General features: G+C 64.6%; 47 protein-coding genes and 1 tRNA gene (1 of these 48 running past the window's edge). 19 read left to right on the top strand and 29 right to left on the bottom strand.

Annotated elements, in window-relative coordinates:
- Together lolB and HA052_RS18690 are read right to left on the bottom strand one after the other, a co-directional pair.
- On the bottom strand, positions 1 to 388 hold the 5' portion of the coding sequence (lolB, locus tag HA052_RS18695) for a lipoprotein insertase outer membrane protein LolB (protein WP_141111391.1). Its footprint begins 152 nt before the window's first position; the window shows 388 of its 540 coding nt (coding positions 1–388); it begins with the start codon at positions 386 to 388; the stop codon falls past the left edge of the window.
- Positions 388 to 2,145, bottom strand: coding sequence for a tetratricopeptide repeat protein (locus HA052_RS18690; protein ID WP_166453064.1), 1,758 nt, complete (start codon positions 2,143 to 2,145; stop codon positions 388 to 390). The genes lolB and HA052_RS18690 overlap by 1 nt, the downstream gene beginning before the upstream one ends.
- A gap of 78 nt (positions 2,146 to 2,223) precedes the next feature.
- Here HA052_RS18690 and mutM point away from each other — a divergent pair, with 78 nt between their 5' ends.
- A complete protein-coding gene (gene mutM / locus HA052_RS18685) occupies positions 2,224 to 3,039 on the top strand; it encodes a bifunctional DNA-formamidopyrimidine glycosylase/DNA-(apurinic or apyrimidinic site) lyase (protein WP_166453063.1) in 816 nt (271 codons plus the stop codon).
- 40 nt (positions 3,040 to 3,079) lie between these two features.
- Positions 3,080 to 3,895: a lysophospholipid acyltransferase family protein gene (locus HA052_RS18680; protein ID WP_166453062.1), complete on the top strand. Its 816-nt coding sequence runs from the start codon at positions 3,080 to 3,082 to the stop codon at positions 3,893 to 3,895.
- A 72-nt stretch (positions 3,896 to 3,967) separates the two neighbouring features.
- Here the strand turns inward: HA052_RS18680 and HA052_RS18675 are convergent, their stop codons facing one another.
- The 4 genes from HA052_RS18675 to HA052_RS18660 form a co-directional block, all read right to left on the bottom strand.
- The gene (locus tag HA052_RS18675; RefSeq protein WP_166453061.1) at positions 3,968 to 5,122 is read right to left on the bottom strand and encodes an SGNH/GDSL hydrolase family protein; all 1,155 of its coding nucleotides are present in this window, start codon (positions 5,120 to 5,122) and stop codon (positions 3,968 to 3,970) included.
- Entirely contained in the window at positions 5,119 to 6,156 is a 1,038-nt protein-coding gene (locus tag HA052_RS18670) for an SGNH/GDSL hydrolase family protein (RefSeq protein WP_166453060.1), read from the bottom strand. Before HA052_RS18670 ends, HA052_RS18675 begins: the two co-directional genes overlap by 4 nt.
- 211 nt (positions 6,157 to 6,367) lie before the next feature.
- Entirely contained in the window at positions 6,368 to 7,573 is a 1,206-nt protein-coding gene (locus HA052_RS18665) for an MBOAT family O-acyltransferase (protein ID WP_166453059.1), read from the bottom strand.
- A gap of 304 nt (positions 7,574 to 7,877) precedes the next feature.
- Positions 7,878 to 8,699 carry a symmetrical bis(5'-nucleosyl)-tetraphosphatase gene (locus tag HA052_RS18660; RefSeq protein WP_081548499.1) on the bottom strand — a complete coding sequence of 274 codons (822 nt, stop codon included), beginning with the start codon at positions 8,697 to 8,699 and terminating at the stop codon, positions 7,878 to 7,880.
- Between the two features lie 130 nt (positions 8,700 to 8,829).
- Here HA052_RS18660 and HA052_RS18655 point away from each other — a divergent pair, with 130 nt between their 5' ends.
- On the top strand, positions 8,830 to 10,845 hold the full coding sequence (locus tag HA052_RS18655) for a UvrD-helicase domain-containing protein (protein ID WP_166453058.1): 2,016 nt from the start codon (positions 8,830 to 8,832) through the stop codon (positions 10,843 to 10,845).
- Between the two features lie 372 nt (positions 10,846 to 11,217).
- Here the strand turns inward: HA052_RS18655 and HA052_RS18650 are convergent, their stop codons facing one another.
- On the bottom strand, positions 11,218 to 11,961 hold the full coding sequence (locus HA052_RS18650) for a c-type cytochrome (RefSeq protein WP_166453057.1): 744 nt from the start codon (positions 11,959 to 11,961) through the stop codon (positions 11,218 to 11,220).
- A gap of 137 nt (positions 11,962 to 12,098) precedes the next feature.
- Between HA052_RS18650 and HA052_RS18645 the strand changes: the two genes are divergently transcribed.
- Positions 12,099 to 12,175 (top strand) — tRNA-Arg (locus tag HA052_RS18645).
- Between the two features lie 169 nt (positions 12,176 to 12,344).
- Here HA052_RS18645 and HA052_RS18640 read toward each other — a convergent pair.
- The 8 genes from HA052_RS18640 to HA052_RS18605 form a co-directional block, all read right to left on the bottom strand.
- On the bottom strand, positions 12,345 to 14,207 hold the full coding sequence (locus HA052_RS18640; protein ID WP_166453056.1) for an ABC transporter ATP-binding protein: 1,863 nt from the start codon (positions 14,205 to 14,207) through the stop codon (positions 12,345 to 12,347).
- A 192-nt stretch (positions 14,208 to 14,399) separates the two neighbouring features.
- Positions 14,400 to 14,591, bottom strand: coding sequence for a hypothetical protein (locus HA052_RS18635; protein ID WP_166453055.1), 192 nt, complete (start codon positions 14,589 to 14,591; stop codon positions 14,400 to 14,402).
- Positions 14,592 to 14,970: 379 nt separating this feature from the next.
- The gene (locus tag HA052_RS18630; protein ID WP_166453054.1) at positions 14,971 to 15,855 is read right to left on the bottom strand and encodes an NUDIX hydrolase; all 885 of its coding nucleotides are present in this window, start codon (positions 15,853 to 15,855) and stop codon (positions 14,971 to 14,973) included.
- A 176-nt stretch (positions 15,856 to 16,031) separates the two neighbouring features.
- Positions 16,032 to 17,729, bottom strand: coding sequence for an exodeoxyribonuclease V subunit alpha (recD, locus tag HA052_RS18625; protein ID WP_166453053.1), 1,698 nt, complete (start codon positions 17,727 to 17,729; stop codon positions 16,032 to 16,034).
- A 66-nt stretch (positions 17,730 to 17,795) separates the two neighbouring features.
- On the bottom strand, positions 17,796 to 18,530 hold the full coding sequence (locus HA052_RS18620; protein ID WP_166453052.1) for a substrate-binding periplasmic protein: 735 nt from the start codon (positions 18,528 to 18,530) through the stop codon (positions 17,796 to 17,798).
- Complete coding sequence (gene pap, locus HA052_RS18615) at positions 18,505 to 19,989, bottom strand: polyphosphate:AMP phosphotransferase (protein ID WP_166453051.1); 1,485 nt, start codon at positions 19,987 to 19,989, stop codon at positions 18,505 to 18,507. The genes HA052_RS18620 and pap overlap by 26 nt, the downstream gene beginning before the upstream one ends.
- Before the next feature lie 113 nt (positions 19,990 to 20,102).
- Positions 20,103 to 23,696, bottom strand: coding sequence for an exodeoxyribonuclease V subunit beta (recB, locus tag HA052_RS18610; protein ID WP_166453050.1), 3,594 nt, complete (start codon positions 23,694 to 23,696; stop codon positions 20,103 to 20,105).
- Positions 23,697 to 23,781: 85 nt separating this feature from the next.
- Positions 23,782 to 24,651 (bottom strand): SDR family NAD(P)-dependent oxidoreductase, encoded by an 870-nt coding sequence (locus HA052_RS18605; RefSeq protein ID WP_206118956.1) that lies wholly within the window; start codon positions 24,649 to 24,651, stop codon positions 23,782 to 23,784.
- Between HA052_RS18605 and HA052_RS18600 the strand changes: the two genes are divergently transcribed.
- Entirely contained in the window at positions 24,636 to 25,331 is a 696-nt protein-coding gene (locus HA052_RS18600; protein ID WP_166453049.1) for a S4 domain-containing protein, read from the top strand. The genes HA052_RS18605 and HA052_RS18600 overlap by 16 nt on opposite strands.
- Here the strand turns inward: HA052_RS18600 and HA052_RS18595 are convergent.
- The gene (locus tag HA052_RS18595; RefSeq protein ID WP_166453048.1) at positions 25,304 to 26,470 is read right to left on the bottom strand and encodes a glycerate kinase; all 1,167 of its coding nucleotides are present in this window, start codon (positions 26,468 to 26,470) and stop codon (positions 25,304 to 25,306) included. The two genes, HA052_RS18600 and HA052_RS18595, sit on opposite strands and share 28 nt — an antisense overlap.
- Before the next feature lie 37 nt (positions 26,471 to 26,507).
- Positions 26,508 to 27,827, bottom strand: coding sequence for an MFS transporter (locus tag HA052_RS18590; RefSeq protein ID WP_240937420.1), 1,320 nt, complete (start codon positions 27,825 to 27,827; stop codon positions 26,508 to 26,510).
- 184 nt (positions 27,828 to 28,011) lie between these two features.
- Here HA052_RS18590 and HA052_RS18585 point away from each other — a divergent pair, with 184 nt between their 5' ends.
- From HA052_RS18585 to HA052_RS18560, 6 genes are all read left to right on the top strand, one after another.
- Positions 28,012 to 29,148, top strand: a complete 1,137-nt coding sequence (locus HA052_RS18585) for a sugar diacid recognition domain-containing protein (RefSeq protein WP_166453046.1) — start codon at positions 28,012 to 28,014, stop codon at positions 29,146 to 29,148.
- Positions 29,149 to 29,221: 73 nt separating this feature from the next.
- Positions 29,222 to 29,446: a DUF485 domain-containing protein gene (locus tag HA052_RS18580; protein ID WP_166453045.1), complete on the top strand. Its 225-nt coding sequence runs from the start codon at positions 29,222 to 29,224 to the stop codon at positions 29,444 to 29,446.
- Positions 29,443 to 30,954 carry a sodium:solute symporter family transporter gene (locus HA052_RS18575; RefSeq protein WP_166453044.1) on the top strand — a complete coding sequence of 504 codons (1,512 nt, stop codon included), beginning with the start codon at positions 29,443 to 29,445 and terminating at the stop codon, positions 30,952 to 30,954. Before HA052_RS18580 ends, HA052_RS18575 begins: the two co-directional genes overlap by 4 nt.
- Positions 30,951 to 31,574 (top strand): glutathione S-transferase family protein, encoded by a 624-nt coding sequence (locus HA052_RS18570; RefSeq protein ID WP_166453043.1) that lies wholly within the window; start codon positions 30,951 to 30,953, stop codon positions 31,572 to 31,574. Before HA052_RS18575 ends, HA052_RS18570 begins: the two co-directional genes overlap by 4 nt.
- Positions 31,575 to 31,593: 19 nt before the next feature.
- Entirely contained in the window at positions 31,594 to 32,109 is a 516-nt protein-coding gene (locus HA052_RS18565) for a cupin domain-containing protein (RefSeq protein WP_166453042.1), read from the top strand.
- 1 nt (position 32,110) lies between these two features.
- Positions 32,111 to 33,493, top strand: coding sequence for an FAD-binding oxidoreductase (locus HA052_RS18560; protein WP_166453041.1), 1,383 nt, complete (start codon positions 32,111 to 32,113; stop codon positions 33,491 to 33,493).
- 9 nt (positions 33,494 to 33,502) lie between these two features.
- Here the strand turns inward: HA052_RS18560 and HA052_RS18555 are convergent, their stop codons facing one another.
- The 5 genes from HA052_RS18555 to HA052_RS18535 all read right to left on the bottom strand — a co-directional run bounded on the left by HA052_RS18555 (position 33,503) and on the right by HA052_RS18535 (position 41,662).
- Positions 33,503 to 35,353, bottom strand: coding sequence for a tetratricopeptide repeat protein (locus HA052_RS18555; protein WP_166453040.1), 1,851 nt, complete (start codon positions 35,351 to 35,353; stop codon positions 33,503 to 33,505).
- Positions 35,354 to 35,748: 395 nt separating this feature from the next.
- On the bottom strand, positions 35,749 to 37,626 hold the full coding sequence (locus HA052_RS18550; RefSeq protein WP_166453039.1) for a methyl-accepting chemotaxis protein: 1,878 nt from the start codon (positions 37,624 to 37,626) through the stop codon (positions 35,749 to 35,751).
- A gap of 400 nt (positions 37,627 to 38,026) precedes the next feature.
- Positions 38,027 to 39,655, bottom strand: a complete 1,629-nt coding sequence (locus HA052_RS18545) for a 3-(methylthio)propionyl-CoA ligase (RefSeq protein WP_081950259.1) — start codon at positions 39,653 to 39,655, stop codon at positions 38,027 to 38,029.
- A 205-nt stretch (positions 39,656 to 39,860) separates the two neighbouring features.
- Positions 39,861 to 40,385, bottom strand: coding sequence for a response regulator transcription factor (locus tag HA052_RS18540; RefSeq protein ID WP_166453038.1), 525 nt, complete (start codon positions 40,383 to 40,385; stop codon positions 39,861 to 39,863).
- Positions 40,385 to 41,662, bottom strand: a complete 1,278-nt coding sequence (locus HA052_RS18535) for an ATP-binding protein (protein ID WP_166453037.1) — start codon at positions 41,660 to 41,662, stop codon at positions 40,385 to 40,387. Before HA052_RS18535 ends, HA052_RS18540 begins: the two co-directional genes overlap by 1 nt.
- A gap of 120 nt (positions 41,663 to 41,782) precedes the next feature.
- Between HA052_RS18535 and HA052_RS18530 the strand changes: the two genes are divergently transcribed.
- Positions 41,783 to 43,759, top strand: coding sequence for a TonB-dependent copper receptor (locus HA052_RS18530; protein ID WP_166453036.1), 1,977 nt, complete (start codon positions 41,783 to 41,785; stop codon positions 43,757 to 43,759).
- 50 nt (positions 43,760 to 43,809) lie between these two features.
- Positions 43,810 to 44,235 (top strand): hypothetical protein, encoded by a 426-nt coding sequence (locus HA052_RS18525; protein WP_166453035.1) that lies wholly within the window; start codon positions 43,810 to 43,812, stop codon positions 44,233 to 44,235.
- 270 nt (positions 44,236 to 44,505) lie between these two features.
- Here HA052_RS18525 and HA052_RS18520 read toward each other — a convergent pair whose 3' ends face one another.
- Both HA052_RS18520 and HA052_RS18515 read right to left on the bottom strand, forming a co-directional pair.
- On the bottom strand, positions 44,506 to 45,858 hold the full coding sequence (locus HA052_RS18520) for an ATP-binding protein (protein ID WP_166453034.1): 1,353 nt from the start codon (positions 45,856 to 45,858) through the stop codon (positions 44,506 to 44,508).
- Positions 45,855 to 46,517, bottom strand: a complete 663-nt coding sequence (locus HA052_RS18515) for a response regulator (protein ID WP_166453033.1) — start codon at positions 46,515 to 46,517, stop codon at positions 45,855 to 45,857. The genes HA052_RS18520 and HA052_RS18515 overlap by 4 nt, the downstream gene beginning before the upstream one ends.
- A 220-nt stretch (positions 46,518 to 46,737) precedes the next feature.
- Between HA052_RS18515 and HA052_RS18510 the strand changes: the two genes are divergently transcribed.
- The 3 genes from HA052_RS18510 (at position 46,738) to HA052_RS18500 (ending at position 50,099) form a co-directional block, all read left to right on the top strand.
- On the top strand, positions 46,738 to 47,568 hold the full coding sequence (locus HA052_RS18510) for a UDP-2,3-diacylglucosamine diphosphatase (RefSeq protein WP_081548445.1): 831 nt from the start codon (positions 46,738 to 46,740) through the stop codon (positions 47,566 to 47,568).
- Positions 47,556 to 48,596: a glycosyltransferase family 4 protein gene (locus tag HA052_RS18505; RefSeq protein ID WP_166453032.1), complete on the top strand. Its 1,041-nt coding sequence runs from the start codon at positions 47,556 to 47,558 to the stop codon at positions 48,594 to 48,596. The genes HA052_RS18510 and HA052_RS18505 overlap by 13 nt, the downstream gene beginning before the upstream one ends.
- Before the next feature lie 720 nt (positions 48,597 to 49,316).
- On the top strand, positions 49,317 to 50,099 hold the full coding sequence (locus HA052_RS18500; RefSeq protein WP_019104206.1) for a ferredoxin--NADP reductase: 783 nt from the start codon (positions 49,317 to 49,319) through the stop codon (positions 50,097 to 50,099).
- Between the two features lie 112 nt (positions 50,100 to 50,211).
- On the opposite strand, the gene HA052_RS18495 is transcribed toward HA052_RS18500, so the two are convergent.
- The 4 genes from HA052_RS18495 to xth form a co-directional block, all read right to left on the bottom strand.
- The gene (locus tag HA052_RS18495) at positions 50,212 to 51,339 is read right to left on the bottom strand and encodes a pyridoxal-phosphate-dependent aminotransferase family protein (protein WP_081548441.1); all 1,128 of its coding nucleotides are present in this window, start codon (positions 51,337 to 51,339) and stop codon (positions 50,212 to 50,214) included.
- A gap of 213 nt (positions 51,340 to 51,552) precedes the next feature.
- Positions 51,553 to 52,089 (bottom strand): hypothetical protein, encoded by a 537-nt coding sequence (locus HA052_RS27720; protein WP_240937419.1) that lies wholly within the window; start codon positions 52,087 to 52,089, stop codon positions 51,553 to 51,555.
- A 157-nt stretch (positions 52,090 to 52,246) separates the two neighbouring features.
- A complete protein-coding gene (rquA, locus tag HA052_RS18485) occupies positions 52,247 to 52,954 on the bottom strand; it encodes a rhodoquinone biosynthesis methyltransferase RquA (RefSeq protein WP_166453031.1) in 708 nt (235 codons plus the stop codon).
- Positions 52,955 to 53,079: 125 nt separating this feature from the next.
- Complete coding sequence (gene xth / locus HA052_RS18480; protein WP_166453030.1) at positions 53,080 to 53,853, bottom strand: exodeoxyribonuclease III; 774 nt, start codon at positions 53,851 to 53,853, stop codon at positions 53,080 to 53,082.
- 220 nt (positions 53,854 to 54,073) lie between these two features.
- Between xth and HA052_RS18475 the strand changes: the two genes are divergently transcribed.
- Complete coding sequence (locus tag HA052_RS18475; RefSeq protein ID WP_166453029.1) at positions 54,074 to 54,250, top strand: hypothetical protein; 177 nt, start codon at positions 54,074 to 54,076, stop codon at positions 54,248 to 54,250.
- A 210-nt stretch (positions 54,251 to 54,460) separates the two neighbouring features.
- Here HA052_RS18475 and HA052_RS18470 read toward each other — a convergent pair whose 3' ends face one another.
- Entirely contained in the window at positions 54,461 to 56,494 is a 2,034-nt protein-coding gene (locus HA052_RS18470) for a M3 family metallopeptidase (RefSeq protein WP_166453028.1), read from the bottom strand.
- A 59-nt stretch (positions 56,495 to 56,553) separates the two neighbouring features.
- On the opposite strand from HA052_RS18470, the gene HA052_RS18465 reads away from it, so the two are divergent.
- Positions 56,554 to 57,099, top strand: a complete 546-nt coding sequence (locus HA052_RS18465) for a gamma carbonic anhydrase family protein (RefSeq protein WP_166453027.1) — start codon at positions 56,554 to 56,556, stop codon at positions 57,097 to 57,099.
- Between the two features lie 2 nt (positions 57,100 to 57,101).
- Positions 57,102 to 57,629 carry an RDD family protein gene (locus HA052_RS18460; protein ID WP_166453026.1) on the top strand — a complete coding sequence of 176 codons (528 nt, stop codon included), beginning with the start codon at positions 57,102 to 57,104 and terminating at the stop codon, positions 57,627 to 57,629.
- Positions 57,630 to 57,671 lie beyond the last annotated feature (42 nt).

Raw genomic sequence — 57,671 nt, 5'->3', positions numbered from 1 at the left:
TTTCGCCCGGCACCGGCATGCCGCGGATCCACCAGGCCAAGCCGGACAGCGGCAGCGGCCACCCCAGGGTTTTCTCGGTCAGGCTTTCCACATCCGGCGCCTGCCAGGCCTTGCCGTCCGCTAGCAAAGTGACGCCGCCTGCGTCGCGGATCACTTCGGCCACGGTATTGCCCAGCGGCGAGTTGATCGCCAGCTGGTCGCGCTCGGGCTGGTGCCGCCAATCGAAGTTGGCGACATGCCCCTTGCCGTCCAGATTGATCGACAAGCGCCCGCTGACCGCGAACGGCTGGTCCGCGGATTGCGTCGCGGAGGGCATGAACACCGCATCCCGCGTCGCGCAGCCGGTTACCGCAAGAGACAAGGCCAGGATCAGACCGCCCCACCTCATCAATGCGCCCCCAGACGGCGCATGGTATCTCGCAGCACGTCATGTTCCGGGCTAGCCTCCAGCGCCTTGCTCCACACCGCCAGCGCCTCCTCTTTCTTGCCCAGCTTCCACAGCACCTCGCCCAGATGGGCGGCAAGCTCCGCGTCCGGCAACAGCGCGTAGGCTTTCTGCAGCGTTTTCAAAGCCGCGTCCAGGCGGCCCAGCTTGTATTGCGCCCACCCCAGGCTGTCCAGAATGGTGGGGTTGTCCGGCTCGCTCTTCAGCGCCTTCTCGATATAGCCGAGCGCTTCCTGATGACGATTGGTGCGGTTAGTCAGGGTATAACCCAGCGCGTTCAGCGCCTGGGCGTCGCCCGGCTTTTCCTTCAGTACTTGCTTGAGATCCCGTTCGGCGTTGCCGACGTTGCCCAGGCTGTCCGATACCAGCGCCCGCTCGTACAGCAGTTCCGGCGCCTTGGGCATGCGCAGCAGCGCCTTGCTCAACAAATCGTGAGCCTTGCCCGGCTGCTTGGCCTCGCGCGCCAGTTGGGACTGCAGCAAGGCCAAAGTAATTTTCTCCTGGTCGTTGCCGCCCAAGGGCGCCAGACGCGCCAGGGCCAGATCCAGCTTGCCGTCGCCCGCCTCCATCACCGCCAGCCGGCCTTGCGCCGGCAGGAATTGCGGCCCGGCGCCCACCAACTCGTACCAGCCCTTGGCCGCGCCGACGTCCTGGCGCTCCTCTGCGATCTGTCCCAGGGTGTAACGAATGAAATTGGCCTCCGGATGGCCGGCCTCCAGCGCCTGGCGCAAATGCCGCTCCGCCGCCGGAAGATCGCGCATCTGGTAAGCCATCAGGCCGGAAGCGTAGAGCAGATCCGGGTTATTGGGATTGCCCGGCAAGAGTTGATCGAAAGCCTGGCGCGCCTCGGCGAAGCGCTTGGCGCCCACCAGCAAACGCGGCTTGGCCAGCTTCAGCTCCAGGCCGGCGTTCGGCCGCCGCGCCAGTTCACGCTGCAGAAAATCGATAGCCTGCTCCGGCTGCTCGCGGCGAAGCCGGTCGACTTGCCAGGCCACCGGCAAGTCCCAGGCTGGCGCGATCTGCGCCAGCCGGTCGAACTCGCGGTTCATCGTGGCTTGGTCGCCAGCTTCGGCCGCCACGGCCAAGAGCGCGAAGCGCGCCTCGGCCAGGTCCGGATAACGGGAGGCGAACTGCTTGACCAAATCGTAGGCGGCCTGCTTGTCGCTCTGACGCGAGGTCAGCCGCGCCAATTGGACGAAGATCGCCGGCGCCCGTTCCGGCTCTTTCTGCAGTAACGCCTCGATAAGCGGCTTGCTTTCCGCCAGTTTGCCGGCGCGCAGCAGGGTGATGAACAACTGCTCTCTCGCCGGCACCGAATCAGGCGCCAGCTCCATCCACAAGGTCAAGGCTTCCGAGGTTTCCTTCAGCAGCCCGGCGAACATAGAAAACTCAGCGGCTCGCTGCGCCAACCGCGGATCACGCGTTTGGCGCGCCAGCTCCAGATAGGTCACGGCGGAAGCGCCCACCGAACCGCGCTGGGCGGCGATTTCGCCGGCCACCACGCCATAGAGAATTTCCGGCGTCAGTTCCGCCTTGGGCAGTTGGCTTTCGTCCTCTTTCTGCGTTATCGCGATCTCGTCGCCGGCCGGTTTGCCGGCATTGACCGACTTCGCCGCGCCCGGGTGCTTGAAATTGGCGCATGCCGACAGCAGCGCGACCATCAGCAAAGGGAGTGTTTTTTTCAGCCGTTGCATTCGCATGGAGTCAGAGACCTGCTTATAAACCTGTTGAATGCGTAGAATAGCATGACCTGTTTTTATCTTCGCGCCATTCTACCCATGCCTGAACTGCCAGAAGTCGAAACCACCCGCCGCGGGATTCTGCCCCATCTATTGAACGCCAAGCTGGACGGCGCCGTGGTCCGCCATGCCGGCCTGCGCTGGCCGGTGCCGCCGGAGCTGCATGCCACCTTGCGCGGCCTGACGATACGTTCCGTCGACCGCCGCGCGAAATACCTGCTGCTGGGCACCGACGCCGGCACCCTGATCATCCATCTGGGCATGTCCGGCAGCCTGCGCTACCTGCCGGCGGACACTCCGCCGGAGAAACACGACCACGTCGACCTGCTGTTGGGCCCCGATGTATTGCGCTACCGCGATCCGCGCCGATTCGGCGCGGTACTGTGGCATGTCGGCGCCATTGAGCACCATCCCTTGCTGCAAGCGCTGGGGCCCGAGCCGCTGTCCGACGACTTTGACGGCAACACGCTGATCCGGGCCGCGCAACGCCGCGGCAGCGCGGTCAAGCTGATGCTGATGGACAACCACGTGGTGGTCGGTGTCGGCAACATCTACGCCAACGAGGCGCTGTTCCACGCCGGCATCCATCCCACCCGGGCCGCCAAGGCGGTGCGCGACGGCGAATACCGCCGGCTGGCCGAGGAAATCCGCAGCGTGCTGAACCGAGCCATCCAGGCCGGCGGCAGCACGCTGCGCGACTTCGTGCACAGCGACGGCAAGCCCGGCTATTTCCAGCAAACTTATATGGTGTACGGCCGGCAGGACCAGCCCTGCCGGCAATGCGGCACGCCGATCCGGCATTTGCGCCAGGGCCAACGCAGTTCCTACTATTGTCCGCTATGCCAGCCATGCTAGAGTTACGGCCTCAACCTTGCGCACCGAGCCTCAAAGCATCTTGAAGTCAACCGCCACAACCTCTTCGCTCACCCGGATAGGACGCGTCGCGCGCCTGTTCGGCCACCTGGCCATCGGTGTCTTCATCCTGGCCACCCGTTATTCTCGGCTGGCCCACGCCGAACGCGCCGTCGTTACCCGGCGCTGGGCCGCCCACGCGCTGAAAATTCTGGGCATCAGCGTACGGATCAACGGCGTCAATCCTGGTTTTTACCCGCCCAACACCTTGTTGGTGGCCAACCACATTTCCTGGCTGGACATCTTCGTGCTCAATAGCTGCACGGTGTCCCGCTTCGTCGCCAAACGCGAGATTCGCTCTTGGCCGGTGCTGGGCTGGCTGGCGCACTTGGGCGGCACCCTGTTCATCGACCGCAGCAAGCGCAAGGACGCCAGCCGCGTCTACAAGGCATTGGCGCATGCGATGGAAAACGGCGCCTGCATGGCGGTGTTTCCCGAGTCCACCACCTCGGACGGCCTGAATCTCTTGCCGTTCAAGGCCTCGCTGTTCGAAGCCGCCTTGCTATCGCGCGGCACCGTGCAGCCGGTGGGCTTGCGCTACTACGGCGCGGACGGACAACAAACGCTGGAGCCCGCATTCATCGGCGATCTGAGTTTTCTGCAAAGCGTGCGCAAAGTGCTGGCGATGCCGGCGATGGAGGTAGAGGTCAGCTACGGCCAGCCGCTGAAAGCATGGGAAAACGGACTGGAAACCCGCTTTGCGCTGGCTGAGCGGGCACAACAGGAAGTGGCGCGCGCGCTGCGCCTGAGCCCGCCTCCTGCCGCGGAAGCGGCGCAGGAACCGGCTCGGCAACACTGAGCACCGGCTGCGAAGCCTCGCCAATGCAAAACCCCCGTCAGGGGGCTTTTTCTTATCCGTCGGCGGCCTCGCTCACAGGCTGAGCCTCGCCATCAGGTTATCGAACAAATCGTCGGCCAGCTTGGCATAGCCCTGCTGCGAGAAATGCACCATGTCCGGCCGCGCCAGCTGTTGCGCCTGCCAGCGCTTCATGCTGCAAGGCCCGCCCATCGCCTGCTCCCAATCCCAATACAGCACATGGCTGTCGCGCGCGACTTTCTGCTGGATGCGCTTGACCGCCGCCAACTGCAGCGGCCGTCCCGGCGAACACTCCTTGCTGGCCGCGCCGCGCTTGCGCGCGGCGTCCTGCGCGCCCAGCATCAGGATGGCCGCCTGCGGCAGGTCCCGGCGCACGGTGTTGATCGCCGCCTGCAGATTGAGCTGGTACTCGATCAGGTCCAGGCGATCGTCAAAGGCTTCGTTGACGCCGTAGGCCAGGATCACCAGATCACTGCTGCGCTCCGCCAGCTGCGCGCTCCAGTTCTTGCCCCAGCGCTGCCAGATCGATAGCTGGGCGCCGTTGCTGCCTATGCTGTCCAGCACCACGCCGGGCGCCAGCCGCTCCAGCTCTATCCCACCCAGCTCCACCGCCGGCAGCGCGCCGGCGCGCACCACAAAGGGGAAATACAGCTTCTGTTCCACCGTCTGCCAGCCCCTGCCCGCCTCGGGCGGATTCAGTTTGCGACTGCCGTGACCGTCGTCCACTTCCAAGGCGCCGGCGCCGTCCTGGGACGCGCGCACGCGGAAGCGCACCCGCCACAAGCCGTCCAAAGGATTGCGCGGCAACACGCTGATGGCGGCGCCCGGTCGCTGGGCCTGAGCGATATAACCGCCCAGCGGGAAGTCCGGATCGCCGTCCTTGCGGCTATTGGTCAAGGTCCAGCCCTCGCTGCGCGCTATCACCAGGGCGTGGCGCTGGCCCGGCACCGCCATCGGCGGCGTCCAGCCGATGCCGGCGTCGCCGAACTTGGCCTGGAAGCGCTCGCGCAGCTTGCCCGTCAGATAATCGGCCGCGGTATGCGAATCTCCCAGCTGAGTGACCCGCACCGGCTGCACGGCGGTGGAAATCGCCTTCAGCCGCGACGCCAGCCTTGCCAGATTAATCTCGCCGAAATCCTGTACCGGCGCGGCCAGCGCCGATGCCGCAGCCAGCCAGCAGGCCAATGCCGCGCTGATTCTCCACTTCATTCAAACCTCAATTCTGCCAACACGCGCCGCGCCAGCAATACCTGGCCTTGGCGAGTGAAATGAATGCCATCTGCGGTACGTACCGCCACTTCGCCTTGATCGGGCAGCGTCATGAATTTGGTGAACGCTTCGTCCACGCTGCCCAAGGCTTCGCGGGTGGACAAATAACGCTGGCCTGCGCCTTCGACTTCCTCGCGGAAGATGCCGTTGATGTAATGCACGCCGCGATTGAGCTTGTCCTTGCCCATATTCGGCGCGCCCAACCACAGTAATTGCGTCCGGTGCTTTCGGGCCGAAGCCAGGATGGCTCGGATGCGTTCGCGGTAGCGCTGCTCCCACTCCTCGGAGGCGAAGCGAATGTAGCGGCTGCCGCCCACCATGTCCCAAGTATCGTTGGCGCCCAAGAAGACCACCACCAGGCCGGTGTCGGGATTAGCCGCCAACTGTCGTTCTATCGTGTCCGGCCAATTGAAAAAGTCCGGGTAGGTCAGCCCCGTGCTCTGCTTGCTGAGATCCAGCGCCTTGATCTGGTGCAGCTTGAACAAGGGCCGCAGCAAATGCGGCGCCACCCCCTGCATCATGGAATCGCCGGCCAGCAACACCTTACTCCCCGGCCGCAGCAAGATGCGGGGATCCTTGGCCGCCGCTTGCGGCGGCGGAGCCGACGGCGACGGCAATGTCTGCAACGGGGCAGCGCTAGACGCAACCGCCGTTGTCCGCGTCGCGGCGGGCTCCGCCGGCGCCGCCTCCGGCGACAAAGCCGGCCGCAAGCAGCAGGCGTTGAAATAGGCGATCATCTCGTCGTCCCAACGATCCAGCCTGGTCAACAGCCCTCGGCTCTGATCGCGGAACTCCCGCCCCAGTTCCGCTCCGAGACGCCAGACACTCAACTCGGACAAGGCCTCCAGCTGGCTGGGACGGTGAAAGGTCTGCCGCCAATAGGCGTTGATGGAGCTCTGCTCAATCCAGCACAGCAGCAACATGCTGCTGCCGAGGATGGCCAGGGCCTGACGGATGGCGGAACGGGCGATCATTTGACGCTTGCCTCAACGCGGTAAGAACCTGTTTACGATCTGCTGTGCGTCGGCGATACGGCGTTGAAAACGAGCTCAAAATGCTCATGTACCACGTGTACATTCCGCTTTTTCGCTCGTTTTCGCCTTGTCTCGCCTTAGCTCGCGAGATCGTAAACACGTTCTAAGAAATAAAAAGCGTGGCAGCGGAGGCGCCGCCGCGCTGGCGCGACTAAAACTGGTAATAAATAAAACCTGGAATGCCCGGCGGCGACACCACGATGATCAACAAGGCGCAGCCGGCCAGCAAGCTGGGCTTGCCCCACCACGGCAGGCGGCCCAGTTGGGCGATGCCGCGTTCGCAAGCCGTGCCCAGATAGGGCTGCGCGGCAAACGCCGCGACGCTCAGCGCCAGGAAGCCCGGCGCGTTCAGCGTCAGTTCCTGATCGGTGCCGGCCATCGCTTCCAAAAAGCTCCAGGCGTCTTCCAGCGACGGCGCGCGGAAAAACACCCAGGCCAGGCAGACGTAATGGAAGGTCAGCAGACGCGCCAGCCAGGTCAGCCGCCGCGACAAAGCCTCCTTGCCAAGCAGCTTGTCTCCCAGATTCAAACCGACCACCCCAAGGCCGTGCATGCCGCCCCACGCCAAGTATTTCAGGCTGGCGCCGTGCCATAGGCCGGACAACACCATAGCAAGCAGCAAATTGAGCTGGGCGCGGGCAAAACCCAGCCGGTTGCCGCCCAAGGGGATATAGATGTAATCGCGAATCCAGCTGGATAGCGACATATGCCAGCACCGCCAGAAATCGCGTAGATTGTGGGCCAGATACGGCGCATCGAAATTACGCGGCAACTGTATGCCCAGCAACAGCGCCAAAGCGGTGACCAGATCGGTATAACCGGAGAAATCCAGATAGATCTGGAAGGCGTAGGCGTAGAAAGCCGCCCAGACCTCCAACACATGGTAGGTTTCCGGCGCGCTGAACACCGGGTCCACCCAGGCGCTGGCCAGCCAGCCGGCCAGCCACAGCTTCTTGGCCAGGGCCAATACGATCAGCCCCAACGCGCGGTCCAGTTGCAAGATGTGGCGGCGCTCGCCGCTGCGCAGTTGCTCCAGCAGACCGGTGGCCCGGCATATCGGCCCGGCCAGCAAGGTCGGGAAAAAAGCCAGAAACAGCCCCAACTCCCTGGCCCGGGCAAAACGCAACTCGCCGCGGTACAAGGACACCAAATAGCTGACCGATTGAAAGGTGTAAAAGGAGATGCCCACCGGCATCAGGAAATCCACCGCTGGCAATATCGCCGCAATGCCCAACGCGTGCAAGGCCGCTTGCGCGCTTTCGCGGAAGAAGTCGAAGTATTTGAATACCGCCAGATTGCCCACCGCCATCAGCAGACCCACGCGCAACCAGCGCTTGGGACGTACGGAATCAAGCATCCGCGACGATATCAGGGTCAATAACAGGGTATAAACGGCTAGAATCAGCGCAAAACGCCAATCAAGCTTGGCATAAAAGGCGTAACTGCCCAATAACAGCAAACCATTCTGCCAATCCGTGCGCTTGCGGCACAACCAATACAGGGCGAAAAAGGCGAGGAATGCCAGTGCGAACTCAATCGAAAGGTAACTCATGCAAATAAAAAAACGGCTCTGGCAAGAGCCGAGATTATGACAGCCATAGGGCCCGGCTGACTATGGCTTGCCGATATTTTATTTACGACGACGCCGCCGCCAATATGCTTTACGCGGTAATTTCGCGATAAGCCGAACACGGCAAGGAAAATAAAGCTTGGTCGCCCAAACGCATCGCGGTCAGGCTGCCGCCCCACAAACAGCCGGAGTCGATAGCCACCACATCCTCGGTGATATGCACCCCCAGCGCAGACCAATGCCCGCAGATAATCGGCATCTCGCCTTGCCAGCGTCCCGGCGCCTCGAACCAGGGCGTCAGGCCGGCCGGCGCGTTCTCCAGCTCGCCCTTATAATTAAGATCAATCTCTCCGTCGCGGTTCAAGAAACGCATCCGGGTCATCGCGTTGACGATCACTCGCAAACGGTCCGCGCCGCGCAGTTCCTCGCTCCAACGCGTCGGCCGGTTGCCGTACAAGCGCGACAGGAATTCACGATGCCTGGGGCCGGACAGCCCGGCCTCCACTTCCTCCGCCAGGTCCAGCGCGCGATCTATGCTCCACTCCGGCAGCAGCCCAGCGTGCACCATCGCGTAGCCCTGCCCGGCTATCATCATCGGCTGGCAGCGCAGCCAGTCCAGCAGGACCTTGCCGTCGGCGGCGTTGAGGATGTCCAGCACCGTATCGCTGCGGTGCAGTTTGCCGAAACCCTCGGACACCGCCAGCAAATGCAGGTCGTGGTTGCCCAGCACGATCTCTACATGATCCTGATGCTGGAACACCCAACGCAGGACTTCCAGCGACTGCGGCCCGCGATTGACCAGGTCGCCCGTCAGCCACAGGGTATCCTTGCCGGGATTGAAGTCGATTTGCCGCAGCAATTGCTGAAACGGCTGGAAACACCCTTGAATGTCGCCAATAGCGTAGATGGCCATATAAACTCCATGCGTGGCGGATCGATCCAAACTGTCATCCGCGGATAGCGCCATGATACCGCATGCTACAATGCACGGGCTGAGTTACCGATTTACTGCGCCCCGCCGGGCCCCTTCCCCCGATACCGCCATGTCCGCTCCCTTGCTCAATCCGCCGCAACGCGCGGCGATCCAGTATCTTGACGGCCCCTTGCTGGTGCTTGCCGGCGCAGGCTCCGGCAAAACTCGGGTCATCACCTTCAAGATTTCGCACCTGATCCGCGAAGGCGGCATCAGTGCGCGCAATATCGCCGCCATCACCTTCACCAACAAGGCCGCGCGCGAGATGCTGGAACGGGTGGGCAAGCTGATGACGCCGGCGGAAATCCGCGGCATCACCGTATCCACTTTCCACTCGTTGGGCATGCAAATGCTGCGCCAGGAAGCGCCGCATCTAGGCTATAAACCGCAATTCTCCATCCTCGACGCCTTCGATGCCGGCAAGATCATCTCCGACATTCTGAAAACCACCTCAAAGGACGAGGTGCGCAAGGTGCAGAGCCAGATCTCTCTATGGAAGAACGATCTGAAAACGCCGGACCAGATGCTTCTGGAAGCCCAAGGCGAATGGGAAAGCATCTGCGCCACCACGTATGTGGCCTATCAAGACACCTTGAGCGCCTACCAGGCGATGGACTTCGACGACCTGATCCGCCTGCCGGTGCAACTGTTCCAGCGCAATGAAGAAGTGCTGCAGAAATGGCAGCACAAGCTGCGCTACCTGCTGATAGACGAATACCAGGACACCAATACCTGCCAGTACCAGCTGGTCAAACTGCTGACCGGCCTGCGCGGCATGTTCACCGCGGTGGGCGACGACGACCAGTCCATCTACGCTTGGCGCGGCGCCAATATGGAAAACCTGCGGCTGCTGCAAAGCGACTTCCCCAAGCTCAAGATCATCAAGCTGGAGCAGAACTACCGCTCCACCGCTCGCATCCTGCGCGCGGCCAACTCGGTGATCTCCAACAACCCCAAGCTGTTCGAGAAACAATTGTGGAGCGAACTGGGCCTGGGCGAGCCCATCCACGTGATTCAGTGCAAGGACGAAGAGCACGAGGCGGAGACCGTGGTGCAAAGGCTGCTGGCGCACAAATTCGAATACCGCACCGAATTCAAGGACTACGCCATCCTCTATCGCGGCAACTACCAGGCGCGCATCTTCGAACAAGCCTTGCGCAACCAGCGCATCCCTTACCAGATGGCCGGCGGCCAGAGTTTTTTCGACAAGCCGGAAATCAAAGACATGCTGGCCTATATGCGCTTGATCGCCAATCCCAACGACGACCCGGCCTTCATCCGCGCGCTGACCACACCCAAGCGCGGCGTAGGCGCCACCACGCTGGAACGTCTGGGCGCCTGGGCCGGCGAACGCGGCAAGAGCCTGTTCGCCTGCGCCCATGAGGAGGGCTTCCGCCTGCAGGTGCAAAAAGCCCAACTCGAACCGTTGGAGCAATTCTGCGACTTCATCGCCAATCTGCAATACCGCGCCACCCGCGAGGACGGCGGCCCGCTGGCGATGGAGATGATGCAGGCCATAGGCTACGAGGCCTGGCTTTACGATAGCGAGGACAGCCCGCGCATCGCCGAAACCAAGTGGAAGAACATCCTGGAAATGGTGAGCTGGCTCAGCCGCAAAGGCGAGGACAGCGGCAAGAACCTGGTGGAACTGACCCAGACCATCGCGCTGATCACCATGCTGGAAGGCCGCGAGGAAGGCGAGGTGGACGCGGTGAAGATGTCCACGCTGCACGCATCCAAGGGCTTGGAATACCCTTATGTGTTCCTGGTCGGCACCGAGGAAGGCATCCTGCCCCACAGCGAATCGGTGGACAACGGCATGGTGGAGGAAGAACGCCGGCTGATGTACGTCGGCATCACCCGCGCGCAGCGCATGCTGACGCTAACCTATTGCGTCAAGCGCAAGCGCGCCGGCGAATGGCAGTTCGTCGAGCCGTCGCGCTTCATCGCCGAGATCAACGGCGATGATCTACGCCACTTCGGCAAACCCGGCGCCGAGCCCATCGTCAGCAAGACCGAGGGCAAATCGCGGCTGGCCAACCTCAGCGCCATGCTGGCCAACAAGGAGAAACCAGCGGATTCCTGAAGACGCCGACGGCACAGGCGAGAACTTGCTTCCGCGCCGCCAGTCTCGGCCGGCCGCCCAAAAGAAAATGGCGCCAGCGGCGCCATATGAAGAATGAGGAACATCTCTGGGTGAAGCGAAAGTGGAAACCCACTAAATCCCCACACCAAGCCGCGAAGCGCCTGACGCTTCACGACCTAAACAGATGAACCCATCATGCACCATGCGCCTCCGAAGGGCACCTGTCCCTTCTTACAGCGGGGTTTTGTTGACATAGCACATTGCCATTTCATCCGGCAAAAATATCCCAAAAAACATAGAAATCCTTGCTTTTAGGCGATAAAAAACGCCTTGCTATGCCGCAAGGCGTTTTTTGCTGCGCTGATTAGCCGATTATTTGGAATTATTCACCATGTACTCGACAGCGGAGCGGAACTCGGCGTCGCTGCCGGTGTAACCGCCTTTGGCCGGCATCGCATTCAAGCCCTTGATGCCGATCTTGACCACTTCGTCCAGGCCCGGCTTCAGACGCACGGCCCAGGCCGCCTTGTCGCCGAACTTAGGCGCGCCGGCGATGCCGGCCGCGTGGCAGGCCATGCACACGCTGTCATAGATCTTCTTGCCTACCACGGCCGGATCGGCCGCCGCGGCCGCGCCGCCTGCGCCGCCCACCGGCGGTTCAGTGAACTTTCCGCCCGCGGAGTTGCCCATATAGGCTACCGCGCGCTTCACTTCGTCATCGCTCAAGTCGGTTGCGCCGCCCTTGGCCGGCATCGCGTTGAACCCCTGCAGCGCGTGCTGGGTCAGCATGTCCCAACCTTTGGCGATGCGCGAGCCCCAAGCGGCGGTGTCGCCAAACTTGGGTGAGCCGGCGAGGCCGGTGCCGTGACAGGAGATACAGATGCCTTTATATACCTGTTCGCCAGTGCGCATTCCCGGAGGCGCGTCGCTGGCCTTGGCTTCGCCGACCGGTTTCAGGCGAGACGCGATGGCCTCCTTGGTCATTACTTCGGCATCCACGTTGTAACCGCTGGTAGCCAGCTTGGCCAAAAGCCAAATTGCCACCACAAGAAAGACAACGACGCCAACCAGCACTTTGATGACCTGGCCGGGAGCCATTCCGTTCTCATTACTCATTACGAGCCTCGCCTGGAATTAATGACATTTAAAATAGGATAATTATACGGTAAGCCTGAAGGCAAGGCAAAACCATACACTGGACTCGGGTAAGGAAGTTGCGCTATGATGCGGGCCTGCCTCAAAGCAAGCACAGCGCACCCGTAGCTCAGTTGGATAGAGTGTCAGTTTCCGAAGCTGAAGGTCACAGGTTCGATCCCTGTCGGGTGCGCCACAACTTCTCGAAGTTTTCCGTTTTTCCCGCTTTTCCCCATTATTTGCCACGCTGAACGCCAAAACCACGTTTTTGTCGAAACGCGCCCTGCGCCGCCCTGCTTCTCTAGCCTCGCTGCAATAAAAAAGCGGGCCGCTCACGCGTCCCGCTTCGTTTTATTCGTCCGGCCTCAGGCCAGCGTGGCCACCGGCTCGGCCGCGTCGTCATCCTCTTCGCCGAGAAAGCCTCCGCTCTGGTGCGCCCACAGCCGCGAATACAACCCGCCTTTGGCCAACAGGCTGCGGTGGTCGCCCTCTTCCACGATGCGCCCCTTGTCCAGCACGATCAGCCGGTCCATCGCCGCGATGGTGGACAGCCGGTGGGCTATAGCCACCACGGTTTTGCCTTCCATCAGCCGGTATAAGCTGCGCTGGATCGCCGCTTCCACTTCCGAATCCAGCGCGCTGGTGGCTTCGTCCAGCAATAGGATGGGCGCGTCCTTCAACATCACCCTGGCGATGGCGATGCGCTGGCGCTGGCCGCCGGACAACTTAACGCCGCGTTCTCCTACATGGGCATCGTAGCTGCTGCGTCCTTTCGGATCGCTCAGAGTCAGGATGAAGTCGTGCGCCTCGGCACGGCGTGCGGCCGCCTCCATCTCGGCGTCACCGGCGTCCGGCCTGCCGTAGAGCAGGTTGTCGCGCACAGAGCGGTGTAACAAGGAAGTATCCTGCGTCACCATCCCCACCTGGGCGCGCAGGCTGTCCTGCGTCACATGAGCGATGTCCTGGCCGTCAATCAGAATGCGGCCGCCGTCCAGATCATAGAAACGCAACAGCAAGTTGACGATGGTGGACTTGCCCGCGCCGGAACGACCGACCAGACCGATCTTCTCGCCCGGGCGTATCGTCAGCGACAATTGCTCGATCACGGTCTTGCTCCCGCCGTAACTGAAGTCCACTTGGTCGAAGCGGATTTCTCCCTGCTTCACTTCCAAGGGCTTGGCGTCGGCCCGGTCATTGATCGAGACCGGCCGCGACAAGGTGGCGATGCCGTCCTGCACCGTGCCCACTTGTTCGAACAGCGAAGCCATCTCCCACATGATCCAGTGCGAGATGCCGTTCAGGCGCAGCGCCATCGCGGTGGCCGCCGCCACCGCGCCGACGCCGACTTCGCCCATGCTCCACAGCCACAAGGTGGCGCCGGCGGTGCTGGCGATCAGCAACATGCTCAGGCTGTGGTTGATGATTTCGAAGCCGCTGATCAAACGCATCTGACGATAAGCCGTGGCCAAAAATTCCTGCATCGCGCCGCGGGCGAAACCAGCCTCGCGCTGGGCGTGCGAGAACAGCTTCACCGTGGCGATATTGGTATAGGCGTCGGTGATGCGGCCGGTCATCAGGCTGCGCGCGTCGGCCTGGGCGGTGGCGGCCAGACCCAGGCGCGGCACGAAGAAATACAGCGTAGCCACGTACAAGGCCAGCCAGGCTAGGAAGGGCCACAGCAAACGGCTATCGAAACTACCGACCACGGCGATCATGGTGACGAAGTAAATCACCACGAACACCAGAATGTCGGCGACGATCATCACCGTTTCCCGCACAGCGATCGCGGTTTGCATCACCTTGGCGGATACCCGGCCGGCGAACTCGTCTTGATAAAAGTTCATGCTCTGCCGCAGCAGGTGGCGATGGAAATTCCAGCGCAGCAGCATCGGAAAATTGGCGGAAATACCCTGATACTTGATCAACGCCTGCAGGGCGATCAGCAAGGGGCTGGCCAGCAGAATGCCAGCCAGCAGCAGCAGATTATGGCGCTGCGCGTCCCACAACAGCGCGGGCTTGACCGAGCTCAGCCAGTCCACGACGGAACCGAGCATGGAGAACAGCAAAGCCTCAAAAGCGCCGATGCCGGCGGTCAGCAGAATGACGGCCGCAATCAGGCCGCGCAAGCCGCGGGTGCAGAACCACAAAAATGGGAAAAAGCCCTTGGGGGGTTGGGCGGGAGACGTGTCGGGATACGGATAGATCCGCTTTTCGAACCAGTTGAACAAAGATCGCTCCAGTGCAGAGACCGCCGCTTGGGCCGCGCCTGCTTTGGGTTTAATAGGAAGTAGGACAATAGCCAAGGGCTGGAAATCGCGCAATGGAAAATTAGCGCCGGCCATGGCTCCATTTGTCATATTCAGCCAATAAACACGAACGGAGTTTATTTGCCATCAACTACATTGGCTAAAACGCGACAGTCAGCAAAACTCCTCAAGCTTTTCCGTCTTGCGGCTGCGCAGGTCCACCACGCGGTGAATCTCGATGCGCAGCTGGCCGCGGTAGATGTTCCACATCACCAGCGCGGCCCGCCGCGCCTGCTCCTGGCTGGGGTGCAGCGGCCCGCTGTCGTCGACGCCGAACTGCTCCGAGATCAGTTTCAAACGATACATCCCCCTTGCGCCCCCCAAGGCCGCGACGGCTTCCATCACCGCCGACAAAAAGTGAGAAACTCGCCATGCCGCCGTTTCGTTAATCCTGCCAAAATAATTTCAATGGCATAATCAAACGCAAGCCAAGCGCCGTTTCGTAGATGGCGGCGTCCTATGGCTCGGTGTTTGACGTGGGGTAACAGCGCGGGCCTTTGGCCCATGGCATTTATTGACGGATTTTTCCGCTCTTGTGAATGATTCTACCCATAACTAGCGGTGTCAGGCAAAGATTCCTGAATTAATTCACGCAGTTGTAACATAAACCAAGGGCAGTTTTTCCAAACGCCGCGCTGGGCCAGGCGGAACCGCCGAGGAGGAGGCCCCGCGCTTTCGAAACCCGCTAGTGAGCCAGCGCGTGCACGTCGTGCAGCTGCGGACGGCGGATGCGCGCCAAGGCGGCATCTATCGTCGGGGTGTGCTCTCCCCAATAGCCGTGGCGCGCCAGGCAGTCGGTAGCCACCAGCGCCGCATCTATCATGAAGCGCTCTTCCAGCAGCAAATGCTCGACTTCGGCAAACGGCGTCAGGATGTGCTCTGCCACCTCGCCGTCCTGGCTACAGGGGATTTCGCCGGATTCCAACCACAGATCGAAAGCGTAAATCCATTCGCGATGCAGGCCTCGCTGCACGGGACGCTCGGCCAGCAGCAAGCTAGATTGCGGCAAGCCCAGCACCTGCTCGCGGCGCACGCCGGCTTCTTCCCAGCCCTCGCGCTCCAGCGCCAGCTCAATGGTCTCTCCGGCGGCCACGCCGCCGCCAACCAGATTGTCCATGCGATTGGGATCCACCGCCTTGTGCGGACTGCGGCGCCCCACCCACATCCGCACTTCGCCGGACGGCAACCGGGTCAACCCGTTCAGGTGCACGGCGCGGCTGGTCAGGCCCAGCGGACGGAAGGCGGCACGCTCCAACTCGAAATAAGGGGATCCATCGTGGCGGAAAGCGGTGAAGTTTTCATTGCGCCAGCCATTGAGCCACCCGGCCTGCTGCCAGCGTCGCGCCGCTTGGGCCAGCGCGTGGCTGATGCTGCGGTAACTGCCGTCTAGACGGCAATGCAGTTTCTGGTATTGCTCCTCGAACAGCTGCGACTCGCTGTTCAGCAAGCGTTCCTTCCACGCCGCGTTGACCCACCCCAAACGCTCCTTGCCGATATACAAAGGCGTGAATTGCTGACGATCAAAACGGGTGATCTTGTCGAGATAGGCCAGAACCGCATCCACTTGCATTGCCGACTCCGCTGCGATGTGTTTCGGGAAGGCTGCATCTTAGGATGCTTCTTCGGCTTTGACTATATCTGGCGTAACAGCCGGCAAATAAACAGATTATTTTGCGGTGGGATGTTGCGGAATTGTCTCGGCGGCCAATACGGAAACCACTTCGCCCGCCCAATTTAACAACAACGTCATTTTAATTTATCGGCCAGCCCGGAGTCACGTTGCGGCGCCGCGGCAGCCGCTTGTTCCCACACCAGCTGCGCGCCGGACACGACGAAGCGCTCCCGCGCCCGGGTGATCGCGGTATACACCAGCGCCCGGTTCAGCAAGGGCCCCGCCGCTTCCGGCAGTTGCAAACACACCTCGCCGAACTCGGAACCCTGGCTCTTGTGCACCGTCATCGCGTACACGGTATCGTGTTGCGGCAGGCGGCCGGGAGCGAACTCGCGCCAGCCGCCGTCGTCTCCGGGAAAAGCCACCCTCAAGCCGGCCTCGCGCTGCACCGTGAAGCCGATGTCGCCATTGAACAGGCCCAGGCCGTAATCGTTCTCGCTGATCATCACCGGACGCCCCGGATACCAGTCACGGCCGGTCGGTTTGTCCCCGTCGGCTTCCAGTTGCCGCTCGATGCGCAGATTGAAGGCCTCCACCTGCCGCCGTTCCGCCGCCAGCAACATGAAACCGGCGAAGGCCCGCTGGCGCTCGGCCAGCGGCTCGCCGGCGCGCACCGCCCGCCAATACGGCCGCCAGCGCGCCAACACCTCCGCCGCGTCCAGCGCCGGCACCGCCTCCACATCCCTCCACGCCGGATCTTGCAACACCACCCAACTGCCGGCGCCGTCGCCGGCGTTCACCCTCCTCGCCAGTTCGCCGATGCCGGAGTCGGCGCCGAAACGATGGCTGTGAGTGAGCAGCGCCACGCAATCGGTGAGCTTGCCCCCCGCGCCCGGCGTGGGCGGCAGAGTTTCGCCGCAGTTCGTCCGCAGCCAGTCCAGGGTGTCCGGGCGGTAATGGATGTCTGCGCATAAATCGCCCAGCACCGCGCCGGCGTCCACCGAGGCCAACTGATCGCGGTCGCCCAGCAGAATCAGCCGCGCCTGCGACGGCAAGGCCTCCACCATGCGCGCCATCAAGGACAGGTCTATCATCGACGCCTCGTCCACCACCAGCACGTCCAGCGGCAAAGGGTTGCCGGCGTGATGGCGCGGCGCCGCCGCGCCCGGGCGCAAGCCCAGCAGCCGATGCAGGGTCTGCGCCTGCTGCGGCAATTGCCGCAGCGTGTCCTCGGCCAAGACCAGCCGCGCGCGCGCGCCGCGCACTGATTCCGACAACCGCGCGGCGGCCTTGCCGGTGGGCGCGGCCATCGCCATGACCAGCGGCCGCGACGATAGGCCGGCAAGCAAGGCCAACAGCTTGAGCACGGTGGTGGTCTTGCCGGTGCCCGGGCCGCCGGAAATGACCATCAAGCGCTGGCGCGCCGCCAGAGCCGCCGCCAGCTTCTGCCGGTCCGGCCCCGTCGCGGACGCCGAACCGAACAGGGCCCCCAGCAACGGACGCAAGCGCGCACCGTCCAGCGCCGGCCCCGGCTCGGCCAGGGCGGCCAGGCGCTCGGCAAGCCGTGCTTCGTCGAACCAATGACGGGCGAAATACAAGCGGCCCGCCGCGTCCAAGATCAAGGGAGCGTAGTCGCCGGGGCGGCCGACCAGCGCGCTGGCCTGCAAGGCCTTGCGCTCCGGACGCTGCGCCAGCGGCAGGCAGACGTGGCCGGCCTGATTGGCGCTGGCCAGCTCGTGGATCAGCGCCAACGCGGCCTCGTCCACGCCGGGGTCGAGGCGGGCGAACAAGCGCGCCAGTTCGGCGGGCAACAGGGCTTGCTGGACAGACATGGGCGGGAATCCGGATGCTTTGCGCTCCGCGCGGCGCGGAGCTTGAATGGGAAAACTTGAAGCGCTTCAGCGCAATTTGCCGCTATCTTGCAGCTGCTGAATCGCCTTGTCCAATTGCGGCAACAGTTGCCGGTATTGCGGATGCAGGCGCAACATCACCGGCACGCTTCCCACGGCGTCGCCCGCCGCGCAGGGCTGCGCCTCCGGCGCGCGGTTCAGCAGCGCGTCCAACTGACGCTGGCTCAGGACGATGGCCTGCATGCTGCCCTGACGCAGGCCGCTAAGCAAATCGCTCTCGCTGGCGGCCTCCAGCCGCTTGAGCTGGCCGCTGGCGAAACCGGGCTCCAGCACAGGATAAGTCCGCCCCTGCAGCACGCCCAGGCTCAGGCCGTTCAAGCTGGCCGGCGTCGCGCCCTTGCGCCGTTTTCCGGCGGCGAAGCACAGCCGCAGCGTCTGCACGTCGATGGGTCGGGTGTAGAAGCCGGCCACCGGGGACAAGGCTCGCCAGGCCGGATTGACTCCCACCTCCACATCCACCTTGCCCACCTCGAACAATTGCTGCAGCCGCGACGACGGGTAGTACTCCAGTTCGAAACGGATGCCGCTTTGCCGGCCGATCAGCTCCAGCGCGGCGCGGTACTGGGTGGCCAGCGCGCCGTCCTGCGCGCTGTAAAGCGGGCCGAAGCTGTCGTTGGCCACGCCGGCGCGCAGGCTGGGCGCCGCCGCGGACACGGCCTGCGCCGCCAGCAGCAAGGCAATCAGCCTGACGCCGCGCTCAAGCAAGCCGGGTTTCCAGCGCATCGCAAATGGTTTTGAGAATTTTGATGCGGGCATAGTATTTATTGTTGGCCTCCACCAGCGTCCACGGCACTTTGCTGGTGCTGGTGCGGTCCACCATATCGCTGACGGCCAGCTTGTAGGCGTCCCATTTATCGCGATTGCGCCAGTCTTCCTCGGTGATCTTGAAGCGCTTGAAGCCGGTTTCCTCGCGTCCCTTGAAGCGCGCCATCTGCTCTTCCTTGCTGATGGCCAGCCAGAATTTGACGATGACGGCGCCGTTTTCGCTCAGTTGATGCTCAAAGTCGTTGATTTCGTAATAGGCGCGCATCCAGTCCGCCTCTTTGGCGAAGCCTTCCACCCGCTCCACCAGCACCCGGCCGTACCAGGTGCGGTCGAAGATGGTGATGCCGCCCTTGCCCGGCACATGACGCCAGAAGCGCCACAACCAGGGCTTAGCCTTTTCTTCCTGGGTGGGCGCGGCGATGGGCACCACTCGGTAGCGGCGCGCGTCCAGCGCCTGGGTGATGCGGCGGATGCTCCCGCCCTTGCCGGCGGCGTCGTTGCCTTCGAAAGCCAGCACCAGCGAATGCTGGGCGAAACGGGGGTGCCGGGTCAGCCGGTGCAGCCGGCCCTGCAATTGCTCCAATTCGGCCTTGTACTTGGCCTTGTCCATGGATTGGTTCATTTTCAGGGTGTCCAGCAACAGCTTGTTGTCTATCGGCGCCAGCAACGGCGGCGCGTCTATCAACTCGGCCTTCGAGCCCTGCGCCTGCGCCAACCGGTTGCGAATGGCGTTGAGCAGGGTGTTCCCCACCGTCAGGCTACGGTAATTGGCGTCCTCGCCATCCACTACCACCCAGGGCGCGGCGGCGGTGTTGGTCAGCCGCAGAATGTGCTCGGCGGACTTGCGTATCTTGTCGTAGCGCTCGTAATGCTCCCAATCGGTCTTGGTCACGCGCCAACTGCTGGCCGGATCTTTTTCCATTTGCTTGAGCCGCTTGTGCTGCTGCTCCCGGGTCAGGTGGAACCAGAATTTCAGCACCAGCGCGCCGTCCATGGTCAGCATGCGTTCGAAGCGCAGGATGTCGAAGATCTGCTTGTCCAGCGCATCGCGGTCGCTGCGGGCGAACACCCGGTCGAACAAGGCGTCGGAATAATAAGAGCCGAAGAACATACCGATGCGGCCCTTGGCCGGCAGTTGCATCCAGTAGCGCCACATCCAGGGCCGGGCGCGGGCGTCGTCGTTGGCTTCGGCGAAAGCCACGGTGTCGATCAGCCGCGGATCCAGCCATTCGTTGATCAGATTCATGGTTTCGCCGCGGCCGGCGCCGTCGAAGCCGTGAATCAGGATCAGCACCGGAAAGTCGGCCTTCTCCTTCAAATCGTATTGCAGGTCCAGCAAGGCCTCGCGCAATTTGGGCATGGCTTCGCGGAAAGTATTTTTATCGATGCTATGGCCGATTTCGGCGGATTCGAACATGATGCGTCCTTGTTATTGTCGGTTCGCCCCGGCGCTACTCTCCCCTTCCGGTCGCGTTCCACTTCAGATAGTTCAGCTTAGTCCCATGACCGCAGCTTGCGCACTCCGCATTCCTACGCATGCCCGGCGAACCATTGGTCCAACGCCTCCAGAAGGGCCGGCGCGGGTTGATCGCTCCAGATCCCGCAAGCCTCGACGCCAACGCCACGCAGATAAAGATAACGCACGCCGCCGAAGCGGGCGGCGAAGTCCACGCCGCGAGCGCTGAAATAGCGCCGCAGGGCCACACAGTAAATCAGGTATTGCAGGTAATAATGTTCTTGAGCGATGGATTCCGCCAGCCGCTCGGCGCGATAGTCTTCGTGCCACCCTCCCAGGTGGTTGGATTTATAGTCCACCAGATAAATGCGTCCGTCGGACTCGAACACCAAGTCCATGAAGCCCTTGAGAAAACCGCGCACGGTGGAAAAATCCAACTGCGCCGCCGCCGCGCGCAAAGGCGCGGCCAGGCCGTGTTCCGGCGCGGACAGGATGGCGGCCAGCTTCGCCACCTCCAACCTGGGCGCCGGCAACATGAACTCCATTTCCACCAGCCGCTTGCCGTCCGGCACTTCGGCCAGCTTCACCCCCGGATCGAGTTCCGCGTTCAGCGTGGCCGCCACCATTTCGCAAGCGGCGTCGCCCCACTCCGGCGCGAAGCCATGCTTGGCCAGGGCCAGCTCCACCGCCTGACGCAGGCCGGCGTCGTCCACGCCGAAGCTGATGGTTTCAAAAATCTCGTGCAGGCAGGTGCCGGCCTTGGCGCCGCGCGGAAAACCGAAACGATCCTGGGCCGGGGGCGCTTGCGGTTCCGCCGGCGCCGCCGGCTGCCCCGCGTCGTGGTCCGGGCTTTCCTGCCATTTGCCGGCCGCCTGAGCATGGGTCAGCGAGGTGAAACTGGCTACCCGCCACGGCGCGGCCAGCCGGCGCGCGAACGTTTGGGCCAGATAATCCCGCCCTGTTTCGCGCCGCGCGGCCAAGGCCGGCCCCGCGCCGTCCTCCTCCAGCACCGCGCACGCGCCCACCGCCGCGGCGTTGGCCGCCGCCGCGAAAGCGTCCAGCTCTCGCTTAAGCACCCCGGCGTCCAGTTCCAGCGCCTCCAGTTCCGGCAGCGCGCGCGCGTCGCGGCCATGCAGCAGCCAGCTCAAAGCCGCCGTCTCCATGCCGCGCACCCAGCCCCAGCACAGGTATTGGCGGTACTGCGCCCGAGTCAGCGACACATAGAGCAGGCGCAGCTTCTCCGCCAACAGCTCGCTGCGCGCCGCCAGCTTCACCCCTGCGTCGGCCGCGGCGTCCGGCGCCAGCCAGGATTGATCTTCAGCGTGGTAACGCCAGAACGCGGCGTCGCGCCGCTCCAGCGCGCCGCCCCACAGAAAGGGGCAGAAGGCCACCGGATACTGGAGACCCTTCGCGGTGTGGATGGTGACGATCTTGACCAGGGCCGCGTCGCTCTCCAACCTCAACACCGCCTCCTCTCCGCCCGGCGGTTGCGCCACCCGCGTCTCCAGCCAGCCCAGCAGCGGCGCCATGCCCTGACGCTGGTCGCTCTCTTGTTGCAACAATTCAGCCAGGTGCGACAAATTGGTCAACCGTCTCTCGCCGTCCGGCAGCGGCAACAAGCGTTCCGCCACCCGTTCCCGAGCGAAGAAATGCCGCCAGGCCGCCATGAATCCGCGCTCGCGCCAAAGCAGGTGGTCTGCGGCGTTGGCTTGCAGCTGCGCTTCCCAACGCGTCTCGTCCTCCACCCTGGCCAGCAATTCGCCGGCGTCGACCCCGGCCAGTTCCGTCACCAACGCCGCGCGCAAGCGCGCCTCGCTGGCCGGTTCCGCCCAAGCGCGCAGCAAGGCCAGCATCTCGCCGGCCTCGCGGCTGGCGAACACGCTTTCCTGGGTCAGCGCCACGCTGGCCACGCCGCGCTCCGCCAAGGCCTGCCGCACTCGGTCGCCCTGGCGGTGGGTGGACACCAGCACCGCGATGTCGCCGCCGGCCAAAGGCCGTCGAGCGTCGCCGGCGACAATGGCGGCGCGGCCTTCGGCGGCCAGCGCCAGCAAGCGCGCAATCTCGTCGGCGCTGGCGTTGGCCGCCAGTTCGGCGGCGTTCTCTCCACTGGCGGCCTTGTCCGCTTTCTCCGGCTGCAGCCATTGGAAGCAGAACGACGGCCTGTCGTCGTCGATCTCCAGCCGGCCGCCGGAGGCCGGTTGCGCCGCCACCGGCTGATAGGCGATGCCCTCGATCAGAAACGGCAGTTCCCGCGCGAACAAGGCGTTGACGGTGCTCACCAGCGGCGCCTCGGACCGGCGGTTGGTGTCCAGCGTGTAATGATGTTGCGCGTCTCCGCGCGCCGCCAGGTAGGCGAAGATGTCGGCGCCGCGAAAGCTGTAGATGGCCTGTTTCGGGTCGCCCACCAGGAAAACCGGCCGCTGCTGCGCGACGAAGCAATGTCGGAAGATCGCGTACTGGATGGGATCCGTGTCCTGAAACTCGTCGATCAGCGCCACCTGGAAGCTGCGGGCCACATGGGCGGCCAGCAGCGGTCCGCTAATCGGATCGGCCAGCGCCGCCCCTAGATCGGTCAGCAAATCGTCGAAGCTGCGGCTGCGCTCGCCCGCCCGGCGCGCGCTCAGTTGCTCGTTGGTCCAGGCGATCAGTTCCAACTTGAGCTGGGCCACGGACAGCGCCACTTCGTCCAGATAAGCGTCCCAGGCCCCCAGCCAGGCCCCCACCAGCTCGAACAAGGGGTGTTCCGGTGCGGCGTGGCCTTTCTTCATCCCCTTGGCCAGCGAGGCCGGCAGCAATTTGTCCAGCTGGCGACGGCTTTCCTTGTCCAGCACCGGCGTGGTTTCCGGTGTCGTCAGCAGGCTGTCCAAAGCGCCTATGGCGCGCTCGACGATGGCGGAGCTGTAGCTACGCGCGTTGAAACCCGCGGCGGAGCGCAGCAAATCGGCCGCCTCCGCCGCGTATTCCGGCCGCGCCGCCAGCGCCCGCCAGCCTTGCTCCACCGCGAGCAAGGCGCGCTCCAGGCCGGCGGTGTGCGGCGCGCGCATGCGCAGATAAGGTTTGGACAGATAGGGCCGGATGTCCGCCAGCCAGCCGTCCGGGGTTTCTCCGTTGTCCACCAGCACCTGGGCCAACAAGGGGTCGTCCACCACCCGTCGACGCCAGAAGTCGTCGACGATTTCGGTCAAGCGTTCCTCGTCGTCGCTAACCAGTTCCGCCTCGAAAGTCTGGCTGCTCTCAAAAGCGGCGTCGGTCAGTACCCGCTGGCAGAAGCCGTGGATGGTGTAGATGGCGGCGGCGTCGAAGCCGGTGATCGCGGCCTTGAGCCGCTGCGACGCCTGCTCCCGCGCCGCGCCGGGCGGAAAACGCGCCGCCAACGCCGACAGGAAGGGATCTCCGCCAACGTCGCCTTCTCCGGCCAGCGTCTGCGCCAGTTCGCTCAGCCGTCGACGCAGGCGCTCGCGCAGCTCGGCGGTGGCGGCCTTGGTATAGGTGACCACCAGTACTTGATCGACGGTGGGCGGCGGCTGGCCGTCGCGCTCTTCCAGCAATAGCCGGGCGAACAGGGCCGCGATGGTCCACGTCTTGCCGGTGCCGGCCGAAGCCTCGATCAGGTTGATGCCGGTCAGCGGGCAGTTCAGCGCATCCAGCGCTTGGGGAAGCAGGCTCATAATGGCGACACTTTAAAGCGATTTGAGCATTTAAACGACCCGGCAAACGGGATTAGATGCGCTTGTCCGCGCCGCGCGCCCGCGTTCAGAAGCGCTCGTCCAGAATCGCGGGCAGGATAATTTCCCGCGCGAAGGAGGCGTCGGACAAATTCAGCAAAGCCCGCGTCAAGCTCACCACGTCATGCAGCGGGATCAGTTGGCCGGCGCCGCGCTCGGCGGCTTGCTCGCGGGGCACGGACAAATCGTCCTCCGTGTTAAGGTAGCCCAATTGCAGGCAAGTCACGGCCAGACGCTGCGCGCGGTATTCCTCACGCAGCGCGTCGGCCATGCCGCTCAAGGCAAATTTGCTGGCGGCGAAAGCTACTTCGGGGCGGCCGCTGCGCGGCAGGCCCGATGTCGACCCGGTCAGGATGAGCTGCGGCTTGGCCGCGCCCGACATGCGCGGCAGCAGATGTTTGAGCAGCAGAATCGTCGAAGCGATATTGACCTGGACCACTTCCATCAGCTCCAGATCCGAACAACGGGAAAACGCATAAGACGACTCGAACGCCTCTCGCTCCCAAATACCCACATTGCACATCACCACGTCCAGCCGTTCCGGAAGCGCGCTCATGACCTGTTGCACGGCCAGGGCCGGATTGGACAAATCGGCTTCGATCCAGTCCACGTCAACGCCGGTTGGCGGCTTCAAGTCCTCCGGCCTGCGCCGGGAAACGCCGATCACCCGGTCCCCTTTTGTCCCCAGCCCTTCCACAAAAGCCTTGCCAAGACCCCGGCTCGCTCCAATGATCAGTATATTCACGGCCTCTCCAAAATGAATCCGCGCGGCGGTCACGCGGCGGCACCAGACGAGAAGGATACTCGATTCGTCAAATTTGTCGGCCGCGCCGGCAAAGGGGATAATCGCCGCCCGAACACCCGCACTCAAGGCCAGACACAATGAGCGACGCTGCAATCCGACTTTCAAAACGCATGGTGGAACTGGGCCTGTGCACGCGGCGCGAAGCCGACGCCTGCATCGAACAAGGCTTGGTGAAAGTGGACGGCCAGACCGTCACCGCGCTGGGCAGCCGGGTGGAACCGCAACAGCGCGTCGAACTCATGGGCCGGCCCGACACGCAGCGCGAAGCGGCGGTCACCCTGCTGCTGCACAAACCCGCCGGCGCCGAGCCGCTGGCCCTGCTGGGGCCGGACAGCCAGTTGCCGGGCGATATCAGCGGGCTGAGCTGGCTGCCGCGACATCGCCAGCATCTGCAAGGTGTCGGCGCCATCGCCGACCACGCCCACGGCCTGGTGGCGCTGACCCAGGACCGCAAGCTGACGCAGCGGCTGGCCGATTGCCAGCTGGAGTTCCTGATCAATGTCGACGCTGCGCCCGCCGCCGACGACCTGCAACAGCGTCAAAAAGGGCTGCGCCCCGGCGGCAAGCCGCTGCGCGACCTCAAGGTTTCGCGCCAGAGCGACCGTCAGCTGCGCCTGGTGCTCGCGGCGCGCGACGCGCGCTGGCTGGACGATATCTGCGCCGACTTGGGCGTCAGCCCGCTGGCGCTGCGCTGCATCCGCATCGGCCGGCTGGCCATCGGCCAGTTGGCCCCCGGGCAGTGGCGTTATGTGCCGGATTTCGAGCGATTCTGAGAGCTTAGCTTCATGCCCAGAGCCAATGCCGCCGCCGCGTTGCGCGCGGCGCGGCTCACATTGTCCGCGGCCTCGGCCAGAGCCTGTTCCTGACTGCACGGCCGGCTGACCGCGGCGAACACCGCATCCAGCCCGTGCGCGTGGGTCAGTTCGCTGCCCGCGCCCAAACAACCGCCTATCGCCAGCACCGGCACGCCATATCGCTGAGCGACGCGGGCGACGCCAATCGGCGTCTTGCCTTGCACGCTCTGGCTATCGATGCGGCCTTCGCCGGTCACCGCCAGATCGGCGTCGGCCAGCGCCGCGTCCAGGCCGACGGCCTCCGCGACGATGGCGCTGCCGGAACGCAGACGGCCGCCCAAGCAGGCCAGCAGCGCGGCGCCCATGCCGCCGGCCGCGCCGGCGCCGGCCTCTTCGGCCGCCGCCACGCCCGACGCGCCCTCCATCAACACCGCGAAATGCGCCAGCGCCGCGTCCAGTTCCGCCACCATCGCCGGCGTCGCGCCCTTCTGCGGCCCGAAGACCGCCGACGCGCCGCGCGGGCCAATCAGGGGGTTGTCGACGTCGCAAGCCACATCGATGCGGCAGGCCGCCAAGCGCGGGTCCAGCCCGGACAGGTCCAGCCGCGCTAGTCCCGCCAAGGCCGCGCCGCCAGCCGGCAGGTCTCGTCCTTCCGCGTCCAGCAGCCTCGCGCCCAAGGCCTGCAGCATGCCGGCGCCGCCGTCGTTGGTGGCGCTGCCGCCTATGCCCAGCACGAAACGGCGCGCGCCCGCGTCCAGCGCGTCGCGAATCATGTCGCCGGTGCCGTGGCTGCCGGTCAGCAAGGGATTGCGCCGCGCCGGCGGCAACAGCGCCAGGCCGCTGGCGGCGGCCATTTCTATCACCGCCACGCCGTCCGCGGTCAAACCGTAGCTTGCGGACAGCGTCTCGCCCAACGGGCCTCGCGCCGCAGCCTCGCGCCGCTGGCCGCCCAACGCGTCCAGCATGGCTTGCACCGTGCCCTCGCCGCCGTCCGCCATCGGCAGCTTGCGATAGCGAGCGGCGGGAAACACCTGGCGGAAGCCGTCCTCTATCGCCTGAGCCACCTGCAGCGCGCTCAGGCTTTCCTTGTAGGAGTCCGGGGCAATCACGATTTTCATGCGGTTTTCAATCACAAGAGATGACAAGAGCAAGATATTAGCGATTGACCAGCCGCGGCGGAATCCTCAGCACCAGCAAGGCGCCGGACAGCATCACGCCGGACAGGATGTACAGCGCCGGGTCCGTGCTGTGGGTCAGGTCCTTGATCCAGCCCACCAGGAAGGGGCTGACGAAACCGGCCACCTGTCCCAGCGAATTGATCAAGGCCAGCCCTCCGGCGGCGGCGGCGCTGCCAAGAAAGGCGGTGGGCAGCGGCCAGAACATGGACAGGCCGGCCAGCGCGCCCATGGTGGCCAGGGTCAGGCCCAGCATGGACAGCCAGACCGCGCCGCCGCTATTGGCCGCCAACAGCAGGCCCAGCACGCCCATCAGCAGCGGCAGCACTACGTGCCAACGGCGCTCCCCGCGCCGGTCGCCGGAACGGCCAACCCAGACCATGAAGAAGCAAGCGGCCAAGTAGGGCAAGGCGCTGAGCCAGCCAATGACGCCGGCGTTCTGGAAACCCAGGCTCTTGATGATGGACGGCAGCCAGAAGTTGATGGCGTACACCCCCATCTGGATGGCGAAGTAAATCGCGCCCAACATCCAGACATTGGCGTTGCGCAACACGCTGGCGAAAGACTGCTCCATTGGACGCTGCGCCGCGCGCCGCGCCTCATCGTCGATCAGAGCCTGTTGCATCGCCGCCTTTTCTTCCGCGCTCAACCAGCGCGCCTGGGCGATGCCGTCGTTCAGATAGAAATACACGCCCAGGCCCAACAGCACCGTGGGCAGGCCCTGTAACAGAAACAGCCATTGCCAGCCGGCCAGGCCGCCTTGCCCGGCGGCGAAATGCTGCAGCATCCAGCCGGATAACGGCCCGCCCAGCACGCCGGACACCGGGATCGCCGACATGAACAGCGCCATCACCTGGCCGCGTTTGTCCGCCGGAAACCAACGGGTGAAGTAGAGCACGATGCCGGGGAAGAAACCGGCCTCGGCCACGCCGGTGAAAAAACGCAGCACATAAAAAGATTGCGGCGTGGAAACAAACATCAGGCAGGCGGACAGCGTGCCCCACACCAGCATCAGCAGCGCGATCCAGCGCCGCGCGCCCACCTTGTGCAACATCAGGTTGCTGGGCACGCCGCACAACACATAGCCGATAAAGAAAATGCCGGCGCCCAAGCCGTAGACGGTTTCACTCAAGCCCAGCGCGTCCAGCATCTCCAGCTTGGCGAAGCCGACGTTGACTCGGTCCAGATAGTTGAACAGGTAACAGACGAAAATGAAGGGAATCAGCCGCCATACGGCTTTCTTGTAAGCGCCGGCCAGAATGTCTTGCCGCGGCGCGCTCAGGGTGTCGCTAGGGTTCAAATCCATCTCCTCTGCGCGCGGGGACCGTCCCTCCGGCGCGTCTCCTTGGTTCTGATGAATATTGTTTTTGTATCGTGCAGCTCATTCTGGTCAGCGCGCCCGGAAAATGCTTCATGCAAGCGCACTATTTATATCGGATCAATCCAAGGATATATTGGGCAAAAGCACATCAACGGGAGTGTCCATGTCCATTCTGACCACGGAACTGGCGCAAGACATCGTCAGCCGCACCATGCGCATCATCCCTTTCAACGTGAATGTAATGGATGCCCAAGGCGCCATCCTGGGCAGCGGCGACTCCGACAGGCTGGGGCAATTGCACGACGGCGCGCTGTTGGCGCTGGCGCAGCGACGCACGGTGGAAATCGACGACGTCACCGCCGGCAAACTGCACGGCTCCCGCCCCGGCATCAACCTGCCCTTGCATGTGGACGGCCGCATCGCGGGCGTGGTCGGCCTGACCGGCCAGCCGGAACAGGTTCGCCAGTTCGGCGAACTGGTGCGGCTCACCGCCGAGATGATTCTGGAACAGGCCCAGTTGCAGCGGGCGCTACAACACGACGCGCGCCAGCGCGAAGCCTTTGTGCTGGAGTGGATACGAGGCGAGTCCGGCGCGGCGCTGGACGCTTGGGCGCAGCGACTGGGGCTGAGGCTGGAACAACATCACGTGGCGCTGAGCCTGCAACTGGATGAAGAGGGCTTGGCCGCCGATCAGGCTCAGGCAACGCTGCAGCAGTTGCAATCAGGGCTGGCCTCACGCTGGCCGCGGCTGCTGAGCGCGGTCACCAGCCCTTACGAACTGGTGCTGGTGGAGGCTTGCGGCGAGGACGACGAAGCCGAACGCGAAACGCTGCTGCAACGCCGGCTGCGCTCACTGGCCGCCTGGCTGGAAGAGACGACGGCGCCCGGCTTCCGCCTGGGCATGGGCATTGCGCTGCCCGGCCGGGACGGCGCGGCCCAATCCTGCCTCAGCGCGCGCGCCGCCGCGCGCATCGGCCGGCAACGGCAACCCCAAAAGCAGGCTCACAGCTATTACGAACTGGCGCTGCCGGTGCTGCTGTCCGGCCTCGACCACGGCTGGCAGGCCCAACAATTGCGGCAGCCGCTGCAACGGCTGGAGCAGGCCGGCAAAAGCGGACTGCGCCGCACCGCCGAGGCCTGGTTCGCCCACCAGTCCCACCCCGGCGCCACCGCGCGGGCGCTGCACATCCACCGCAACACGCTGGACTACCGGCTGGGCCGCATCGCCGAAATCACCGGACTGGACCTGGAACGCCACGAGGACCGTTTCCGGCTCTACGTCGCGCTGCTGCTGGGTTGACACTCGCTCGTCGATAGCCGCGGCATGATGGCCGGATGCGCTACACTAGCGCTTTTCTCCCTAACGCCCTGCCATGACGCGCGCCACCTCTCTCTCCCGCCCTCTGGCCTGGACCGCCGCCGCAGGCTGCCTCGGCTACTACTTGCTGCTGGCGCTGCGCCCGGCCTGGCTCGGCGCCAAGTTCGCCGGCTGGCCGGCGTCCATTCTGCTGGCGCTGGCCATGTTTCTGCTGTTCTTCCTGCTGGCCGCCGGCTACGCGCTGGCCGCCGGCCGCGCCGACGACTCGGAGAGCCGATGACTCACGCCTCCGCCTTTTTCCTTTTATTCGTGTTGCTGACCCTGGCCATCACCGCTGCCGCCGCGCGGCGCACCGCATCGGCCGGCGACTTCTACACCGCAGGCGGCCGCATCCGCGGCTGGCAGAACGGGCTGGCTCTGGCCGGAGACTACCTGTCCGCGGCGGCCTTCCTCGGCGCCGCCGGCCTATATCTGTCCCAGGGTTACGATTCGCTGGCCTACGCCGTCGGCACCCTGGCCGGCTGGCCGCTCTTGCTGCTGCTGTTGGCGGAAAAGTTGCGCGGCAGCGGCTGCTACACCGCCGCCGCGGTGCTGGGCCGACGCTTCGACCACAACGGAGTGCGGCTGGCCGCCAGCGTCAACTCGCTGACGGTGACGCTGTTTTATCTGATCGTGCAAATGGTGGGCGCAGGCAAGCTGATTGAGCTGCTGTTCGGCCTCCCCTATCTGGCCGCCGTGAGCCTGGTGGGCGCGCTGATGGTGCTCTACGTGGCGCTGGGCGGCATGCTGGCCACCACCTGGGTGCAGATGGTCAAGGCGGTGCTGATGTTCGGCTGCGCGCTGCTGCTGGCCGGCGGCGTGCTCGCGCGCTTCGGCGGCGATCCGACGCGGCTGTTCGCCGCCGCCGAGGCGCTGCGCGGGCCTCAGGCCTTCCTGCCCAGCCCGGCGCTGAGCGATCCGCTGGAAGTCCTGTCGCTAGGCCTGGGGCTCTGCCTGGGCCTGCTGGGCCTTCCCCATGTGCTGATGCGCTTCTTCACCGTGCCGGACCGGCGCGCCGCGCGGCAGTCCGCCTGCTTCGCCACCGGCCTGATCGCGCTGTTCTTCGCCGTCAACATCGTCATCGGCTACGGCGCGCTGGCGCTGGTGGGGCCGGAACCCGGCTTCCACGACGCCGCCGGCAAGCTGCTGGGCGGCGGCAATATGGCCGCCATCCATCTGGCCACCCTGCTAGGCGGACCGGCCTGGCAGGGCCTGGTGGCGGCGGTGGCCTTCGCCACCATCCTGGCGGTGGTGGCCGGCCTGGCCATGGCCGGCGCCAGCGCCATCAGCCACGATCTCTACGCCGCCTGGTGGCGGCGCGGCCGCGCCGACGCCCACGCCGAATTGCGGGTGTCGCGATGGGCCACCGTCGGCCTGGGTCTGCTGGCGCTGCTGCTGTCCACGCTGTTCCAGCAGCAAAACATCGCCTTCCTGATGGGCCTGGCCTTCGCCATCGCCGCCTCGGCCAATTTCCCGGTACTGCTGCTCGCCCTTCACTGGCCCGGCCTCAGCGCGCGCGGCGCGCTGTGGGGCAGCCTGGGCGGGCTTGTCGCGGCGGCGGCGCTGATCGTGGCCGGCCCCGCTGTGTGGGTGGGCGCGCTGGGCCACGCCAAGCCGCTGTTCCCTTACGCCAACCCTGCGCTGTTCTCCGTGCCGCTGGCCTTTGCGCTGGCTTGGCTGGGTTCGCGCCGCGACGCAACGGCGGTATCATCGGCTAGCCAAACTTCGAATCGATCCCAACGCTCATGACCACACTGACTCTTTACGGCAACCGCCTGTCCGGCCACAGCTACAAGGTGCGCCTGGCGCTGATGCTGGCCGATGTTTCCCATGATTACGTCCATGTGGACCTGGCCGTGCCGCGCGAGCAGCGGCCGGAGGATTTCCGCGCCGCCAGCCGCTTCGGCGAAGTGCCGGTGCTGGTGGCCGACGGCACCGCGCTGTGCCAGTCCAACGCCATCCTGCAATGGCTGGCCAATAATTTCGGCCAGCTCAGCGGCGAGCACGGCAGCCGGGAAACCGTGCGCGAATGGCTGAGCTGGGAAGCCAACCGCGTTGGTCTGTCGGTGCCCAATCTGCGCTGGTCGCGGCTGAACCGCCTGCCGCAGCCGGAAGTGGAGGCCTGGCTGGAACAGCGCGCGCGCGCCGATCTGGACACTCTGGACGCCGCGCTGGCCGAACAACCCTATCTCGCCGGCCAGCGGCTGAGCATCGCCGACCTGTCCGCCAGCGCCTATCTATGGTGGCTGGCCGACGCCGGCCTCGACATCGCCGGCTGGCCGCGAGTAGAAGCCTGGCTGGAACGCATCGCCCAGCAACCGGGCTGGCAGCACCCCGACGTGCTGATGGCGCCGGACATTCCCGACTGACCGCCCACGGAGCCCCTCCATGTCCTCCCGTCCCGATTGCATCCAACACTGGAGCGAGTTGATCGAAGCCGACTCGCAAAGCTACCCCGACAGCCGGGAGCCGCTGGCGCGCGGCGCGGCGCTGGGCAAGCATTACGGCTTCGCCCGCCTGGGCATCCATCACGAACTCTTGGCCCCAGGCCAACGCACCAGTTGGCCGCACGCCGAAAAAACCGAGGATGAGTTCGTCCATGTGCTGGAGGGCGAGCCCGACGTCTGGCTGGACGGCGTGCTGCACCGGCTGCGGCCGGGCGATTCAGTCGGCTTCAAGGCCGGCACCGGCCTGGCCCACACTTTCATCAACAACACCGCGCAGCCAGTGCGCCTGCTCTGCGTCGGCGACGTCAACCGCGACGACAATCAGGTGCACTACCCGCTGCACCCGGCGCGCAACGCCGCCATCGGCCCGCAGCACTGGAGCGACGCGCCGGAGCGGCCCTTGGGCGATCACGACGGCTTGCCCGACCTGCTGCGCGCGGCCGGAGGCCCCTTCTGACATGCACGATTTTCTCCAGGCCGTCGCGGCTCTGATCGGCCCGGCCCACCTGCTGACCGACGCCGCCGACACCGCGCCCTACACCCTGGACTGGCGCCGCCGCTACCAGGGCCTCCCGCTGGCGGTGGCGCTGCCTAGCAGCACGGCCGAGGCCGCCGAGCTGGTCAAACTCTGCCGCCGCCACCAAGTGGCCATTGTGCCGCAAGGCGGCAACACCTCCACCTGCGGCGCGGCCACGCCTGACGCCAGCGGCCGCCAATTGGTGGTGGCGATGCGGCGGCTGCGCGCCGTGCGCAAGCTGGACGAGGACAACAACGCCATCACCGTGGAGGCCGGCGCCACGCTGCGCGAAGTACAGCTGGCCGCGGAACAGGCCGGACGGCTGTTTCCGCTGTCGCTGGCCTCGGAAGGCAGCTGCCAGATCGGCGGCAACCTGTCCACCAACGCCGGCGGCGTGGCGGTGCTGCGCTACGGCACCATGCGCGAACTGACGCTGGGCCTGGAAGTGGTGCTGCCGGACGGCCGAGTGCTGGACGCGCTGGCCGGCCTGCGCAAAGACACTACCGGCCTGGATCTCAAGCAATGGTTCATCGGCGCAGAGGGCCAGCTGGGCCTGATCACCGCCGCCACGCTGAAGCTGTTCCCGCTGCCCAGCGCCCGCGCCACCGCACTGATCGGCGTCGACGACATCGAAACCGCCATCCTCTGGCTCAACGGCCTGCGCCAGCGCTTCGACGACCGCCTCACCGCCTTCGAGGTGATCGAGGCCGATTGCCAACAGGCGATAGCACGCCACCGGCCCGGCCAATTGCCGTTCACCGCGCCGTGGCTGCTGTTGATCGAGTTGTCCGACGGCGGCGGCGACGCCGCGCTGAACGAGGCGCTGCTGGACTGGCTGGCCGGGCAGGCCCCGCGCGACGGGGTGGTGGCGCAAAGCGAGGCCGAGCGGCGCAAGCTGTGGCTGCTGCGCGAAGAGATTTCGGAAATCCAGAAACAGGACGGGCCCAGCATCAAACACGACATTGCGGTGCCCACCTCGGCCTTGCCGCAACTGGTGCGCGACTGCGGCGCCGCGCTGCGCCAAGCCTACCCCGGCGTGCGCATCGTCGCCTTCGGCCACGCCGGCGACGGCAATCTGCATTACAACATCAGCTACACCCGGCCCGGCAACGTCGATCTGTTCGACGACGAGCCCGCGGTCAACGCCATCGTCTACGACCACGTCTACCGGCTGGGCGGCACGCTGGCGGCCGAACACGGCATAGGCCAGCTCAAACCCCAATGGCTGGAGCGTTACAAGGACCCGCTGGCGCTGGAGCTGATGCGCTCGCTCAAGGCCGCGCTGGACCCGGATCGGCTGATGAATCCAGGCAAGTGGTTGTAAACGGCCGGCTCAGGCGCTAGCGCCGAAGCCGGCCGACAGGACCCGCGCCAAAGGCTCGGTCCAATCGCCCGGCTCGCTTTGGCGAAACAAACGATGCCCCGGATACCAGGGCGTGGTTTCGCTCTCCAGCCCCCAGCGCCAGTCGGTGTGATGCGCCGACAGCAATAAGGCGCAGGGCAGTCCCAAGGCGCCGGCCAGGTGGCCGAAGGCGGTGTCCACCGTCACCAGCCCGTCCAATTCCGCCAGCAAGGCGGCGCTGGCGGCAAAGTCCGCCAGTTCATCTCCCAGTACTTCCACGCCGCGCGCGCGCAGCCCGTCTCGTTCCGCCTCGTTCAACTCCGGCTGCAAGGCCAGCCAAGTGATGCCAGGCGATGTCAACAAGGGAAGCAGCGTCTCCAGATCAGGCAAAGAGCGGCAATGATCGAACTCGTGCTCCGGCCTGCCGCGCCACACCAGCCCGATTTTGCGTCCGCCGGCCGGCAAGCGCGCGCGCCAGGCGGCGCGGCCGGCGGCGTCGGCGCGCAAATACGCCGGCCCCGGCGTCGGCTCCGGCTGCAACAAGCCGGGCAAGCTCATCGAAAATACATGACAATCGTGCTCGGGCCACGGCCCGTCCAGGTCGACTATCTGCAAGAACTCCACAGGCCAGCCTTGGGCCACCAACAAGGGCAGCAAGGCCGGCCTGCAAGCGGCGACCACGCTCCCAGGCGAGCGCCGCAACAGCTGCGGCAAGTAACGCGCCATCTGCAAGGCGTCGCCGTAACCCTGCTCGAACCATAGCAACAGACGACGGCCGGTCAATGCCTCGCCGCGCCAGCGCGGCGACGTCAAGACCGGCGACGGCATGGTTTCCAGCCGGGCCTCGTGCAAGGGCCAGCCCTCGCCCCAACGCCGCTGGGTCAGCAGCAGATAGCCCAGATTACGGCGCAGCCCGGCGTGCAGCGGCTGAGCGTCCAACCCGGCGCGCAGCGTCGCTTCGGCCTCTTCCCAGCCGCCTTGCTGCGCCAGAGCCAGCGCCAATTGCTGATGCGCTTCCGCACCGGCCGGTTCCAGCGCCAAGGCGCGGCGCGCCAGCGGCTCCGCTTCCGCGCTGCGCCCTTGCCGCCACAGGCATAAGACCAGATTGCCCAGCACCTGCGCCTGTTCCGGCGCGCGTTCCACCGCGGCGCTCAGGCAGGCTTCCGCCTCGGCCCAGCGTCGTTGCGCCTGCAACAACAAACCCAGATTGGTCAGCGCGCCGGCATGGCTTGCGTCCAACGACAGCGCCCGGCGTAACAGCGTTTCCGCCTCGCCCCGCTCGCCGCGCTCCGCCAGCAACTGGCCCAGCAGATTGAGCGCGTCGACGTCGTCTGGCTCGCAGGCCAGCGCCCGTCGCAAGCAGTCCTCGGCCTCTTCCGGTCGCCGCCGATACAATAAACGGCCCAGGTTGAAACAATGGACGGCGGACTGCGGCCGCAAGCGCAAGGCCAGCCGATACTGGGCCTCGGCCTCGTCCAGCCGCCCCGCCTCCTCCAACAGCACGCCCAGATTGCCTTGGCAGGCGGCGTGCTCCGGGCGCTGCGCCAGTTCCGCGCGGTAATGCGCTTCCGCCTGCGCCAACTGGCCTTGCGCCATCAGACAGCGGCCCAGATTGTAATGGGCGTCCGGGGTCCGCGGGTCGCATTGCAGCGCCTGACGCCAACATTGCTCCGCCATCGCCAGTTGCTCCAGCCGCGCGGCGCACACGCCCAGCAGGTTCCACAATTCGGCGTTGTCCGCCTGTGCCTGCAAACCGCTTTGCGCGGCCAGCAGCGCGCCGTTAAGGTCGCCGGCCGCCAGCAAGGCCCCGGCGCGCAAGGCATCGGAAGTCGATTCGGTCATAAGTTTTCAGCGCCTGAAACGCAACCGTCCGGCCCCGTTTCGATAAACGCTTTTTGAAATCCGCTGAATATCGTCTCCCGCATAGTAACCAGCATCTCTACTTGATGAAAATGCCCTTTGCCGTACCCAGCTTGGATTTCCTATAAGCGTTGCGGTCTTTTTACCGGATACGCGGCAAGAACACGGAGCCTTCAAATAGGAAAACGGCCGGAAGAGCATGCTCCCCGGCCGTATTTTGTTTCGCGCGCAGTCTTAGAACCTGTTTACGATCTGCTGCGCTGCGGCGATACGGCGTTGAAAACGAGCTCAAAATGCTCATGTACCACCTGTACATTCCGCTTTTTCGCTCGTTTTCGCCTTGTCTCGCCTTAGCTCGCTAGAGCGTAAACACGTTCTTACAGACGGAACTTGTTGAACTCCGCATTCATCTTGCCGGCATTGAGCGACAAGCCGGTTAGCGTGCTGCTGACGTTCTGCAAGGAGTCGTCGTTTTCCAGCACATGGCCGTTGATCGCCTCCGAGCTTTGCGCAATCAAGGTGGTCGCCTTGTGCTGTTCGCTGGTGGAATCGGAAATCTCGTTCATCTTGGCCACCACGTCCAGCATCGAAGCGCGGATTTCCTCTATCTTGGCCACCGCTTCGCGGGTCAGTTCCACGCCCTCGTCCACTGCGGCCACGGTCTGGTTGACGTCGTTGACCGCGCGGCCGGTTTCGTCGCGGATCGCGCTGACCATATTGGAGATCTCCAGCGTGGCCTGGGCGGTGCGTTCGGCCAGCTTGCGCACTTCGTCGGCCACCACGGCGAAGCCTCGGCCCTGTTCGCCGGCGCGCGCCGCCTCGATCGCCGCGTTCAAGGCCAGGAGGTTGGTCTGGTCCGCGATGTCGCGGATCACACTGGTGATACCGGAAATTTCCTGCGAGCGCTTGTCCAGCGAGGACAGCATGGACTCCAGGCCCCGCACCGACTGCACCGTGCCCTCCATGCCGCTGGACAGGCGCTGCATATTGCTGGCGCTGGCCTCCAGGCTGGCGCCGGTCAGGCTGGTCAGTTCGTCCGCCTGGCGCGCGCTGTCGGCGATATGGGAGATCGACACCGTGATCTGCTCCAGCGTGGCCGCGTTGGACGAGGACACGTCCGAAATGTGGCGAGAGCTGTCCGCCACGCCGGCCACCAATTGACTGGCGTCCTGCACACCGTTGACCACGCCGGCCGCGTCCTGCTTCAGGCCGCGGAACAGCTGGGCCAACTGGGCGACGAAGGTGTTGAAGGCGCGCGCGGTGGCGGCTATCTCATCCTGGCCGTCGTCTTTCAGCCGCAAGGTCAGATCGCCCTCGCCGTGGGAGATGTCCTCCATCGCGTTCTTCAGCCGCACCAGGCCGGCCAGCATGCGGCCTATCACCAGGCTCGCCAACGGGATCATCAGCACGAACACCAGCGCGGTCAGGCCGGCGATGGTGTACAGCAAGGTGGTCAACGGCGCCAGCACGGTGGCGCGGTCCGCCGCCAAGGCCATCACCCAGTTGGTTCCCGGGATTTCCTGCGCGGACAACAACATGGCCTGGCCGCCGATCTGCACTTCCGACGCCTGATCGTGGCTAACGATGCCGGCCAAGCGCTCTGGCGTCAGTTCCGGCGCCACGCTGGTGATGGGCTTCAAGGCCAGGTCGGTTTGCGGATGGGCGATCACCGTACCCTTCTTGTCCATGATGAAGGCGTAGCCGTTGCCGCGCACTTTCAGGCCCAGCACCGATTTCACCAGCGCGTCCACCATCACGTCGCCGCCCACCACGCCGGCGAAAGCGCCGTTGTGATTGAAGGGCGCGGAAATGGTTACCGTCAGTTTCTTGGTGGCTTCGTCCAGATAGGGGTCGGTCACCACCGCCTGGCCGCTTTCCTTCGCGCGCTTGTACCAATCGCGGTCGGCCACCTTGTAGTCGGCCGGGGCTGTCCAGTCATCGGAAAACGACGAGCGGCCGTCGGCGTAGCCGGCGTAGTTGACGTTGAAGCCGCCGGCCTTGGCGCCGGTTTTCAGGAAGCGAATGGCGTCGGACTCCGACGCCATCGTGCTTTGCGCGACGATTTGCTGCTTCTTCTCTCCCAGCCAGGTGGTCACCACCGAGCTTTGCCCCTTGAGGCTGGCCTCGAACTCCTGGTCCAGACCCTGCAGTATTTCCGTGCGCATCTGCACGAAGACGATGACGACGAGCACCAGCCCGAACAATGCCATCAATAGCGCGTTCAAGGCGATCAGCCGGCTACGAAGAGATTTCATGAACAGTCCTTTTTTCTCGCGTGATTGACAACCATGGCTCCAATGCCGCGCATTGCCGGCGACACTCCCCATACCGTTGGCAGCCAATTGTTATTGTTGATTTATATCCGGCCAGTTTAACGGAAGTCACCCGTTATAAATATCAAATATGGGTACAGTTGTGACAGATTATGATTTTGTTTGATCAAACACAGGAGGATAGGGACATGGCCGGCCGGACAACGGGCAAAAAAAACCCCCTGCGGTTTGACAACGGCAGGGGCCAACACGAGGAAGAAACGTCGTCCGGCGGACCGGCCGACATTTCGAGGGGCTAACACCTCAAAACCATACGGTTTTCAGTGCAGCCGCCACTGTAGCGTAATTACTCTATTCAGTCCAGTCTATTCCGCCGACTGCGTCAGGAACGCCAGCGATAATCGCGGAACTGCTCGCGCAGCCGCACTTTCTGCAATTTGCCGGTGGCGGTGTGCGGCAGCTCCTCAACGAAGACCACGTCGTCCGGCGTCCACCATTTGGCGATCTTGCCTTCGTAAAAGCCCAGCAACTCTTCCACCGTGGCCCCTGCGCCGGGCTTGAGCACCACCACCATCAGCGGCCGCTCGTCCCACTTGGGATGCGGAATGCCGATGGCCGCCGCCTCCGCCACCGCCGGATGGCCCACCAGAATGTTCTCCAGCTCGATGGAGCTGATCCACTCGCCGCCGGACTTGATCACGTCCTTGGTGCGGTCGGTGATGCGCATGAAACCGTCGGCGTCTATGGTCACCACGTCGCCGGTGTTGAACCAGCCGTCGGCGCTGTGACTGGCGTCCAGCTCCCGGCGGAAATATTGCGACAACACCCACAGGCCGCGCACTTGCAGATTGCCGAAGGCCACGCCGTCGTGCGGCAGCGGCTTGCCGGCGTCGTCCACGATGCGAAGCTCGATGCCGTAGATCGGCCGCCCTTGCTTGCTGAGCAAGGCGTTGAGTCCGGCCTGGTCCAGGCCCTCGTGCTTGAGCTTGGGCGTGCCGGTGGTGCCGCACGGCGACAGCTCGGTCATGCCCCATAGTTGACGCATTTCCACGCCGTGCTCGGCCAGTTGCTCGATCATGCTTTCCGGCACCGCCGAGCCGCCGGCGATCACCCGCTTCAGGGAATGCAGTTTCAGATGGTTCTTCTGGCAATGCTGCAACAGCATCATCCATACCGTCGGCACCCCGGCGGTAACGGTCACCTGCTCGCTTTCGATCAGCTCGTACAGATTGACGCCGTCCAACTTGGGTCCCGGCAGCACCAGCTTGCTGCCGTTCATCGTGCAGCTGTAAGGCAGGCCCCAGGCGTTGACATGGAACATCGGCACCACCGGCATCACGCAGGCGCGCGCCGAGATGTCGAAGCTGTCCGGCAAGGCGCTGCCGTAGGCGTGCAGCACGGTGGAGCGATGCGAGAACAGCACACCCTTGGGGTTGCCGGTGGTGCCGGAGGTGTAGCACAAGCTGGACGCTGCGTTTTCGTCCAGCAGCGGCCACTGGTACTGGTCGCTGTGGCTGTTGACCAGGTCTTCGTAGCACAGCAGGTTGGCCAGCGGCGTCTGCGCCGGCATATGCGCCTTGTCCGTCATCAACACGAAGGTTTCCACCGTGCCCAGCTGCGACGCGATCTGCTCCACCAGCGGCAGGAAGCTCAGGTCGAACATCAGCACCTTGTCTTCCGCGTGGTTGACGATCCAGGCGATCTGCTCCGCGAACAGCCGCGGGTTCACCGTGTGGCATACCGCGCCGTAGCCGGACACGGCGAAATAGGTTTCGTAATGGCGGTAGCCGTTCCAGGCCAGGGTGCCCACGCAATCGCCCTGGCGCACGCCCAGCGCCGCCAGCGCGTTGGCCAGCTGGCGCGCGCGCCGCGCCGCTTCGCGATAGGTGTAGCGATGGATGGGCCCCTCCACGGTGCGCGACACGATGGGCGTGTCGCCGTGATAGGTTTCGGCGTGGCGCAGCAAGTCGGAAATCAGCAAAGGCCGGTCCATCATCTGTCCGCGAAGCATGGTTGTCCCCTCCATTGGCATGGTTATGGACATTCACCATACGGCGGCTAGAGTGGACGCTCCAATCAATTTTTCTGATGGCGCGGCCAAGCCGCATTTATACCCTCGTCATTGCCGGGTAATTGAAGAACAAAGACCGCTACAGTCCGCATCCAGCCAATTGCCGGCGGTCGGAAGACGCTGTAGCAATGCAACAGGCCCGTCTTCAACTCTTCACAGGCTTCTTGGCCAGCATCCGTTGCAAAGTGCGCCGGTGCATGTTCAAGGCCCGCGCGGTGGCGGAGATATTGCCGTCGTTCTCGCTGAGCACCCGTTGCAGATGCTCCCAAGTCACCCGTCGCAGCGACATAGGCTGCGGCGTAAGAGGCAGTTCCGGATTAGCTTGCTGATGCTCGAAAGCGGCCAGGATTTCATCCACGGTGGCCGGCTTGGCCAGGTATTGCACCGCGCCCAGCTTGGTGGCCTCCACCGCCGTGGCGATGCTGGCGTAGCCGGTCAAAATCAGAATGGCGCTGCGCGGGCAGGCGGCATGTAGCGCCGGCAGCAAGCGCAGCCCGCTGTCGCCGTCCAGGTTCAGGTCCAGCACGATGCGCGCCGGCGCTTCGCCGGCCAGCGCCAAAGCCTGAGCGGCGGTCTGGGTCGCCGCCACCTGAAAACCGCGCCGGCTAAGCGAGCGCGCCAACATGGCGACAAAGGCTTCGTCGTCGTCCACCAAAAGAAAATCCAGCATCAGGCTCCGTCCTTATCATCCACCAGCAAGGGCAGGCGCACCTGCGCGTGCACGCCGCCCTCCGGCCGGTTCAGCAAGCGCAGCGAACCGCCCAGCCGCGCCAGCGTGGCGTGGCTCAGCATCACGCCCAGCCCCATGCCCACCGGTTTGTCGGACGGCAACGGGGTCAGACCGGCGCGCTCCAACTGCTGTTCGGTCAAACAGCCTTGATGGTTGACGATGTCCAACAACAAGGCCCCCTGCTCCAGCCGCGCCGCCACCGTCAGTTCGCCGCCGCCGGCCTCGGCCGCGTTGTTGATCAGATTGAAAAACGCCGGCCAGAACGCCGGGTCCAGCGCCACCAGCGGGTCCGGTCCCTGCGGCGCCTGCCAATCCAGCCGCACGTCCGGCCGCAACGAACGCCAACCGGCCAGCCGCTCGGCCAGCGCGGCGAACAGCCCGCTCTCCCCCGGCGCGGACTCCGACCCCAGTTTCAAGCGCGCCAACGCGCTGCCGCAATTGGCCAGCTGCGCCTTCATCAGCCGCAAGTCCTCCATCAGCTCGGCGTCTTGCTGTCGAGTGGCCAGCAACTCGTCCACCAGTAGGGTCATGGTGTTCAAGGGCGTGGACAGCGAGTGGGCGGCTCCCGCCGCCTGCATGCCCACCGCCAGCAATTGCTCGTCGCGCAACTGGGTTTCCCGCGCCGTCGCCAGCGCCGCTTCTCTCAGCGCCAGTTGCCGCGCCAGCCAGGATACGAAGCCGGCGATCAACAGCGCCGACAGCGCGAAGCTCAACCACATCCCGGTCAGATGCATGGAAAAGATATGCAGCGCGTTGCCGTGGTCCACCGGCCAGGACAGATGCCACTCGAACAACAGGCCGTAAGCCGCGACGCTGGCCAGCGCCAGGGCCCAGGCGAACAGCCCCGGCGACAGCAAGGCGGCGAACAACACCGGCGGCAGAAACAGCGAAGCCAGCGGATTGGCCGCGCCGCCGGTGAAAGCCAACAGCTCGGTCAACACCAATACGTCGGCGGCCAGCCCCAGGCGCAGAGCCAGCAGAGGGTCGCCGCCATGGCGCAGCCACCACGGCAGGCAAACGTTGACCGCGGCCAGCGTCAACAGCGCTTGGGAGAGCAAAGGCCAGGGCAGATAAACATGCTGCCACCAGCAGGCCAAGGCCACCGTCGAGCCCAGCAGCAACATCAGCCAGCGCAGCCAACCTATCAGCCGCGCCGAGCGCGCGATATCCGCGGTCAGGCCCAGACGGGGGGAAGAAACAGGGAATCCGGCAATCATGGCCGACACTTTATCACCATGGGGCGGCCAGGGGCGCTGCGACACTTTGCCGCATTGGGGCGAGACATCATGCAATTTAGAATTGTCACCCTCAAATTTGTTAATGTTAGTTTCTAAAAAATGTCTAAAAAACACTATTTGCTGCCTATACCGCTGGCGCTCGCCGTCGGCCACGCCTTTGCCCAGGAGCTGCCGGAATTCCGCGGCGAGGAGGTCCTCGTCACCGCCGCCAAGGAGGAACAGCCGCTGAAAATGTCAGTGGATCCGCGCGCGCCGCGCCAGCCTCTGCCGTCCGCCGACGGCGCCGGCTTGCTCAAGAGCTTGCCCGGCTTCAACGTCATCCGCAAAGGCGGCGCCTCCGGCGATCCGCTGCTGCGCGGCCTGGGCGGTTCGCGACTGGCCATCCTCGCCGACGGCAATTTCGTGTTCGGCGGCTGCGGCGGCCGCATGGACCCGCCCACCGCCTATCTTTACCCGGACGCCTATGACGAAGTGAACGTGGTCAAGGGTCCGCAAAGCGTCAAACTCGGCCCCGGCCTGATCAGCGGCGGCGTCAACTTCGAACGCAAGACCAAGCGCTTTGACGAGGCCGGTGTGCGCTTCAACGGCAGCCTGACCGGCGGCAACGCCGACCGCAACGACGTCTACGCCGACGCCGCCTTCGGCTCCAGCCTGGGCTATGTGCGCGCCATCGCCAGCCGCAATCACGGCGGCGACTACAAGGACGGCAACGGCGCCAAGGTCCACTCCAGCTTCGACCGCGACAGCCAGACCCTGATCGCCGGCCTGACCCCGGACCGGGACACCACGCTGGAACTGGCTCTGGACCGCAGCCGCGGCCAGGCCGCCTACGCGGACCGAGGCATGGACGGCAGCAAGTTCGACCGCGACGCCTGGAGCTTCAAGGCCGAGCGCCGCAACCTCAGCGGCTGGCTGGACGCGCTGCGGCTGCAACTGGGTCACAGCTATGTCGACCACGTGATGGACAACTACACCCTGCGCCCGCAAACCGCGCCGGCCAGCCGTTCCGCGATGAACCCGGACCGCAGCGCCGACACCGGTCGCCTGGCCGCCGACATGGCTTTCGGCGACTGGGAAGTGAGCGCCGGTTTCGACTGGCTAAGCGACCGCCACCGCAGCCGCATGGGCAAAGGTGTCAATGCCGGCCAATACGTGGACCAACCGCGCGCGCCCAACCAAAGCTTCGACAATCACGGCGTCTACGCCGAGGCCAGCCACCCGCTGGGCGCGGGCGGCAAACTGATTGCCGGCCTGCGCCGCGACCAGACCCAGGCGGTGTTCGAGCCCAAGGCCGCCGCCATGGGCAAGCCGGCCCAAGCGCGCCAGGAAACCCAGTACCAGCTCAACGCCGGCTTCCTGCGCTACGAACACACGGCGGGCAGTTGGACCCGCTACGTCGGCCTGGGCCAAGCCGAACGCGCGCCTGACTTCTGGGAGCGCAACAAGAGCTCGACGCTGAACAGCGAAACCAACCGCCAACTGGACGCCGGCCTGCTCTACCGCGACGACAAGCTGCAAGGCTCGCTGTCCGCCTACGCCAGCCGCGTGCAGAACTTCATTCTGGTGGAAGGCGACGCCGGCGCCATCGGCGGCAAGGCCCGCAACATCGACGCGCGCCGCTACGGCTTCGAAGGCGACCTCAGCTGGCGCTTCGCGCCGGAATGGACGCTGTCCGGCAGCCTGGCCTGGGTCTGGGCCGCCAACCTCGATGAGAACCGCCCGCTGGGCCAGACTCCGCCGCTGGACGCCAAGGCGGCGCTGAAATGGGACAACGGCAAATACGCGGCCGGTCTGACCGTGCGCGGCGTGCAGCGCCAGGACCGCGTGGCGCCGGGCCAGGGCAATATCGTCGGCACCGACATCGGCGTGACGCCGGGCTTTGGCGTGGTGTCGCTGGACGGCGGCCTGCGCTTGAACAAACACGCCAAGCTGCTGTTCGGCGTGGACAATCTGTTCAACAAGGCCTACGCCGAAAGTGTCAGCAAGGGCGGCGCGATGGTGGCCGGCTACGACCGCACCCTGCAAGTCAACGAGCCGGGCCGCACCGTGTGGGGTCGCGTGCAATTACAGTTCTGATTCCGCGGCCTCTCGCCGCCATGCCTCCAGTCTGCTAGGCTGGAGGCCTTTTGCCACCGCCCCCTCCCCGCCGGATGAAAACGCCCTATCTGAAAATCCTCGCTTGCGGCCTGACCCTGTTCATCCTGCTCGGCCCGCTGGTAGCCTTGCTGGCCAGCGGCGTGGTGCCGATGATGGCTTATTTGATGGGCGCGATCCCGGCGCTGGGATTCGGTCTGCTGCTCTGCCTGCTGCGCATGCTGCTGGCCCGGCCCATCGCCGGCTGGCAGCAAGAATGGCCGCGCTGGCTGTTGGCCTTGGTCGCCTTCCTACCCGGCGCCTTCAGCGGCAGCGCGGTCACCTTCGTCTACGCCAGGCTGGCCGAGCCGCTGCTGTACAACGACCTGATGAACCTCTACCTTGGCGCGATGGCCGGCGGCGTCTGCAACGCGCTGTTCTGGCTGATGCGCTTCGGCGCGTCGCCCCGCCCCAGCTAGGCAAAAAAAGAAAGCCCGCCGAAACCGGCGGGCCGCAACCAAATGTAGAACGCTGGCGGCGTCAGGGCCAGCTCAGCCAGCATAGCCGGATTCGCCCGGCGCTCCCATGCGGCGAATTGCCGCAGTCCCAGAACGTGTTTACGATCTCGCGAGCTAAGGCGAGACAAGGCGCAAACGAGCGAAAAAGCGGAATGTACAAGTGGTACATGAGCATTTTGAGCTTGTTTTCAACGCCGTATCGCCGACGCGCAGCAGATCGTAAACAGGTTCTCAAAGCCGCTTCAAGCTGGCCTCCAGCCCGCCGCCCTCGCGGTTGGCCAGGCTCAAGCTCAAGCCGTGCAGCTCCGCCACCCGCTCGACAATGGACAGACCCAGCCCGCTGCCGGCCACGTCCTGGCCCGGCGGGCGGAAGAAACGCTCGCGTATCCGTGCCAGCCATTCCGCCGCCACGCCCGGACCGCGGTCCAGCACGCTGACCGCGTCCTCGGCCAGCACCAGCCGCGCCTCGCCACCCTCGGCGCCGTAGCGGATGGCGTTCTCCAGCAGATTGCGCAGCATCAGCCCCACCAGGGTTTCATCGCCGTTCAAAGGCAAGGCCCGTTCCGGCACGCAGCGCCATTCCGTCTCCAGCTTCACCCCCTTGAGCGCAGCCTCCGCCGTCATCTCCGCCAGCAAGCGCTCCGCCAGCGTCGCCCAGTCGATGGGCTGCCCTTGTCCCGGCCGGCTAAGCGGATCCAGCCGCGATAGCGCCAGCAACTGTTCCACCAGCCTCGTGGCGCGGTCTATGCCCAACATCAGCTGCCGCAGCGCGTGCTTGCGCCGGCCCTCGTCCGGCAACAGCTCCAGCACCTCGGCCTGCACTTTCAGCGCCGCCAGCGGCGTGCGCAGCTCGTGCGCGGCGTCTGCGGTGAAGCGGCGCTCATGCTCCAGCGTGGAAGCAATGCGGGCGAACAAGGCGTTGAGCGCGTCCACCAGCGGCATCACTTCCCGCGGCACCTCGCGCGACACCGGCTCACTGTCGTCCGGCGCGCGCTGGGCGATGCCGGCGGCCAGGCGCTTGAGCGGCCCCAGTTCGCGACGCACCGCCAGCAGAATCAGCAACAGCATCACCGGCAGACCCAGCAGCCACGGCAGCAATTGGGCGGACACCACCTTCAGCACCATGTCGTGCCGCAAGCCCTGCTTCTGCCCCACCGCCACCAGCCGCGAACCGTCCGGCGCGGCCAGGTAAATCAGCCGCCAGTCGTGATCGCTGTCCTTGCCGCGGTAATCGTAGAAGCCGCGCCGCTCCGGTTCGAAATCGAAACGGCGGCCTCGGCCGTCGCTGAGCAGCAGCCGGCCGTGGCGGTCCCAGACCGCCAGGCCGAAATCGTCGTTGTCCAACTGCCCCTTGTCCGCGTGCTTGAGCAGATGCTTGAGCTTGGGCAGATCGATCACCTCTTCGTCGCCGACATCCACCAGCAGCAGCTGCCGGGCGAACTGGCCCATCTGGGTGTCGAACAGCTCGTCCACCTCCTCATGCGCCAACCAGGCCGCGGTGGCGGAAGCCACCAGCCAGATCACCGGCACAATCAACAACAGCAGCAGCAATAGCCGCGCCTGCAAGCTGCGCGGTCCTCTCATGCCGGATCTCCCAAGGTATAGCCGACGCCTCGCAGCGTGCGGATGAAGGCGCTGCCCAGCTTCTTGCGCAGATGGTGCACATGCACCTCCACCGCGTTGCTTTCCAGCTCCTGGCCCCAGCCGTAGAGCTTGTCCTCGATCAGCTCGCGCGGCAGCACCCGTCCCTTGTGGCTGAGCAGCAACTCAAGCAACGCCAGTTCGCGCGCGGTCAGCTCCAGCGGCGCGCCGTCCAGCGTGGCCGCGCGCGCCACCGGGTCCAGACAGAGACGGCCGTGCCGCCATTCCGGATGGCTCTGGCCGTGGCGGCGACGATGGAGCGCGCGCAGCCGCGCCGCCACCTCCGTCAGCGCGAACGGCTTGACCAAGTAATCGTCGGCGCCGGCGTCCAGGCCGCCCACGCGGTCTGCCAGCGCGTCGCGCGCGGTCAACACCAGCACCGGCACGTCCTGGCCGCCGCGCCGCCAGGCGGACAGGATGTCCATACCGTCCATGCCCGGCAGCCCCAGGTCCAGCACCACCGCGTCGTAGGGCGCGGCGCCAAGCGCCGCCAGGCCCTGCTTGCCGTCGCGAAACCAATCCGCGACGAAGCCCAGCTGCTCCAGGCCTATCTTCAGCCCGTCGCCGATCTGAGCGTCGTCCTCCACCACCAAAACCCGCATATCCGTCTCCCCGTCGCCGGGCGTTCAAGGTCCCGGCAGCCTAGCGCGCTCTCGCCGCCGTAACAAGCGCCCCCCGCAAAACCTGATTGCAGCAGCCTGCGCTTAAGACAATCTTAAAGGCTGCGCTCAAGAAATTTCATCGCGTCGTCACTGAAATCTCACGCGACTGTCACCTGCCGCTGGCAGCATCGCCAGCAGTCCACAGGCCGACGGAGCCGCCATGCAGCCAGACCCCGCCCCCGACAGCGCCCGACAACTGCGCGCGATCTGGATTTCCGACGTCCACCTCGGCACCTCCGGCTGCCGCGCCGACCACCTGCTGGATTTCCTGCGCTTCCACGAATCCGAATACCTGTACCTGGTCGGCGACATCGTCGACGGCTGGCAGCTGAAAAAATCCTGGTACTGGAAACAAAGCCACAACGACGTGGTGCAAAAAGTGCTGCGCAAGGCGCGCAAGGGCACCAAGGTGATCTATGTGCCCGGCAACCACGACGAGGCGGCGCGCCAATACGCCGGGCTGGACTTCGGCGGCATCGCCATCCGCCAGGAAGCCGAGCACCGCACCGCCGACGGCAAGCGGCTGCTGATCCTGCACGGCGATGAGTTCGACGGCGTGATTCAATACGCCAAATGGCTGGCCTACGTCGGCGACACCCTCTACACCCTGATCCTGGAACTGAACCGCGGCTTCAACTGGGCGCGGCTGAAACTGGGCCTGCCGTACTGGTCGCTGTCGCAATACCTGAAGCACCGAGTCAAAAACGCGGTCAACTTCATCAGCAACTTCGAAATCATTCTCGCCGGCGAAGCGCGCCGGCGCGGCTTCGACGGCGTGATCTGCGGCCATATCCACAAGGCCGAGGTGCGCGACATCGACGGCATACTCTACGGCAACAGCGGCGACTGGGTGGAAAGCCTGTCCGCGCTGGTGGAACACCCCGACGGACGGCTGGAAGTGCTGTACTGGACCCAACTGGGCCAGCCGGCCGCCGCGCCGCCACCCCAAGCGGCGCAAGCCGACCACAAGGAACCGACATGCGCATCCTGATCGTCACCGACGCCTGGCTGCCCCAGGTCAACGGCGTGGTCCGTTCGCTGACCGAAACCGCGCGCGAACTGGCCGGCTTCGGACACCGGGTGGAAATGATCACCCCCCAGGCCTTTCGCACCCTGCCCTGCCCCACTTACCCCGACATCCGGCTGTCGCTGTTCCCCTACCACAAAGTGGCCGCGCGCATCGCCGCCTTCGCCCCGGACGCCGTCCACATCGCCACCGAGGGACCGCTGGGCCTGGCCGCGCGCCGCTATTGCCTGCGCCACGACCTGGCCTTTTCCACCGCCTACCACACTCGCTTTCCGGAATACGTGCACGCCCGCTGCCGGCTGCCGCTGGCCGTCAGTTACGCCTGGATGCGCCGCTTCCACAACGCCGCCCATTGCGTGATGGTGCCCACCCAATCCATCGCCGACGATTTGACCGCCCGTGGCTTCCGCAACGTCAAGCTGTGGAGCCGCGGCGTGGACACCGCGCTGTTCAGCCCCGGCCAGCGCGAGCGTCTGGACGGCACCGCGCCGCCGCGCTTCGTCTATATCGGCCGGGTGGCGGTGGAAAAAAACATAGAAGCCTTCCTCAAACTGGAACTGCCGGGCAGCAAATGGGTGGTGGGTGACGGCCCGCAACTGGCGCGGCTGAAACAGCAATACCAGGACGTCCACTTCGCCGGCATCTTTCCCCAGCACGAATTGGCGCGCTTTTACCGCGCCGCCGACGTCTTCGTGTTTCCCAGCCTGACCGACACCTTCGGCCTGGTGCTGCTGGAGGCGATGGCCTGCGGCACGCCGGTGGCCGCCTATCCGGTGGCAGGCCCGCTGGACGTGGTGGGCGACAGCGGCGCCGGCGTGCTGGACGCGGACCTGCGCGCCGCCTGCCTCAAGGCGCTGGAACTGGACCGCGGCCATGTTCGAGCCGTCGCCGAACGCTATTCCTGGCAAGCCGCCAGCCGCCAGTTCGAACAACATCTGCGCCCCGCGCGGCTGGCGCTGCCCGCCTCGCTGCCAGACCCAAAGGCCGGCTGAGCCCCTCTTGCATTGGGCGCGGCGGAGTCTTATAGTGAAAAGGTCGACACGACAAGGAGGGTTCCGAATGCTTTCACGGCAGAATGCCGGCGGCCATCCAGTGATACACGCGTTGAGCATTGGCCAATAACCACGGCCAGCCAAATCGGCACAGTCCGCAACGCCAAGCCAGCCTCCAAGACGGAGCATCAGCAGTCCCGGCCCGGCCGGTCCGCCAAATTCAGAGTTAGCAAACTTGAGATTACCGTTTGTCGATTTGCCCATTAAGAAAGAAGCGGTTGGTCTTTCTGTGATGTCCATCAAGGACACATGCGCGGCAGCCCGTCATGATGATGGCTCCGCCTCAACACGGCAACGTCATTGAGCTGTCTTGGACAGCCCGCTCTTTGGTAACGGCCTTGCGGCAGTAGCAGTGGTAGTGAAGCCAGCAAGGGTAAAGCGCACAGTATTTCTCTGTTATGTTGTCCAAGAGGGCGTCCCGCCATGGTGACGCCCTCTTTCGTTATGGCGAATCGGCAAATAACGCGCAGCGATAAACACATCAGAAAACAATCGTTCGGCTGCGACGGCAATGTCGGTTAACATGCTGTTCCAATTGAATTTAACGTCGCTCGCGCCGGGTTTTCCCAGCAAGAGCGAGCGGCGAAGCGACAAACCGGTTAAAATCGGCCCCAATATTTTTCGAGCTTCTACTTCATAAATTAGCGAGCAGCAAACCTTATGTCCTCTCCTAACCTGACCTCCGAAAAGGTCCTGTCCGTCCATCACTGGAACGACACCCTGTTCAGCTTCACCTGCACCCGCGACGCCGGCCTGCGCTTCATCAACGGCCAGTTCGTGATGATAGGCCTGGAAGTCAACGGCAAGCCGCTGATGCGCGCCTACTCCATCGTTAGCTCCAACTACGAAGAACACATGGAGTTCTACAGCATCAAGGTTCAGGACGGTCCGCTGACCTCCCGCCTGCAGCACCTGAAGGTGGGCGACACCGTGATGATCAGCAAGAAGCCCACCGGCACCCTGGTGCAGGACAATCTGCTGCCCGGCAAGAACCTCTACCTGCTGTCCACCGGCACCGGCCTCGCCCCCTTCATGTCCATCATCAAAGATCCGGACGTGTACGAGCGCTACGACAAGGTGATTTTGACCCATGGCGTACGCTGGGTCAGCGAGCTGGGCTACCACGACTACATCACCAAAGAACTGCCGGAAAACGAATTCTTCGGCGAGATGGTGCGCGAAAAACTGATCTACTACCCGACCGTAACTCGCGAACCGTTCCGCAATCAGGGCCGGCTGACCGATCTGATCACCAGCGGCAAGTTGTGCGCCGACATCGGCCTGCCGCAAATGAATCCGGAACACGACCGCGCGCTGATCTGCGGCAGCCCGTCCATGCTGCACGACCTGTGCGAGATCCTGAACGGCATGGGCTTCAAGGAATCGCCGCGCATGGGCGAGCCGGCCGACTACGCGATTGAACGCGCCTTCGTCGAAAAATAAGCCGAAGCCGGGCTCCCGCCGCAATAAAAACGCCATCCTTCATGGATGGCGTTTTTCTATTCCAACGGCTGACGCTCTGTCCCACTGCGCCCGCCGGACAGGGAGCGAACGCTTATTTCAACACGCTCTCCAGCGCTTTCAGACACAAGGCCACGTTCTCGCGGCGCGCGCCGTAACCCATCAGGCCGATGCGCCAGGCCTTGCCGGCCAAATCGCCCAGGCCGCCGCCTATCTCCAGGTTGTACTCCTGCAACAGACGATTGCGCGCGGCGGCGTCGTCTATGCCTTCGGGAATATAGACCGCGTTCAACTGCGGCAAGCGCGCCGCGGCGTCCACCACGAACTTCAGTCCCAGCTTTTCCAAGCCGTCGCGCAGAATCAGATGCATATCGCGATGGCGCTGCCAGGCCGCCTCTAGGCCCTCGCCGGCCAGCTGGCGCAAGGACTCATGCAACGCGTACAAGGCGTTCACCGGCGCGGTGTGATGGTAGCTGCGCTTGCCGCCGCCCCAATAGGCCATCACCAGGGTCTGGTCCAGAAACCAACTGGGCACCGGGCTTTGCCGCGCCTGCAGCTTGTCCACCGCCGCCGGCGAGAACGACAGCGGCGACAGGCCGGGCACGCAGGACAGGCACTTTTGGCTGCCGGAATACACCGCGTCCACGCCCCATTCGTCCACCCGCAGTTCCACCCCGCCTAGCGAAGTCACCGCGTCGACGATGCTCAGGCAGCCGTGACGCTTGGCCAGCGCGCACAGCGTCTTGGCGTCGGACAGCGCGCCGGTGGAGGTTTCGGCGTGGACAAAAGCCAGGAAACGCGCGTCCGGGTTGGCTTTCAGCGCACTCTCCACCGCGTCCGGGTCCACCGGCTGGCCCCAGGGGCTGTCCACCAACACCGGCACCGCGCCCAGCCGCACCACGTTCTGGCGCATGCGCTCGCCGAACACGCCGTTGCGGCAGACGATGACTTTCTCGCCCGGCTCCACCAGATTGACGAAGCAGGCCTCCATGCCGGCCGAACCCGGCGCCGACAGCGCCACCGTCATCGGGTTTGCGGTCTGGAACGCGTATTGCAGCAGGCTTTTCACCTCGTCCATCATGCCGACGAACAGCGGGTCCAGATGGCCGACGGTGGGGCGGGCCTGGGCGGCCAGCACTTCCGGATAAACGTCGGATGGGCCCGGCCCCATCAGAATGCGGCGCGGCGGCAGGAAGGCGGAAACTTGCGGGGCGGCTAACATGGAAGCTCCTTAAGCGCGAAATGAACGAAGGCGGTTTCAACGCCGGGGCATGCGGCCAGCATCGAAGCACTTGAGTGTAACAGCATAAGGCCGCCGGGCGCGCCTGTCCTGGCGGCGGTCCCGTTCACAAAGAAAAAGGAGGCCGAAGCCTCCTTTGAGTCTTGGCCTCCCTGAGGGGCCTATTTTTTTAGCGAGCCAGACGCGGAGTCCGGTTTATTTGGCAGCCGATGCAGCGGCCTTCTTGGCCTTGCCGGCGTGCTTCTTGTGTTGAGCGGCCTTTTTCTCCACTTTCTTGGCCGGAGCGGAGGCTTCGGTCTTGGCGGCCTGGGATTTTTGCGCCGGAGCGGAAGCTACTTTTTTAGCGTGCTTGGCGTGCGGCTTTTTAGCAGCGTGCTTGGCCTTGGCCGGAGCGGAAGCTTCGGCCTTGGCGGCCTGAGCTTTCTGAGCAGCGGAGGAAGCGGCCTTCTTCGCATGCTTGGCGTGCGGCTTCTTGGCGGCGTGTTTGGCCTTGGCCGGAGCGGAGGCTTCAGCCTTGGCGGCCTGGGCTTTTTGCGCCGGAGCGGAAGCGGCTACCTTTTCGCCTTTCTTGGCATGGTGGATCTTGGCCGGGTGCTTTTCAGCTTTTTTGGCGGCCGGCGCCATTTTGGCTACCGGAGCGGAAGCGGCCGGCTTAGCGGTTTCGGCGGCGAAACCAGCGGCGGAGCTCAGGCCGAAAGCGGCGGTCAGGGCAAGCAGAGTCAGTTTGTTCATGATGCATCTCCAGTTTCAGGCTTGGGAGCCTTGGGCTCCCGTTCACCGATCACATCGCGCCGGATTCGGCGCTTCCTTGAGACGTATCCTAGCCCTGCCCCCGCCCTGGGTCTGTTAGTCGCTTGTAAGCCCGTGTAACGTCAAGTACGGCATGTCCTCAAGGCTTCCTCTTCGCGATCGTCACCTGATACACCCCGCCAAACAAGGTGCGCTTGCTCCAGTCGAAACCGTCGGCCTCTTGCGCATAATCGCGGATCTCATGATCCCATAGCGCCTCAGCGAACGGCTCCAGAACGCGGTTCACCCATTTGAGCAGCCAGCCTATCGGCTGCCACGGCTTGGGCCTATGGTAGTCGACGAAGACCGCGCGGCCGCCGGGCGGCACTTGCGACAGCATATTGTCGACGATGGCGCGCTTCAGATGATCCGGCACCTCGTGCAGCAGGAAGAAACTGCAAATCAGGTTGAAATCGTCGGACTCCAGCCGGTAATTGCCGGCGTTGGCGCGCACCACCGCGGCCTGAGGGCGATCTCGCAGCTTGCGCTCGGCGTGCTCTATCTGCACTGGGGTGATGTCGGTGAGCACGAAGCGCCCGTCCTTGCCCGCCCGGTCCGCGGCTCGCTGCACCAGGTCGCCGTAGACGTGAGCCACCTGCCACACCTTGTCGCCGGGCCGGATCTGCTCCAGATAGGCACGCATCAATCTTTGATCGTTGAAGAACAGCAAGACGCGCACAACCAGGTTGCGGTCCAGCCAACCGGCCTTGCGCGGATTGACGTAAGCCCAGTCGTATACCTGGGTCATATATTCCGGCACGCCCTCGTAATACGGGTCTACCGGCAGTTTGGGGTGGTTTTGGGTCATCGCGCAGCCATCTGAAAAGCAGGAAAGCTCCAGACTAGCAAAACCGGCCGGCAATATTTTTGAGGCAAGCCAAGAAAGCTGGCGGATAGGCCGGCTGCCACCGGCCTTTAGAATAGTGGAAACGCTCAATCCGCTAGCGTCAGCACCACCGGAGTGTGGTCGGACGGCCGCTCCCATTTGCGCGGCGCCTTGTCGATCACGCAGTCCAGCGCGCGCGGCTTCAGCGCGTCGCTGACCAGGATGTGGTCGATGCGCACGCCCTTGTTGCGACGGAACATCATCGCGCGGTAATCCCACCAGCTGTATTGCTTCTCCTCCTGATTGAACAGTCGGAAGCTGTCGCTCAGGCCCAACGCGATCAGACGGCGGAAGGATTCGCGCTCCGGCGTGCTGCACAACACTTGCTCGTGCCAGCTTTCCGGGTCGTACACATCGCGGTCTTCCGGGGCGATATTGTAGTCGCCCAACAGCAGCAACTGCGGATGGCGCTGCAACTCGGCGGCGACATAGCGCTCCAGATTGGCCAGCCATTCCAGCTTGTACGGATACTTGGGCGAATCCACCGCCTCGCCGTTGACGAAATAGCCGCAGATCACCCGGATGCCGTTCACTGTGGCGGCGATCACCCGGCGCTGCTCGTCGCCGTAATCGGGGATGCCGAGCACCACATCTTCCAGCTCCAGCGGCGCGCGCACCAGAATGGCCACGCCGTTGTAGGTTTTCTGGCCGAACCAGGCCGCGCGATAGCCAGCCGCTTCGATCTCGGCCAGCGGAAACACATCCTGATCCATTTTCAGTTCTTGCAGGCAGAGCACGTCCACCGGGCTGTCGGACAGCCATTGGATCACCTGCGGCAGGCGGACCTTGAGGGAATTGACGTTCCAGGTGGCAAAACGCATCGGCGGGCTCTCCAAATGTTTTTCATGCAAAGGCCGACACCATAACCGCAGCGCGCGGCACTGCCAAGCTTTGGGCGGCGACAGTTGCCGACGTCGATTATTTGATGGTTGATTAAACAAAAGTGTTTAAACAAATAAACAACAGCCGGACAACGGGAATTTGCCAAGGCTCGGAACGCCGGCCTATGATCGAAAGCGTCGTTGTAACCGGAGCAAGTTCTTGACTATCAAGCACAAGCAGCACGATGTGCAACAGGCATTATGCCCGACGCGCAATCCCAACCGCCCTCGTCTGGCGCCGTTGACCCCGCCCTTCTCGATGCGGACCCCTACCTTCCAGCACCGCCACACCCTGCAGCCGCTGACGCCGTCCGTCAAACCAGAGCGGGGCGACTGAATCTTTTTAGCCGCGCGATCCGCGGCAAAAAAAAGGCGCCTCCGTCTACACGGAGGCGCGCAATAGACACTATATCAATCTACCCTGATATGCGTCTGGCTCGCTTGCTGCTCTGGAGATAACCCACTGAGCAAAAAATTAGAGCCGCGGCGCTTCACAAGAGTTCCGACAAAGCCCGGAATATTTTTCCCCCGGCATAAAACGGTCGTTTCAAACTGTTTCCACCATGCCGGAATGGCGCAACAAAGCGTCGATCTGCGGATCGCGGCCGCGGAAAGCGCGGAAGGATTCCAGGGCCGGACGGCTGCCGCCCACCGCCAGAATCTCGTCCCAGAAGCGCTTGCCGGTGTCCGGATTGGCGCCGCCAGCCTCCTCAAAGGCCGCATAGGCGTCCGCGGACAGCACTTCCGCCCACTTGTAGCTGTAATAGCCAGCCGAATAGCCGCCGGCGAAGATGTGGCTGAAGCTGTTGGGGAAGCGGTTGTAGGCCGGCGGGAAATTCACCGCCACCTCGCGACGCACCTCGTCCAACAAGGCCAGCCAGTCGCCCTTGTCGGCGTCGAAGACGCTGTACAGCTGCAGGTCGAACAGCGCGAACTCCAGCTGGCGCACCGTGGCCATGCCGCTCTGGAAGTTCTTGGCCGCCAGCATCTTGTCGAACAGCTCGCGCGGCAAGGTCGCGCCGCTGTCCACGTGGCTAGTCATGCCCTGCACCACGTCCCATTCCCAGGCGAAATTTTCCAGGAACTGGCTGGGCAACTCCACCGCGTCCCATTCCACGCCGTTGATGCCGGCCACGCCCAGTTCGTCGACGCGGGTCAGCATGTGATGCAGACCGTGGCCGAACTCGTGGAACAAGGTGATCACTTCGTCGTGGGTGAACAGCGCCGGCTTGTCGCCCACCGGACGGGTGAAGTTGCAGGTCAGATAGGCGATAGGCGTCTGCACCTGACCGCTCTTGCTGCGGCGGCCGCGCGCGTCGTCCATCCAGGCGCCGGAACGCTTGCCGTCGCGGGCGTACAGGTCGAAATAGAAACTGCCGACCAGCTGGCCGTCCTTATGGATGTCGAAGAAGCGCACGTCCGGATGCCAGACCGGCGCGCTGCTCGGGCGCACGTCCACGCCAAACAGCGTGGACACCACGCCGAACAGGCCGGGCAGCACTTTGCTTTCCGGAAAGTACTGTTTGACCTCCTGCTCGGAGAACGCATAACGCGCCACGCGCAGCTTTTCCGCGGCGTAAGCCAGATCCCAGGCTTCCAGCTTGGCCAGGCCCAGTTCCGCGGCGGCGAAGGCTTCCAGTTCCTGGCGGTCCTTGACCGCGAACGGTTTGGCGCGCGCGGCCAGATCGCGCAGGAAGGCGATGACCTGTTCCGGGCTTTCCGCCATCTTGGTGAACAGGGACAGCTCGGCGAAGTTGGCGAAGCCCAGCAGTTGGGCTTCCTCGCGCGCCAGTTTCAGCTTTTCACGGATGATGGGGCTGTTGTCGCGTTCGGACGGGCCGAACTCCGATGCGCGCTGCACATTGGCCTGGTACAGCTTTTCGCGCAGCGCGCGGTTGTCCGCGTACTGCAACACCGGGAAATAGAACGGGAACTGCAAGGTGATCTTGTAGCCGCTCTTGTCGTCGCCGGCCGCGGCGGCGGCGAACAGCTCCAGCGAATCCTCGGGCACACCGGACAGCTCGGCCTTGTCCTCGATGTACAGGCTGAAGGCGTCGGTGGCGTCCAGCACGTTCTGCTCGAACTTGGCGGACAGCTCGGCCAAGCGCGTCTGAATGGCGGCGAAACGCTCTTTTTCCGCCTGCGGCAATTCCGCGCCGGACAGGCGGAAATCACGCAGATCGTTGGACACGATCTTCTTGCGCGCCGCGCTGTAATCCGCGTGTTCCGGGCTGGCCGCCAGCGCCTTGAAGCGGGCGAACAAGTCCAGGTTCTGGCCCATCTCGGTCCAGAACTCGGAAATGCGCGGAATATTGGCGTTATAAGCCTCGCGCAGCTCCGGCGTGTTCACCACCGCGTTCAGATGGCCCACCACGCCCCAGGCGCGGCCCAGGTGCTCGGTGGCGTCGGTCAGCGGATCGACGAAGCTTTCCCAGCTGGGCGCGCCCTGCTCCGCGGTCAGCCGCGCCACCGCGGCGCGCGCGGCGGACAGCAATTCGTCGATGGCGGGGGAAATGTGCTCCGGCTTGATATCCGCGAAACGGGTCAGTCCGGAAAAGTCCAGCAAGGGGTTCTGGCTCATATTGGCATCCTGTGGGGGTATGATGGAAACTTTACCCGATTTCAGATGAGGACAGACCGATGAAAAGCAATATCCGCCCTTATGACGGGCATCAGCCGCAAATCCACGACAGCTGCTACATCGACCCGGCGGCGGCGGTCATCGGCGAAGTCTCGTTGGCGGAAGGCGCCTCGGTCTGGCCCTACGCCGTGATCCGCGGCGACGTCAACGCCATCAGCATAGGCGAGAACTCCAACATCCAGGATTTCGCCATGCTGCACGTCAGCCACAAAAGCGCCGCGGACCCGGTTGGCGCGCCGCTGGTGATAGGCCGCAACGTCACCATCGGCCACCACGTCACCCTGCACGGCTGCACCATAGGCGACGAAGTGCTGGTCGGCATCGGCAGCATCGTGCTGGACCGCGCGGTGATCGAGCCGCGGGTGCTGATCGGCGCCGGCAGCCTGGTGCCGCCGGGCAAACGTCTGGAGTCCGGCTATCTTTACCTGGGCAACCCGGTCAAGCAGGCGCGGCCGCTGACCGACAAAGAACTAGCCTACTTCCAATACTCCGCCGAACACTACCTGCGCGTGGCGGCCAAGCACAAACCCAATCTGGAGAACTGAAGATGCAAGAGGGCGCGGAAGAACTGGAATACGTCGGCTTCTGGCTGCGGGTGCTGGCCAGCCTGGTCGACACCTTGCTGCTGTGCCTGGCGCTGGCGCCGGCGATCTGGCTGCTGGCCAGCGGCGGCGGCGAAAGCAGCCGCATGGCGGAAAGCGGCGACGGCTGGATGATGCAGGCCTTCATGATGCAAGGCCGCTTTGAGTTGAGCCCGCTGGCCGGCCTGATGATCAACTGGGTGCTGCCCGCGGCGGCGGTGCTGGCCTTCTGGTGGTTCAAGAGCAGCACGCCGGGCAAGATGCTGCTGGGCGCTCGCATTGTGGACGCCAAAACCGGCGCGCCGATGACGCCGGGACAGGCGGCGCTGCGCTACCTCGGCTACTTCGTGTCCAGCTTCCCCTTCTTCCTGGGCCTGATCTGGGTAGGCGTAGACGCCCGCAAACAGGGTTGGCACGACAAGATCGCCGGCACCGTGGTGGTGCGGCCCAAGCGCCTGGGCAAACAGCCTGTGCGCTTTGAGCAACAAGCCTGATTTTCCCTCGCGCCGCCAGCCCCGGCGGCGCGAGGGAAAATC

Source organism: Chromobacterium fluminis (genome assembly GCF_011602385.1).
Taxonomy (GTDB): Bacteria; Pseudomonadota; Gammaproteobacteria; order Burkholderiales; family Chromobacteriaceae; genus Chromobacterium; species Chromobacterium fluminis.
Note: the sequence above shows the minus strand (reverse complement) of the source record. Positions and strands in the feature narration are given on the sequence as shown.

Bases quoted from the DNA above. Each gene is read 5' to 3' on its own strand.
- HA052_RS18690 (WP_166453064.1), bottom strand. From the start codon at position 2,145: ATGCGAATGCAACGGCTGAAAAAAACACTCCCTTTGCTGATGGTCGCG.
- mutM (WP_166453063.1), top strand. From the start codon at position 2,224: ATGCCTGAACTGCCAGAAGTCGAAACCACCCGCCGCGGGATTCTGCCC.
- HA052_RS18675 (WP_166453061.1), bottom strand. From the start codon at position 5,122: ATGAAGTGGAGAATCAGCGCGGCATTGGCCTGCTGGCTGGCTGCGGCA.
- HA052_RS18670 (WP_166453060.1), bottom strand. From the start codon at position 6,156: ATGATCGCCCGTTCCGCCATCCGTCAGGCCCTGGCCATCCTCGGCAGC.
- HA052_RS18665 (WP_166453059.1), bottom strand. From the start codon at position 7,573: ATGCTTGATTCCGTACGTCCCAAGCGCTGGTTGCGCGTGGGTCTGCTG.
- HA052_RS18660 (WP_081548499.1), bottom strand. From the start codon at position 8,699: ATGGCCATCTACGCTATTGGCGACATTCAAGGGTGTTTCCAGCCGTTT.
- HA052_RS18655 (WP_166453058.1), top strand. From the start codon at position 8,830: ATGTCCGCTCCCTTGCTCAATCCGCCGCAACGCGCGGCGATCCAGTAT.
- HA052_RS18650 (WP_166453057.1), bottom strand. From the start codon at position 11,961: ATGAGTAATGAGAACGGAATGGCTCCCGGCCAGGTCATCAAAGTGCTG.
- HA052_RS18635 (WP_166453055.1), bottom strand. From the start codon at position 14,591: ATGTATCGTTTGAAACTGATCTCGGAGCAGTTCGGCGTCGACGACAGC.
- HA052_RS18630 (WP_166453054.1), bottom strand. From the start codon at position 15,855: ATGCAAGTGGATGCGGTTCTGGCCTATCTCGACAAGATCACCCGTTTT.
- recD (WP_166453053.1), bottom strand. From the start codon at position 17,729: ATGTCTGTCCAGCAAGCCCTGTTGCCCGCCGAACTGGCGCGCTTGTTC.
- HA052_RS18620 (WP_166453052.1), bottom strand. From the start codon at position 18,530: ATGCGCTGGAAACCCGGCTTGCTTGAGCGCGGCGTCAGGCTGATTGCC.
- pap (WP_166453051.1), bottom strand. From the start codon at position 19,989: ATGTTCGAATCCGCCGAAATCGGCCATAGCATCGATAAAAATACTTTC.
- recB (WP_166453050.1), bottom strand. From the start codon at position 23,696: ATGAGCCTGCTTCCCCAAGCGCTGGATGCGCTGAACTGCCCGCTGACC.
- HA052_RS18600 (WP_166453049.1), top strand. From the start codon at position 24,636: ATGAGCGACGCTGCAATCCGACTTTCAAAACGCATGGTGGAACTGGGC.
- HA052_RS18595 (WP_166453048.1), bottom strand. From the start codon at position 26,470: ATGAAAATCGTGATTGCCCCGGACTCCTACAAGGAAAGCCTGAGCGCG.
- HA052_RS18585 (WP_166453046.1), top strand. From the start codon at position 28,012: ATGTCCATTCTGACCACGGAACTGGCGCAAGACATCGTCAGCCGCACC.
- HA052_RS18580 (WP_166453045.1), top strand. From the start codon at position 29,222: ATGACGCGCGCCACCTCTCTCTCCCGCCCTCTGGCCTGGACCGCCGCC.
- HA052_RS18575 (WP_166453044.1), top strand. From the start codon at position 29,443: ATGACTCACGCCTCCGCCTTTTTCCTTTTATTCGTGTTGCTGACCCTG.
- HA052_RS18570 (WP_166453043.1), top strand. From the start codon at position 30,951: ATGACCACACTGACTCTTTACGGCAACCGCCTGTCCGGCCACAGCTAC.
- HA052_RS18565 (WP_166453042.1), top strand. From the start codon at position 31,594: ATGTCCTCCCGTCCCGATTGCATCCAACACTGGAGCGAGTTGATCGAA.
- HA052_RS18560 (WP_166453041.1), top strand. From the start codon at position 32,111: ATGCACGATTTTCTCCAGGCCGTCGCGGCTCTGATCGGCCCGGCCCAC.
- HA052_RS18555 (WP_166453040.1), bottom strand. From the start codon at position 35,353: ATGACCGAATCGACTTCCGATGCCTTGCGCGCCGGGGCCTTGCTGGCG.
- HA052_RS18550 (WP_166453039.1), bottom strand. From the start codon at position 37,626: ATGAAATCTCTTCGTAGCCGGCTGATCGCCTTGAACGCGCTATTGATG.
- HA052_RS18545 (WP_081950259.1), bottom strand. From the start codon at position 39,655: ATGCTTCGCGGACAGATGATGGACCGGCCTTTGCTGATTTCCGACTTG.
- HA052_RS18540 (WP_166453038.1), bottom strand. From the start codon at position 40,385: ATGCTGGATTTTCTTTTGGTGGACGACGACGAAGCCTTTGTCGCCATG.
- HA052_RS18535 (WP_166453037.1), bottom strand. From the start codon at position 41,662: ATGATTGCCGGATTCCCTGTTTCTTCCCCCCGTCTGGGCCTGACCGCG.
- HA052_RS18530 (WP_166453036.1), top strand. From the start codon at position 41,783: ATGTCTAAAAAACACTATTTGCTGCCTATACCGCTGGCGCTCGCCGTC.
- HA052_RS18520 (WP_166453034.1), bottom strand. From the start codon at position 45,858: ATGAGAGGACCGCGCAGCTTGCAGGCGCGGCTATTGCTGCTGCTGTTG.
- HA052_RS18515 (WP_166453033.1), bottom strand. From the start codon at position 46,517: ATGCGGGTTTTGGTGGTGGAGGACGACGCTCAGATCGGCGACGGGCTG.
- HA052_RS18510 (WP_081548445.1), top strand. From the start codon at position 46,738: ATGCAGCCAGACCCCGCCCCCGACAGCGCCCGACAACTGCGCGCGATC.
- HA052_RS18505 (WP_166453032.1), top strand. From the start codon at position 47,556: ATGCGCATCCTGATCGTCACCGACGCCTGGCTGCCCCAGGTCAACGGC.
- HA052_RS18500 (WP_019104206.1), top strand. From the start codon at position 49,317: ATGTCCTCTCCTAACCTGACCTCCGAAAAGGTCCTGTCCGTCCATCAC.
- HA052_RS18495 (WP_081548441.1), bottom strand. From the start codon at position 51,339: ATGTTAGCCGCCCCGCAAGTTTCCGCCTTCCTGCCGCCGCGCCGCATT.
- HA052_RS27720 (WP_240937419.1), bottom strand. From the start codon at position 52,089: ATGAACAAACTGACTCTGCTTGCCCTGACCGCCGCTTTCGGCCTGAGC.
- rquA (WP_166453031.1), bottom strand. From the start codon at position 52,954: ATGACCCAAAACCACCCCAAACTGCCGGTAGACCCGTATTACGAGGGC.
- xth (WP_166453030.1), bottom strand. From the start codon at position 53,853: ATGCGTTTTGCCACCTGGAACGTCAATTCCCTCAAGGTCCGCCTGCCG.
- HA052_RS18470 (WP_166453028.1), bottom strand. From the start codon at position 56,494: ATGAGCCAGAACCCCTTGCTGGACTTTTCCGGACTGACCCGTTTCGCG.
- HA052_RS18465 (WP_166453027.1), top strand. From the start codon at position 56,554: ATGAAAAGCAATATCCGCCCTTATGACGGGCATCAGCCGCAAATCCAC.
- HA052_RS18460 (WP_166453026.1), top strand. From the start codon at position 57,102: ATGCAAGAGGGCGCGGAAGAACTGGAATACGTCGGCTTCTGGCTGCGG.